Here is a 52,814-nt window from a genome sequence, read left to right on the forward strand (position 1 = left end):
TCGGCCACCACAGCACCGCGGTTCGGCCGCAGCAGTACCACTTGCTCGTGGGCCAGGCGCGACAAGGCGCGACGAATAATGGTGCGGCTGACACCAAAGATTTCGCCCAGGGCTTCTTCACTCAGTTTGGTGCCCGGCGCCAGGCGCTGCTCCAGGATGGCATCAAAGATATGCGCATAGACCACGTCATCCTGGGTACCGCTACGCACCTCGCGCGGATTACCGCTCTGGCCGATAATCTGCTGCAATCGATCGTTCATAAGTCTGACCACGTTCTGCTGTCAGGCACCGCGCAACAACCCTACAGAGTGGAGGCATGGCTGCGAAGTACACAAAGAAATTGTTTAAGTGCCGTGAATAGTACACAGGAAGCCAACAATTGTACACGCGGAATGGGAACAATGAAGCAACCAAAATCTCGAATCAGCCACCTTTGCAGCCACAGCTCAGAGCGCAGTGAGAAATTATCTTCCGCCGGGCGTCTGCAATTATGGAAAGCGCCAACGCGAGATAATGCGCCAGATAGAACCCATTTTTACGTTTTCAAAACTTCATTATGGAAATTATCTACCGATCGGAGAGCACACTAACTATTGATATTTTTGTATACAATCATAGAATGCACCAGTCTGCAGCGTCAGTCTGGTATTGCAACGCAGGGATAGCCAATCCACTACAACGGTGAGCACGGCCTAGCAGCCTGTCGGGTTTGACTGATCGTAACGAGGGAAAGGCCTGTTTGAGGCAGTTTTTGGGCTCTTTTGAGGCGAATAGTGGTTCTATTTAACAAAAAAGAGTACATAAAATGACCAAATTAGACTTTTCCGCAGTAGATCAATGTCAAGTTCGGCAGGCTGCCAAAGCCGACCGCTCTCAATACCAATAAAGAAATGAGGAGCACGCGTCGTGGCGAGCATTCAACAAGAACAAGATGCCGCTCATTCCATGAATGAGCCACAGACCGGCGGACTGCTTGATCGCTTTTTCAAGCTGAGCGCGCACAAAACCAACGTCCGCACCGAACTGATCGCAGGCATGACAACCTTTGTCACCATGGCCTACATCATTTTTGTTAACCCCAATATCATGGCCGATGCCGGCATCGACCATGGCGCCGCCTTCGTGGCCACCTGCATAGGCGCAGCCCTGGCCTGCTTTCTCATGGGGCTCTATGCCAACTGGCCGGTCGGGCTGGCACCTGGCATGGGCCTGAACGCCTTCTTTACCTACACGGTAGTCGGTGACATGGGCTACAACTGGGAAATCGCCCTCGGAGCCGTATTCCTCTCGGGGGTGCTGTTCGTCATCCTCAGCTTCTGGCACATTCGCGAGTGGCTGCTCAACAGCATCCCCAGCAGCCTGCGTTTTGCCATGGGAGCGGGCGTGGGACTCTTCCTGGGTATTATCGGCCTGAAAACCGCCGGTATCGTCGTCGACAGCCCGGCCACCCTGATCACCATGGGTTCCTTTACCGAACCTTCAGTGCTGCTAGCCGCACTTTGCTTTCTGATGATCGCCGTGCTGTCGCACCGCCGCGTGTTCGGCGCCGTGCTGATCAGCATCCTGACCGTGACCCTGATCGGCTGGGGCCTCGGCCTGGTGGAATACCACGGCATTGTATCGATGCCGCCGAGCCTGGCCCCCACCTTCCTGGCCATGGATATTGTTGGCGCCTTTGACGTCGCCATGATCAGCGTGATTCTGGCCTTCCTGTTCGTCAACATGTTCGACACCGCCGGCACCCTGATGGCCGTGGCGCACCGCGCCAACCTGATCCGTGAAGATGGCTATATCGAGAACATGAGCAAGGCGCTCAAGGCCGACAGCAGCTCCAGCGTCATTGGCTCCCTGGTGGGCTGCCCGCCGGTCACCAGCTATGTTGAAAGCGCCTCCGGTATCGCCGCTGGCGGGCGCACGGGCCTCACCGCCGTTACCGTAGGCGTGCTCTTTGCCGCCGCGGTTTTCCTGGCGCCCCTGGCCGGCATGATTCCGGCCTACGCCACCGCCGGCGCGCTTATCTACGTTGCCATGCTGATGATGGGCGGCCTGAGCCAGATCGAATGGGAAGACCAGACCGACATGATCCCGGCCATAGTGACCGTGGTGATGATGCCGCTGACCTTCTCCATCGCCAACGGTATAGCGCTGGGCTTTGTGACCTACACCGTCATGAAGGTATGTACCGGGCAGCAGAGCAAGATATCCGCCGCGATGTACGTGCTCTGCGCCATTTTCGTCGCCAAGTTCATATTCCTGTAATGGCGAATCGAGCAGCCTGCCGGACTTGACACTGATCTACTGCGGAATAGCCGAATTTGATTATTTTATGTACTCTTTCTTGTTAAATAGAACCACTATTCGCCTCTAAAGAGCTCAAAAACTAACTCAAATCGGTCTTTCCCTCGCTACGATCGGCCAAGCCCGACAGGCTGCCAGGAGCCTGACTCGTCCGGTCACGCCGGCGGCATCGGACAGAGACTCCCCACCCCGGCCAGAGGCTGCAACCGTGCAGCATAGGCCACACACCCGCAGCGGCTTCACGGCCGCTGCGGGTCTTTTTGCTTGAGGAGCAACATATGCTGCTGGAAACCTGGCTACTCTATACCGCCGCGATCTTTGTGGTGATTCTGATTCCCGGCCCGCTGTCGTTGCTGATGGTCAGCAACAGCCTGAACTACGGCATTATGCGTACCACACCCGCCTTTCTCGGCGGTGTCAGCGCCTCGGTGCTGCTGCTGACCGCCTCTGCCCTGGGTCTGGGCGCGCTGCTGATGGCTTCGGAACAACTGTTCAGCACCCTGAAGATCCTCGGCGCCCTCTATCTGTTCTATCTGGCGTGGCGCAGCTGGCGTGAAGCCAGCCACCTGAATGCCTGCGCACTGGCCGACAAGCAGCGCATCCCGGGCTTCAAGGCCATGTTCTGGCAGGCTTTTGGCCTGGGCGCCAGCAACCCCAAGGACATCCTGTTCTTCGCCGCCTTTCTGCCGCAGTTCATTAGCGCCGACAGCCCCCTGCTATCCCAGCTGCTGATCATGATCATCACCTGGGCCTGTGCCGACCTGATCTGCAAGCTGGGTTACGGCCTCTGCGCCCGCGGCGCGGCCCGCTTCATGACGACCGCATCAAGCCGCGCCTGGTTCAGCCGCTTCACCGCCGGCATCTTCGCCAGCGCCGGTACCGCGGCCCTGCTGAGCCGATAATTCGCCCGCGGAGCGGGCTCCCACGAACCTGTCTACCCTCGTAGGAGCTCGCTCTGCGAGCGAATGACATCGTGCATGACTGCCATGGAGGGCGGAAAAATCGCTATTGCAGGAGCAAATAAAGATGAAGTACGTCCCTGTACAAGCCCTGCTCTTGCGCATGACCGCCAAGGATGGCGGAAATGGCGCTTTTGCAGGAGCAAAAAGCGGCCCATGCGCCCGCAGGATAAGTACGTCCCTGTACAAAAACCCGCAGGGCTTGTCGGCCTCTGCGGGTTTTTTATGACGTCGATTAAGAACCTGTGGCGGATCAGCTGCCGCGGTAGGTCGAATAGCTGTACGGCGAAATCAGCAGCGGCACATGGTAGTGATCGTCTTCGGCCGAGATGCCAAAGCGCAGCACAACCTGATCGAGAAACGCAGGCTCGGGCAGCTCCACACCCAGAGCGCGATAGTAGTCGCCAGCGTGGAACAGCAGCTCGTACACACCGGCAACAAAGGCATCGCCTTCCAGTACCGGGCTATCGCAGCGCCCGTCGTCGTTGGTCACCGTGGTCAGAACCAGCTCGCGCTCCTGCCCTGCGATACGGTAAAGCTCAATGCGGATCTCATTGCCCGGACGGCCGTGTGCGGCATCCAGTACATGCGTGGTCAAATATCCCATCGGTTCAAGAGGCCTCCTGCATCTGCGCCCGGCGTACCGGTGCCATGCCATTGTGCCCCACCTCCTCTTAGCTCAAGTCTGCTGACATTACACCCGTATCGCGGCTATGGGCGACCAGGGCAGTTTCAGAAATAATATACACAGTTTTAATTTTTTTTGTACACAAAACTGGCAACAACTTGATATCCCATAACTCAGCCAGCCCAGCGGCGCCACCAGCCGAGACACTACGGCCAAGGAAGCACACAGATACAGCGCCCTGTTTGTCTGGCAATCGATCTTTTATCACACAAACAAATGGCAAATTTATTTACAATGACTTATATTTTTTGTATACAATAAAACACATCAAGGCTTCTGCGAGAATCGCACGAAGTCGAACCTGACAATCTGCACTGGAATATAGAGAAGGAGTCGCCCTGTGAGCAATGATTACCCACGCGACCTGATTGGCTACGGCGCCAATCCCCCGCACCCCCGCTGGCCGGGCGACGCGCGTATCGCAATCTCTTTCGTCCTCAACTATGAAGAGGGCGGCGAACGCTGCATCCTGCACGGAGACAAGGAATCCGAAGCCTTCCTGTCGGAAATGGTGTCAGCGCAGCCGCTCCAGGGCGAACGCAACATGAGCATGGAGTCGCTGTACGAGTACGGCAGCCGCGTGGGTGTCTGGCGTCTGCTGCGCCTGTTCAAGAAACACGATATACCCCTGACCATCTTTGCCGTCGCCATGGCCGCCGAGCGCCACCCGGAAGTCATTCAGGCCATGCACGCCGCCGGCCACGAGATATGCAGCCACGGCTACCGCTGGATCGACTATCAATACATGGATGAGTCGCAAGAGCGCGATCACATGCAGCGCGCCATCGACATCCTGACCAAGATCACCGGCGAACGCCCACTGGGCTGGTACACCGGCCGCACTGGACCGAACACCCGCAACCTGGTGATGCAGGAAGGCGGCTTCCTCTACGATTCAGACACCTATGACGACGACCTGCCGTACTGGACCGACAATAACGGCAAGGGCCACCTGGTTATCCCCTACACTCTGGATACCAATGACATGCGTTTCACCCAGGTACAGGGTTTCAACTGTGGCGAACAGTTCTACCAGTACCTGAAGGACGCCTTCGACGTACTGTACGAGGAAGGGGCCGAAGCGCCGAAGATGCTGTCCATCGGCATGCACTGCCGCCTGCTCGGCCGCCCTGCTCGCATGGCCGCGCTAGAGAAGTTCATCAAGTATGCCAGCAGCCACAACAAGGTCTGGTTCAGCCGCCGCGTCGATATCGCGCGTCACTGGCATGAAACCCACCCGTACAAGGCAGGGGAGTCCAAATGAGCCCGTTCAAGACCTGCACCCCCAGCAGCCTGAGTCGCGCAGCCTTCATCCAGCTACTGGGTGATATCTATGAGCACTCCGCCTGGGTTGCTGAACAGGCCTTCGATCAGGCCCAGGCCGAGAACCGGGCCACTGAGCTCGACAGCGTCGAGTCGCTGCACGCGCTGATGGCCGCGCAGCTTATGCAGGCCTCACACGAGGCGCAGCTGGCGCTGATCAATGCTCACCCGGATCTCGCCGGCAAGGCCGCCGTGCGCGGCGAACTCACCGCCGCCTCGACCTCGGAGCAGGCCGGCGCCGGCATCAGCGAGTGCAACGCCGAAGAGTTTGCCCGCTTCACCGAACTCAACGCGGCCTACAAGGACAAATTCAGATTCCCGTTTATCATGGCGGTTAAAGGCAGCAATCGGCACCAGATACTGGCGGCGTTCGAAGAGCGCATCCATAACAGCCCCGAACAGGAGTTCGCGCGCGCACTGGCCGAAATCAACAATATTGCGCTGTTCCGGCTGCAGACTCTTTAAAGCGTCTGACCCGCGACAGGCAACGACCCAATGGACAGAGGCATTATGAGCACACAGAATTTCGACAAGTACATCAACCTGGCTGACGCGCGTCTGGGTACCAAGGCCATCTCCGTAACCGACGACTGGTTTGCCGACGTTAACCGCCTGTTCCAGCCGGATGCTGCGGTATGGAAAGAAGGCGTGTTCGATGACAACGGCAAATGGATGGATGGCTGGGAATCCCGCCGCAAGCGCTTCGAAGGTTACGATTCAGCCGTCATCCGCCTTGGCGTGCCCGGCACCATCAAGGGTTTCGATATCGACACCAGCTACTTTACCGGCAACTTCCCGCCGTCTGCCTCCATCGACGCCTGCTTCTGCGCCGAAGGCGAACCCAATGAAGACAGCCGCTGGGAAGAGATCCTTACGTCGGTCGAGCTGCAGGGCAACAGCCATCACCTGCACGCCATCCAGGATGACCGCGCCTGGACCCACCTGCGCCTTAACATCTACCCCGATGGCGGCGTGGCCCGTCTGCGCGTGTACGGTGTACCCTACCGCGACTGGAGTGCACAGAGCAGCAACGAGCAGATCGATCTGGCTGCCGCGCTGAACGGCGGCCGCGCCCTGGCCTGCAGCGACGAGCACTTCGGTCGCATGAGCAACATCCTTAACCCGGGCCGCGGCATCAACATGGGTGACGGCTGGGAAACCGCCCGTCGCCGCACACCGGGCAATGACTGGGTTATCGTCGCCCTGGGCCACCCGGGTGAAATCGAGCAGATCCTGGTCGATACTCTGCACTTCAAGGGTAACTACCCGGACAGCTGCTCTATTCAGGCGGCCTATGTTGAAGGCGGCACCGACTCCCAGATCGAGGCGCGCAGCCTGTACTGGCGTGAACTGCTGCCCTCCCAGAAACTGGAAATGCATCAGGAACACAGCTTCGCAGCACAGATCAAGGATCTTGGCCCGGTTACGCATGTGCGCCTGAACATCTTCCCCGATGGTGGTGTGAGCCGGCTGCGCCTGCTCGGCCGCATTGCCAAGAAAGCCTGAGGCCAACCGCCATGCTGAGGTTAAAGATTGAAGCGCTGACCCCGGAGGCCTTTGCCCCCTTCGGGGATCTGATCGCCAGCGAGGGTCATGACTTTTTCATGATCAACAATGGCTCCACGCGCCGCTACCACCGTCTGGCCGAGGTGGAAACCGGCCCTGAAGGCACACCGATCATCAGCATATTCCGGGCCCAGACGCTCCCCATGCCCCTGCGGGTGCGCATGATGGAACGTCACCCGCTGGGCAGCCAGGCCTTTATTCCAATGCGTGGCAACCCCTTCCTGATTCTGGTGGCGCCGCCGGGGGATGATCTGACATCATCCCAGCTGCGTGCCTTTTACAGCGACGGCTCCCAGGGCGTGAACTATCGACCTGGCGTCTGGCACCACCCGATTCTGGCACTGACCGATCAGGACGAGTTTCTGGTGGTCGACCGCGCCGGGCCCGGCAACAACTGTGACGAATTTTTCTTTGCCGACAGCGAAGAAATAATGCTCGACCCAGAGCACTGAAATCAAGGGCACTAAAAGCCCACCTATAAACGACAACTAGCAGCAATTTGGAGCCGGGAAGCAGTCGCCTCAGAGCGTACTGAGCATATACCCAGGTTCAGTCACTGGCCCCCCGGGGCCGGTGCATCTGAGGAGCGAATTATGGATCCGCATATTACTGAATGGCTCAACCTGACCACCCGCTGGGTACACATGATCGTAGGCATTGCCTGGATCGGAGCGTCTTTCTACTTCGTCTGGCTGGAAAACCACCTCGACCGCAGCAACCCCCGTGAAGGCCTGTCCGGTGATCTCTGGGCCATCCACGGTGGCGGCATCTACCACCTTGAAAAGTACAAGCTTGCGCCGCCGAAAATGCCGGAAGAACTGCACTGGTTCAAGTGGGAAGCCTACGCCACCTGGCTCAGCGGCATGGCACTGCTGACCATCGTGTTCTATTTGAATGCCGACCTCTATCTGGTTGCGCCGGGCTCAGACATGAACCCGACCAGCGCCATTGCCATAGGCGTGGGTGCACTGATTGCGGGCTGGTTTATCTATGATTTCCTGTGCGACTCGGCCCTTGGCAAGCAGCCTGCTCTGCTCGGCGCCCTGCTGTTCGTGCTGCTGATCGGTGCCGCCTGGGGCCTGAGCCAGGTATTCAGCGGTCGCGGTGCATTTATCCACGTCGGCGCCATTATCGGCACCATGATGGTGGGTAACGTATTTCGCGTCATCATGCCGGGGCAACGAGCTCTGGTGGGCGCCATCGAAGCCAATCGTGAACCCGACCCGACACTGCCGGCCAAGGCTCTGCTGCGCTCGCGTCACAACAACTACCTGACGCTGCCGGTGCTGTTCATCATGATCAGCAACCACTTCCCGAGCACCTATGGCAGCGCATCCAACTGGATGATTCTGGCCGCTCTGGCGGTACTGAGCGTACTGGTTCGCCATTACTTCAACACCCGTCACGAAAGCCAGAAACTGGCCTGGACCCTGCCGGCCGCTGCGCTGGGCATGGTTGCTCTGGCCTTTGTCACCAGGCCGGATACAGCGCCGACCACCGTGGAAACCGCAGGCAGCACCCAGCCAGCCGCCGTTCAGGGCGTGGAGTTCGACGCCGTTTACAATGTAATTCAGCAACGCTGCACCAGCTGCCATTCCGCCACCCCCTCCAGCCCTGCCTTCAGCACCGCACCCGCGGGCGTCATCATGGATGAACCCAGCCAGATCAAGCAGCTGGCCTCGCGTATCCATGCCCAGGCGGTTGCCAGCAACATAATGCCGCTGGGCAATATCACCAACATGACTCAGGACGAGCGCAACCTGCTCGGCAACTGGATTGCCGCAGGCGCGCCCACCGAGTAATACCCCCGAATTCCTGCAATTCGCTGCAGCCGCCCTGACGCTCGTCAGGGCGGCTTTTTCCGTTTTTCCGCCCTAAAAACAGCCCAGATCCATCGCAAAACAGAAAACGCACTCGGATTTGTATTCATTTATATACAGGAATGCATACTTTATTCTGCCCCGACTACCAGCAAAAAATCTCTCGCCGGCGTACTGGGCAGTGACCTTGCCAGCTCCGCCTGTGCCCAAATGCTCTGTAGCGGCTGCAGCCTCGGCTACCTCAATGGCCCTGACCAAGAAGGGGCGCCCCCCATCTTAGAGCAGGCCAGTGGACACAGCTGGGGCTATACCTTTTATTGATTGACCGCCTGATGCCGGACGAGCGCGCCGGCACTTTCTATGGCAACGTCCCGCCCCGCCTGAGCCTGTCGTCACTCGCAGTGCCGACCTGAGCAGGCCCCGCACTGCTGTCGGGCACCGGGGAAATGGACGATGGCGTCGATAACCAGCGCCATGGCGCTGGCTTCGCGCTGAATCTAACGGGTTTTCACTCTTTCAAGCTGAACCTGTACAGGGCCAGCAACGCCCCGTGGGACGACGAGCAGCTCAAATGGAACTCAGGCACGCAGCGGGGATTCCAGTCACCGCTGTACGCTGGACTGGAGTATTCCCACTGGAACAACAAGTTTGGCATTCAGGGGCCTGACGAGCGCAAAGCCTCCCTGCTGCTAAAATGCCATTTCTGATTGAGTATTCCTCGTCACCGCCGGCGCCCCAGCGCCCGGCGGTGACGAGGAGAATCTGCAACCACAGACGGGTCGAGCAGCCGCACAGCCTGATCAGGCCGCCAAGCAAGATTGTGTACATTATTCAGAATTATTATAGACATTATTTTTGACATCCCCTATATTGGTCACTACCTGACCAACTAGTCAGCATTGTCAAAACCCGTTATCCCGCGACGGTTCCAGCCCTCGCCACAACCAGCTCTTCATAACAATAACTAGGGTAGGCACTTACCATGACAGCAAAAAATCCAGGGGCACAGGCAAGTCCCAAAACCAATCACGATCTGATCTATCAGCTTGAGGATACACCGGCCTTCGGCCCGGCATTCTTTGCAGCGCTGCAGCACGTTCTGGCCAGCTTTATCGGCATCATCACCCCGACCCTGATCGTCGGCGGCGTGCTGGGGCTGGGCAGCGAAGTACCCTACCTGGTCAGTATGGCGCTGGTCGTCTCCGGCGTCGGTACCTTTATACAGGCGCGCCGAATTGGGCCTATCGGTTCCGGCCTGCTCTGCGTACAGGGCACCAGCTTCGCCTTCCTCAGCACCATCCTCAGCGTGGGTTTCATCGTCAAAAACGCAGGCGGAGGCCCCGATGAAATCCTGGCCACCATCTTTGGCGTCTGCTTTCTGGCCGCCTTTGTGGAAGTCTTCCTGAGTCGCTTTATTCATCGTCTGGGGCGGGTTATCACCCCCGTGGTCACCGGTACCGTGATCACCATTATCGGCCTGTCGCTGATCAAGGTGGGCATGACCGACCTGGCCGGCGGCTTTGGCGCCAAGGACTTTGGCTCGCTTGAGAACCTCGGCCTCGGCGGCCTGGTGCTCGCGACTATTATCATCATGAACCGCTTCAAGAACCCGATGATTCGCCTCAGTGCCGTGATTGTCGGTCTGCTGGTCGGATTCTGTGTTGCCTGGACGCTGGGTCGCGTCGATTTCAGTGGTCTGTCGGATCTGCCGCTGCTGACCATACCGCAACCGTTCAAGTACGGTTTCTCGTTTGATATCGCCGCCTTTGTGTCCCTGGCGGTCATCTATGTAGTCACCGCGATTGAAACCACCGGCGACCTGACCGCCAACTCCATCGTATCGAGCCAGCCGGTCAAGGGCCCCATCTACCTGAACCGCATCAAGTCCGGCGTCCTGGCCGATGGCTTCAACTCCGCCATGGCCGCGTCCCTGAACAGCCTGCCGATGACCACCTTCAGCCAGAACAACGGTGTCATTCAGCTCACCGGTGTCGCCAGCCGCCGCGTGGCCTACTACATCGCGGGCATACTGGCGCTACTCGGCCTGTTCCCTTACATCGGCGGCATTCTGCAGCAGATGCCCAAGCCAGTGCTAGGCGGCGCCACCCTGATCATGTTCGGTACCGTCGCCACGGCGGGCGTGAAAATCCTCGCCCAGTGCGACCTGAATCGCCGCAACATGCTGATTGTCGCCGTTTCCATCGGCCTTGGCCTGGGTGTCGCTGCCGTACCTGAAGTACTCCAGGCGCTACCCAAGACGTTGCAGAACATCATCGGTTCGCCGGTCAGCATTGGTGCCTTCAGCGCCATCATTCTGAGCCTGTTCCTGCCGGATGAGTCTGCCCAGCACGCCGATGAGGACCTCCCGGAGGAGCAGCCTGCGACAGATGTCAGCCTGTCCAGAACAACAGACACCCAGCAGGCCACCCGTGCGGATACGCTGGGCAACAGCACCAGCGCCAAGCCGTTGGGCGGCATAGCCTCCTGACCTGACAACTGACCTATAGCAAGCAACCGGAAGCGCTGCAGCCTGCAGCGCTTCCGGCCTTTTGCGTTATGGCGCCCATGCAGTTTCGGCCCTGCTGTTGCCACAGCGCCGCGCCTTGAGCCGCCTGAGTACGGGATGGTAAGATTCAGCTCCTGCTGCAGCGATTGCGACTCAGTCCTGCCCAGGAAGCGGCTCACCACGAGCCCGCATCACAGCAAGGAACAGGCTTCAATGGCCAGCATTCGCGAACGCAATAAACGCCTGATCATCAAGACCGCTTGCCAGGTGTTCGCCGACACGGGCTTTGCCGCCACCAAGACCAGCGATATCGCCGACAAGGCCGGCCTGCCCAAGGCCAACATCTATTACTATTTCAAATCCAAGGAAGCCCTGTACCGCGCCGTGCTCGAAAGCATTATCGAGCCTTTGCTGCAGGCCTACGCGCCCTTTCACCGCGAGGAAGAACCGGAGCTGGCGCTGCGGGCCTATATCAAGGCCAAGGTGCGCATATCACGGGAACACGCCGATGCGTCCAAGGTCTTTGCCAGCGAGATCATGCACGGCGCACCGCACCTGTCTGCCGACAGTCTGGAGCAGCTGAAAACCGAAGCCGAGCGCAGCATCGAACGGCTGCGTCAGTGGATCGCCGACGGGCGTATGGCAGCGGTGGACCCGCAGCACCTGATGTTCACCATCTGGGCCTCGACCCAGACCTACGCCGACTTCGACTGGCAAATTCTGGAAGTGACCGGCCGCAAGAAATTGCAGGCCAGGGACTACGATACCGCCGCTGAGCTGATCACCCGGCTGGTGCTCAAGGGCTGCGAGGTGCAGCCAGCCCAGCACGCCTGAGCCGCGTGCCCCAGAACGCAAACAGGCCCGCTGCGAGGGGCAGCGGGCCTGTTAGAAGCTCACAGACTGTCGATCAGACGCCGTTGTCACCCCGCAAGCCGCTCACCGCCACGCCGGCCATGGCGCACAGCTCATCCACATCCGAGGTATCGCCACTGATACCCACAGCCCCCACAATAACGCCTGCGTCATCACGCACCAGCACACCACCCGCCACCGGCATTATGTTGCCCTGAGCCAGGGTATTCACCGCGCCTATAAACGCCGGGCGATTTTCCGCATCCGCCGCGATCAGGCGCGAAGGCTTGCCCAGCGCCAGGGCTCCCCAGGCCTTGGCTGTGGCGATCTCGGGCCGCAACAGGCTGGAGCCGTCTTCGCGCTGCAGCGAGACCACACGCCCGGCCTGATCAAGCACCGCAACGGTCAGAGGCGCTGCTCCAAGTTCCCGCCCCTTGCTCAGGGCGGCCGCGCTAATCGTCAGTGCCGTTGCCAGATTAACTGTCGACATTTTACATCTCCTCAAGGTTTTACAAGGTTAAACAAGATCGGTTGGCGCGGCAGGACAGACCCCTGCCTGGGGTTCCTGGTCCTGCCCGCCTGAAATCGGGCTGGCCGGTATTTGGGGCGCACCGCCATCGGCTAGCTGTACTGAAAACATGCCAGGTTGTATTCACTGGCGTCGCACAGGCTGGTTACACAAAAATCGATCGAACAATAGAAATCGGCCTGAGACAGGCTCCATCTATAGCCCAACAAAACAATCAATCCAATACATTTGTTATATTTTTTTGTATACAAAACATATCAAACTAAAGTATTAGATCGCAACCTTATGTTTTAAAAGAACTTTAAAGACAGGCATGAAATTTACCTTCAGTTTGAGGGGGCTTGACCTTAAGCAGGACTAATGCATAGAATCAGCCATATATATTTTGTACACAATTAATAACCAATAAAGGGCACAATGTAATGGCAAAGATGAGAGCTATTGAAGCCGCCATTGAAGTACTCAAGCGCGAAGGTATCGACACCGCCTTCGGTCTGCCGGGCGCCGCCATCAACCCGATGTACGCCGCCATGAAAAAACTCGGCGGCATTGATCATGTGCTGGCGCGCCATGTTGAAGGCGCCTCCCACATGGCCGAGGGCTACACCCGTACCAATCCCGGCAATATCGGCCTCTGTATCGGCACCTCGGGCCCCGCTGGCACCGACATGATCACCGGACTCTATTCCGCCTCTGCCGACTCCATTCCCATTCTGTGCATCACCGGCCAGGCACCCCGTGCACGCATGCACAAGGAAGACTTCCAGGCGGTGGATATCAGCAGCATCGCCGCGCCTGTCACCAAGTGGGCCACCACCGTACTGGAGCCGGCCCAGGTACCCTGGGTGTTCCAGAAGGCTTTTCACATCATGCGCTCCGGTCGGCCGGGTCCCGTGCTGATCGACCTGCCGTTCGACGTGCAGATGGCCGAGATCGAATTTGATATCGACACCTACGAGCCCCTGCCCCAGGCCCGGCCCGCCGCAACCCGCAAGCAGGTCGAGAAAGCGCTGACCATGCTCAGCGCCGCCGAGCGCCCGCTGCTGGTGGCCGGTGGCGGCATCATCAATGCCGACGCCTGCGAGAAGTTTGTCGAATTCGCCGAACTGACCGGCATTCCGGTCATCCCGACGCTGATGGGCTGGGGCATCATCCCGGATGATCACCCGCAGATGGTCGGCATGGTAGGACTGCAGACATCCCACCGTTACGGCAATGCCACCATGCTGGCATCGGATCTGGTCCTGGGTATCGGCAACCGCTGGGCCAACCGTCACACCGGTTCCGTTGAGGTTTACACCGAGAACCGCACTTTTATCCACGTCGATATAGAACCGACGCAGATAGGCCGTGTCTTCATGCCGGATCTGGGCATCGTGTCCGACGCCGGCAAAGCCCTGGACCGCTTCCTGGAAGTCGCCCGCGAATGGAAGGCCGCCGGCAAGCTGCCGGATCGCAGCGCCTGGCTGGCCCAATGCCAGGAGCGCAAGCGTACCCTGCAGCGCAAGACCCACTTCGCCAACGTGCCGGTCAAGCCGCAGCGCGTATACGAGGAAATGAACAAGGCCTTTGGGAGAGACACCTGTTATGTCAGCACCATCGGATTATCACAAATCGCCGCGGCGCAGTTCCTGCACGTGTACAAGCCACGCCACTGGATCAACTGCGGCCAGGCCGGCCCGCTCGGCTGGACCATTCCGGCCGCGCTGGGCGTCGTCAAAGCCGATCCCGCCCGTCAGGTGGTGGCGCTGTCGGGTGACTACGACTTCCAGTTCATGATCGAGGAGCTGGCAGTAGGAGCGCAGTTCAACCTGCCCTATATCCACGTGCTGGTGAACAACTCCTACCTGGGACTTATTCGCCAGGCCCAGCGCGGCTTTGACATGGACTACTGCGTACAGCTGGCGTTCGAGAACCAGAACGCACCGGAACTCGAAGGCTACGGTGTTGACCACGTTGCCGTCGTCGAAGGGCTGGGATGCAAGGCGATTCGCGTACGCGAGCCGGAACAGATTCAGGCCGCCCTGCAGCAGGCCAAGGAACTGATGCACAAGCACCGTGTACCTGTGGTGGTTGAGGTCATGCTGGAGCGTGTCACCAACATCGCCATGGGCACCGAAATCAATGCCATCAACGAGTTCGAAGACCTGGCCGAGCGCGGCATAGACGCGCCCACCGCCATCTCCATGCTGGATTGAGGGTATCGATTATGTGGGAGCCCACTCGGTGGGCGAATTGCCACCCTCTGGCGCCATTCGCCCGGAGACCGGGCTCCCACAAAACCCCGCCCTCGCCAAACACCGAACATTGAGGTAAATGAAATGCCACGTTTTTGCGCCAACCTGTCGATGCTCTTCACCGAGCACGACTTCCTCGAGCGCTTCGACGCCGCGGCCAAAGCCGGCTTTAACGGCGTCGAGTATCTGTTCCCCTATGATTTCGACGCCCAGACGATCAAGGCGAAACTGGATGCCAACAACCTGACCCAGGTGCTGTTCAACCTGCCCGCCGGTGACTGGAATGCCGGCGAGCGCGGCATTGCCTGCCACCCCGAGCGCATCGAAGAGTTCCGTGCCGGCGTGCAGCGCGCCATCGACTATGCCAAGGTACTGGGCAACAACCAGGTCAACTGCCTGGCCGGCATTCAGCCCGCAGGCGTAGATGACGCTCTGGCCGAAGCCACCCTGGTGGAAAACCTCACCTTTGCCGCCGACAAGCTCAAGCAGGCCGGCATCCGCCTGGTGATGGAAGCTATCAATACCCGCGATATTCCGGGCTTCTTTCTCAACAACACCGCTCAGGCACTGCGTATCCGCGAGCAGGTGGGCAGCGACAACCTGAATCTGCAGTACGACATCTACCACATGCAGATCATGGAGGGCGATATCTGCCCGACGCTGCAAGCCAACCTTGATGCCATCCAGCACGTCCAGCTGGCCGACAACCCCGGCCGGCACGAGCCCGGCACCGGCGAACTGAACTACCCGTTTATTTTCAGCTTTATCGACCAGATCGGCTACGACGGCTGGATCGGCTGCGAATACAAGCCGGCCACCAGCACCGAAGCCGGCCTTGGCTGGCTGAAAAGCATGAACGCAGTCTGAGCAACCTATTAAACAGGAGACAAACAATGGCAAAGATCGGATTTATCGGCACCGGCATCATGGGCAAACCCATGGCTCAGAACCTGCAGAACGCAGGACACACCCTGTTCTTCTCGGAACATCATGATCCGGCCCCCGCCGACCTGCTCGGTGAACAGGGCGTGGCCCTGGCAAACCCGAAAGAAGTGGCCCAGGAAGCCGAATTCATCATCCTGATGGTGCCCGACACCCCCCAGGTTGAAGATGTGCTGTTCCGTGAAAACGGTGTCGCCGAGGGTGTAGCAGCGGGCAAGGTCGTGATCGACATGAGCTCCATCTCCCCCATTGCCACCAAGGAATTTGCCGAGCGCATCAAGGCCACAGGCGCAGAATACCTGGATGCGCCGGTCTCCGGCGGTGAAGTGGGCGCCAAGGCCGCCAGCCTGACCATCATGGTGGGCGGCAGCGATGCGGCCTTCGAGCGCGCCAAACCACTGTTCGACCTCATGGGCAAGAACATCACCCTGGTGGGGGGCAACGGTGACGGCCAGACCACCAAGGTGGCCAACCAGATCATAGTCGCACTCAACATCCAGGCCGTATCCGAAGCCCTGCTGTTCGCCTCCAAGGCCGGTGCCAACCCCGCCAAGGTGCGTGAAGCCCTGATGGGCGGCTTTGCCTCCTCCAAGATTCTGGAAGTGCACGGCGAGCGCATGGTCAAGGGCACCTTTGATCCGGGCTTCAGAATCAGCCTGCACCAGAAGGACCTCAACCTGGCGCTGGAAGGCGCCCGCGCCCTCAAGCTGAATCTGCCCAACACCGCCAGTGCGCAGCAGAACTTCAGCACTTGCGCAGCACTTGGCGGTGAGAACTGGGATCACTCGGCCATGATCAAGGCACTGGAGCATATGGCAAACCACTCGATACGCGAGAAATAAGTCGATTCGCCCGCAGACGGGGCTCCTAGATCCTGCGTAGGAGCTCACTCTGTGAGCGATACACAAACCTTGTTCACGGCTGAAGGGCTCGGTTGGAGCCCTTCATCTACTTCGGATCAGGGCTGGTCTGCCAGAAAAGGCCGACGTCCGTTGCCGGCTCGATTCTGAGCCCTGATCCATTTTTTCGTCACACCGGCCAGCCACCCTATACTTCGAATACTCAGTGTTCCGGACTCAGGCTCAGATCAATCGCTGCGAGCCCGATTCCAGAGCATTGATGACCCCGCGGCGCCCGGCCGCCCTCATCACCGCCGCTGGAGGATATGCAGATGGCACCCGACAAGAAAACCAAAATACTGGCAACACTGGGGCCCGCAACCCGCAGTGCGGCGGACGTACGAGCACTGGTGGAAGCCGGTGTAAACCTGTTTCGACTCAACTTCAGCCACGGTTCCCACGAGGACCATGCCCTGCGCTACGGCTGGATTCGCGAGGTGGAAACCGAGCTCGGCTACCCGCTGGGTATCCTGATGGATCTGCAGGGCCCCAAACTGCGCCTGGGTCAGTTTGCCGAGGGCGCCGTGCAGCTGGCGCTGGGGGACCGCATCTGGCTGGATCTGGACAGCACGCCAGGGGATGCCAAACGCGTTAATCTGCCGCACCCGGAAATCATTCAGGCGCTCAAGCCTGGCATGTCGCTGCTCGTTGACGATGGTCGCGTGCGTCTGCAGGTCGTTGAAACCCGTGCCGACGGGGTGCTGACACAGGCCTGCAATGCCGGCGAGCTGTCTGACCGCAAGGGCGTCAATGTGCCGGAAGCGGTACTGGAGCTGAGCCCGCTGACCGAAAAAGACCGCCGGGACCTGGCCTATGGCCTGCAGCTGGGGGTCGATTGGGTGGCGCTGTCCTTTGTGCAGCGGCCGGAGGACATTGTCGAAGCCCGCAGCCTGATCGGCGACAAGGCCTTCCTGATGGCCAAGATCGAAAAGCCCTCGGCAGTAGAGCATCTGGATGCCATCGCCGAACTCTCCGATGCCATCATGATTGCCCGCGGCGATCTGGGCGTGGAAGTCCCGGCGGAGAATGTACCGGGAATCCAGAAGAGCATTATCAAGTGCTGTCGCCAGCTGGGCCGCCCTGTGGTGGTCGCCACCCAGATGCTCGAATCCATGCGTTTTTCACCGGCACCTACCCGCGCAGAAGTCACAGACGTGGCCAATGCCGTGTCCGAAGGCGCCGATGCGGTGATGCTATCGGCTGAAACCGCGTCCGGAGACTACCCGCTGGAAGCCGTTGCCATGATGAGCAAGATCATCCGTCGCATGGAGGCTGATCCCGACTACCAGGCGCAGCTCGATGTCAGCCGCCCGGAACCCCAGGCCACCATACCCGACGCCCTCAGCTGCGCCGTACGGCGCATCAGCCGCATACTGCCCGTTGCAGTACTGGTGTGCTTTACCAACTCCGGCACCACCAGCCTGCGCGCCTCGCGCGAGCGTCCGGGCGCTTCGATTCTGACCCTCACGCCCCACCTGAAAACGGCGCGCCAACTCAGTGTCGCCTGGGGTGTCTATTCCCAGGTCAGCGAGCGTTTCAACAGCGTCGACGAAATCGCCACCACGGCACTGGACGAAGCCCGCCGCCGCGACATGGCCGCCCCCGGAGACACAGTGGTCATTACGGCGGGAGCACCCTTTGGCAGTTCCGGCTCCACTAACCTGCTGAGGATAGAAACCGCCTGATCCGCCATGCATCCCCTTCATGAATTGGCATAGCGCTTAAGGCCCTGGCAACAGGGCCTCTTTTTATGGTTACAGCAATCCCCTGTACGGCTATTTCTGCGTGCCGCCAAAGTGCTAAACTTCGGCGCCCTCCGAAACGCGGCAGTCGCCTGCCCGCCGGCACAGTTTGAACAGCCTTTTGATCGGAAACACCCACCGTGAGCACAAGACTTACCCCAGCCTTCTGGCTCGATGCGCTGCTGCACAGCTTTAGTCAGATCCTGTTTCAATCGCACCGCGGCTGTGGCGCGCTGATTCTGCTCGCCATTGGCCTTGAGTCCATCACGGCACTGCTCGGCAGTTTGCTGGGCTGGGGCGGCGCTCTGCTGGGTGCCCGCCTGATCAGGGCCGATAGCACCATGACACGCGCCGGCTACTACGGCTTTAATGGCGCCCTGGTGGGGCTGGCGCTGAATCTGTTGCTGGGGCTGTCCTGGTTCGGCGCGGCCGCCATAGTCGCGTTTTCCGCCCTCAGCGCGCCCCTGGTGCAGCTGCAGATCCGCCGCTGGCGCATCCCGCCCTATACCAGTGCCTTTGTACTGCTGAGCTGGTGCGCCTGGCTGCTGGCTCCAATGCAGGAGTTGCTGCCGATCGTCGCGATCGCAGAGGTCGCAATCCCGGATACCGCACCCTATACAACGGTGGGCGCGATGACATTGCTGCAGTGGATCGCAGTTCCGGTGCGCGGTCTCGGTCAGGTGTTCTTCCTCGGGTCTGTGCCCGCCGGGTTGTTGATACTGGCGGCCCTGGCCCTATCAGCCCCGCGCAACGCACTCTGGGGCTTTGGTGGCGCACTGCTTGGCACTCTGGTCGCCAGCCTTTGCAGCGCCCTTGCCGATACGCAGCTCTACTCGCCCCACGCAATTACAGCTGGCTTGTTCGGCTATAACGGTGCCCTGGCCGCCCTGGCGTTGCTGCAGCGTTTCCCGCGCCAGCCGGTCGTCATCGCCGCCGGCGTGGTACTGGCAACAATGCTACAGCCACTGTTCGGCATCATCGGACTGCAGGCCTTCACCGCGCCCTTTGTGCTTGCCTGCTGGCTGATCGTGATACTGGCCAACATCCTGCGACCCCAGACGCGCACGCATCTGGCGCCCTGACGGCCTGTTCAAGTGCGCATCAGGCTCAAGCGGGCTGAGGGTCGCAGCATCAGCAGACAGACTGCGGCGTACAGTCCGATGACCACCAGCCCGATCCACTCGATTTTCAGCGGCGTAAACTGGAACAACAGCACCAGGCCATACATCAGCAGCCAGTTGCCGATGAGGTAGGGATAAAACCCAAAACGCTCCACGGTGACATTGAGGTTGGTGGTATAGAGCCGGATCAGGGAATCCAGCGAATTGACCACAAAGATCACCCCGACCACCAGCATCGAGATCTTGAGCAGCGTACTCATCACCAGTGCCTGCTCGAAGTAGAAATAGAGTACCGAGAACCAGATGGCGATGGGGATCGAGGGGATCACCAGCATCGCCAGACACAGCTGCCAGGCCGGCAGGCCACCGACAAAGCGGGCGACAAACTGGCCTATCATGATGCTCCAGGAGAACCACCAGAACAGGTAGAAGGCATGATAGTCACTGAGCGGGGTCACAAAGTGCTGCAGATTGCCGAAGTAGCCCGACAGATTCGCCAGGCTGTGGGATAACGCCGTCGCCCCCATGCCGGCATTCAGCGCCAGCAGCCCGATAAGGGCGAAGAACAGCCAGGTCGAGCCGATACTCAGCCATTTGACGTAGCGTACGTCCGAGCTTGAGAAGACCGCCAGCAGCACCACCAGCGCGGTGAGGCCGTAGCGCAGCGGCGTGGAGATACCCTGCGCATAGTCCGGCAGGTAGCTCAGGAAGAGGAAGCCGGTAAAGGCACAGGTACCGATAATCACCACATTATTGACGAACTTGATCAGCGGAATTTCGAACAGCTTCAGCCGTGGCTCAACGATCACAAAATAGAAGGTGGTCAGAAAATAGAAGGCCCATACCAGAAAGCCCCAGAAGCCGAACTCGATCGCCAGCGGATTGGTAAAGGCATAGGCCGCTTCGCTGGCATAAACCGGAAACTCGCCCAGGGGAAACATGATCAGCCCGACATCGAGCCCGGACGTAAAGAGTATCGCCATAAAGGCAAACAAGGACGTGGGCATAGGGCCCTCGCACCGCATGCGCCCCCAGCGCACCAGGATAAGCAGCACCAGCAGCAACGCAGCGATGATGGCGACCGATAGAATAGCATTCATACTCGAGTCCTCAGGACAACGAGCAGTACAAACCCGAACCCGACTGGCGACATGACATCGCTCCGACGCCGCCCTGCGGCACACGCCTTTATCAGCCCTGTTGTACCGCGGCCGTCTGGTTTATTTTTATTGAACGATCAATTAAGTTAAATATCCAGTAAATCAGTGTCAGATGCTGCTCGGAAAACGCCATCTGCCATTCATATAACGACATCTGATAGGCTGCTCGACCAACATGGACTGCGCTGTTGAAGCGCTCGCCAAAAACAACGATCATGTTCGCCCCAGGTGTCACTCGCTACAAGGAACCGACATGCCCAAGGTTGGAATGCAGCCGATTCGACGCAAGCAACTGATTGAAGCTACGGCAGCCGCCATTCATCAGTACGGTTACGCCAATACCACTGTAGCGAAGATCAGCAAGATCGCGGGGGTTTCCACCGGCATCATTCACCACTATTTCGACGGCAAGAACGACCTGCTGGCTGAAACCATGCGCCAGCTGATGCGCCAGCTGACCGATGGCATCTACTGCGACTGGAGCCGCGCCAACTCGCCCCGGGAACGTATTGCCGCCATTATCGATGGCAACTTTTCCGCCGAGCAGTTTGCGCCTGAAGTGGTGACCTGCTGGCTGGCGTTCTGGGCCGAAACACCCCACGATGCCGCGTTGCAGCGGCTGTCCGGCATCCGCGGAGCCCGCATGCGCTCCAATCTGCTGCACAACTTTCGCGAAATGCTGCCCGACGATGAGGCCCAGGATGCCGCACTGCTGCTGGCCTCCCTGATCGATGGCCTGTGGATAAACTGCGCCCTGGCCAGCCTGACCTCAGACGCGGCCACTGCCCGGCGCCTGGCGCACCAGACGCTGGCTCGCCTGCTGCACGAAGCCCACTGATCCAGCGGCATCCGGATGTCTATCTGTAGCGCAGCAACCGGCTCACCGCGACATGATGGAGCCCTAACCACCTGCCTCACCGAACAAGGAGAGCCCATGCCCCCGGACACAGTTGCGCCTGTCATCGTCTTCGATGTAAACGAAACCCTGCTCGATATCAGCACCCTCGAACCTCTGTTTGAGCGACTCTTTGGCGACCGGCGACTATTCAGGGACTGGTTCGCGCAACTGATCCTTTACTCCCAGACCATGACCCTCTCCAGCCTCTACACACCCTTTGGCGAGCTGGCTGTGGGAAGTCTGCGCATGCTGGCATCCATCCAGGGCATAACGGTTACCGATAGCGACATTGATGAACTGAAACTACGCATGAATAGCATGCCGGCCCATCCCGATGCAGTGCCGGCACTCACCCGCCTGCGCGCTGCGGGTTTCAGACTGGTGACACTGACCAACTCGGCCAGCGCAACCTCGCCCACGCCACTGGAACGCGCCGGGATTAGCCCGTTCTTCGAGCAGTCCTTCAGTGTCGAATCGGTACAGAAATTCAAGCCGGCGCCGGAAACCTACCGTCTTGTGGCAACGCAGATGGGGGTGCAGACCTCGGACCTCTGTCTTGTCGCCTGTCATCTGTGGGATACGATAGGCGCCCAGGCCGCGGGCTGTTACGGCGCCCTGGTGACACGCCCGCACAATGCGATGCTGCCCGCAGCAGGGGTACCGGTGCCGGACTTTAGCGCCCCCGATCTGACCGACCTTGTCGATCAGATCATTTCACGCTGGCAGGCTCCCTGAAGGCCTGTTTCATCAGGCCGCATAGGGCTGTTTAAAACCGGGGCGGGCTACCAACACTAGACCGGCGGGTTCAGACGCTGGTGCTGCTGCCACTGGGGATCTATCCAGACATCCACACCGGCATCCGGCAAGGGCGCCTTGCCAAGAATCAGATCAGCCGCTTTTTCCGCCACCATGATGGTCGGTGCATTGAGGTTACCATTGGTAATCGTCGGGAAGATGGACGAATCCACCACCCGCAACGCCTCCAGGCCACGCACCCGGCACTGGGTATCCAGCACCGCCATGGCATCATCATCCGCACCCATCTTGCAGGTACAGGACGGGTGATAGGCGCTTTCCACATTCTGCCGCACCCAGGCATCAATCTGCTCGTCACTCTGGATATCCTTGCCGGGCTGAATTTCATCACCACGGTAGGCATCAAATGCCGGCTGGGCAATGATCTCGCGCGTCAGGCGAATAACCGCACGCCAGTCGATGACATCCTGTTCAGCCTGGAGGTAATTGAACCTAATGCTGGGCGTGTCTTTGGGGTCGGCCGAGCGAATGCGAATATGACCGCGGCTGCCAGGCTTGTTGGGCCCCACATGCACCTGGAAGCCATGACCGTCGAAGGCAGCCTGGCCATCGTAGCGCATCGCCGCCGGCAGGAAATGGTACTGCACATCCGGCCATTTCAGCCCGGCGCGCGAGCGGATAAAGGCACAGGATTCAAAGTGATTGGTCGCCCCCAGGCCATTCTTGAACATCATCCAGCGGGTGCCGATCAGGCCCTTGCTGATCAGGCCGAGCTTGCCGTTCAGTGAAATCGGCTGCGTGCAGCGGTACTGGAAATAGACTTCCAGATGATCCTGCAGATTCTCGCCGACGCCCGGCAGCTCATGCTGCAGTGCCACGCCGGCCTGTTCGAGCACCTCACGCGGGCCTATGCCCGAAAGCTGCAACAGCATCGGCGAACCGACCGAGCCCGCCGACAAAATAACCTCAACAGCGGCCATTGCCGTCTGTGTCTTGCCGCCGACGCTGTATTCCACACCCGTGGCCCGCTTGCCCTGCAACAGCACCCGGTGCGTGATAGCGCGGGACACCAGATGCAGGTTCGGCCGCTTCAGCGCCTCCCGCAAATAGGCATTGGAAGTGGACGCCCGCACCCCGCCCTTGACGGTCATGTGCATGGGGCCAAAGCCTTCCTGACGATAACCGTTATAGTCGGCTGTATCCGGATAGCCGGCCTGAACGCCAGCATCTATAAAGGTCTGATACAGCGGATTGAGGCGCATCTCGTTGCCGTTGCAAGTGGTCAAGGGGCCGCTGCCACCCCGGTAGTCATCGGCGCCGCCGGCCCAGGTCTCGGCCCGCTTGAAGTACGGCAGGCACTGCTGATAACCCCAGCCCTTCACACCCTGCTCTTCCCACTGATCGAAATCACAGGCGTGGCCGCGCACATACACCATGCCGTTGATAGAGGACGAGCCCCCCAGCACCTTACCCCGCGGGCAATGCAGGCGACGGTTGTCGATACCGGGCTCCTGCTCGGACTCAAACGGCCAGCTGTATTTAGGCGAGTTCATCGGATAGGACAGCGCCGTGGGCATCTGGATAAAGATACTCTTGTCGCTACCACCGGCCTCGATCAGCAACACCTGATGCTTGCCGCTCTCGGTCAGGCGATTGGCCAGCACACAGCCGGCGGAACCCGCACCGATGATGATGTAGTCGTACTTCTGCTGTGTCATGCGCTCTCCCGTGACCGACAGTGGTGTTCTGGACAACCCGCAACCGGGTTACTGCAACACACCGACCAACGTCTGTTAATTTACGATGACACCAACATAATCTTTTTTAATTAAACGGTCAATCAACTTAAATTCCGCATGACTCGACTGAATAGCAGGCGCGACTCGTCCGCGTTCATCTTTAAGACCCGCCAAAACGCGAAACCCCCGCAGGGCGGGGGTTTCAGGTCAAAACTTTACAATATAATCTAAGGTCAACATCAGAACGGAATGTCGTCGTCAAAATCATCAAAGCCCGGTGCCGGCTGCTGCGGCTGTTGCGGCTGTTGCGGGGGCTGCTGCGGGCGAGACTGAGCCGGGGCCTGGTTGCCCTGGGGCTGCTGATAATTCTGCTGCGGCGCCTGTTGCGGGCGCTGCTGACGCGGCTGCTGGGAGTAGCCACCGCCGGTGTCCTGGTTGTAGTTGTCGCCCGCGTCGGCACCGCCGCCACCAGAGCCACCACGCCCGCCCAGCATCTGCATTTCACTGGCAACGATTTCGGTGGTGTACTTGTCCTGGCCGCTCTGATCCTGCCACTTGCGGGTGCGCAGCGCGCCCTCAACGTAGACCTGGGAACCCTTGCGCAGGTATTCACCGGCGATTTCAGCCAGCTTGTTGAAAAACACCACCCGGTGCCATTCGGTGCGTTCCTGCATCTGCCCGGTGTTCTTGTCTTTCCAGCTTTCGCTGGTAGCCAGAGTTACGTTGGTCACCGCATTGCCGGAAGGCATGTAACGCACCTCCGGATCGCCGCCCAGGTTGCCTACCAGAATTACTTTATTAACGCCGCGTGCCATCGGTTTCTCCACTTCGTTCTGCAGGGCTTGCCGTTACCGCCGGCAAGCTTTTATATAGCCGTGAAGGATAACATACGCTGCCGGCATTCGCTCCTTGAAAGCCTTTGAAATGGCCTCGCAAGGGGTATCTCCACCCGCAGGCCTTGTATTGCCTGTATCGGAGGCGATCATTCCGCTGGAGTTGCCATTCTGATATCTTAGCTGGCTGTTAACTACCCCCCCGGACACGGAGCAAACGCGTGCAGACACCCTCCCCAGAGTCTCTATTCAATCCCGTTAGTGTCGACAGGCCGGACCGGTTTGACCTGACGCTCTGGAACCTTCCCGACGTGCGCAACAACCTTTTGTCACTCTGGTCACCCAAGTCCTACCGCGCCCGCAGTCTGTCGTTCAAATTGTTGAATCAGCCGTATTTTGTCTGCAACTCGCCGGATACCGTCCGGCGGGTATTTCTCGATCGGCATGACAACTACGATAAAAAAAGCCCCCAGATGCGTCATGCCCTGGGGCCTTTGCTCGGTGACGGTCTCTTTGTCAATGATGGGGATCTGTGGAAAAAGCGCCGGGCAGCCTGTTCGCCGCCGTTTGAAAGAGAATTTTTACCGGGCTTCTGCGAAATCATGTCTGCTTCAGCGACAGAAATGGCGCAAAGCTGGGCACAAAAGCCGCAAGGGGCAACCGTCGACGTGCTGAACGAGATGGCACGCCTGACAGCCCAGATCATCGGTCGCACGGTATTCGGAGATGATGTGTCCGATGCCGATGCCGCTCAGGTGGTCAATGGCTTTACCGACTATCAGCATACGATCAACCAGCTGGACCTCGCCGACACCTTTGGTCTTCCTGTGCTGAAAAAATTCACCAACCCGCTGCGACGCAAAAAAGCCGCAAAGGCAGCCGCCCAGGTACATAAAGTCATCGACCAGATCATCGAACGCTATCAGCGCGGCGACAAACCTGATCGGCTGACCCTTTTATCAGTGCTGCTGGACGGTGATGTCGCGGCATCCGGCAAGGGCGGATGCCCGTTGCATGCAGAAGCGGCGCGCAACGAAGCGATCGTCATGTTCATGGCCGGGCACGAAACAACGGCCAACGCGCTCAGCTGGGCCTGGTATCTGCTGGACGGCTGCGAACGCTCCCGGGAAAAAATGTACGCTGAAATTGACAGCGTGTTGCAGGGCCGGGTCCCCGGCTATGAGGATGTAGCCAATCTGCCCTTCACCCGCGCGGTCTTCGAGGAAACACTCAGGCTCTACCCACCGGTGCCTATTTTAAGCAGGCAGGCACGCGCAGAGGACGAGATCCGCGGTACAAAAATAAAACCCGGCACCATCATGCTGGCGGTCCCCTGGCTGCTGCACCGCCATGAACGGGAATGGGAGGCCCCTGAGTCCTTCTGGCCCGAACGCTTCCTGCCAGGCACCCCGCGTCCGGACAAGTTTCTGTATATTCCGTTCAGCGTAGGCCCGCGCGTCTGTCTTGGCTTGCGCTTCGGCTTGACCGAAGGAATACTCTGCCTGGCGACCCTGGCACAGCGCTTTCGGTTGCGGCTACCGCAAGATCACAAGGTGGACATAGAATGCCGGCTGACCCTCAGGCCCAAGGGTGGCCTGCCAATGCTGCTTGAGAAAAGAGACTGATATCCCCTGCCCTGCAGAGCCTGTTCGTTTGACGTTCCCTGGCACAGCCAGGCCCTCGACTTTGCATCCGGGTCGAGCCCCGTCCAGTCGGCCGCTGCAAGATTCACCTGCAGCAGACGGGTGGGTCATAATGGGCTATTCCAACCTCCGGAGCTGAACGACGCTCTGTTAATTGTTCTGATCATTGGAGCGGCCGGTTCCCCGCAATAGAGGTAAATTTGTGACTGAAAGAGCGAACACTCACCGCTTTCAGGACATCCTGTTAGTAACCATCGGTACCCTCGGGGATGTGCTGCCCTTTCTGGTCATCGGCCGTCGCCTGCAACAACAGGGGCTGAATGTTACCATCGCCACCCACGAACACTACCGGGGCAAGGCCGTTGCCTACGGGCTCGCGTTTGAACCCATCGCAGAAACCGACCTACAGCAATTTACGGCACACGAACATGCCTGGCATCCGGAACTGGGCGTTAGCGTGGCCGTGGATAAATTGCTGCTGCCCATGATTGAGCCGGTATTCGAGCTGACGCAGCGCCTGGCGCTGGGCCGCAATGTACTGACACTCGCTCATCCCCATGCCCTCGGCGCCCGTATCGCCCAGGACCTGCACAAGTTTCCACTCTGGACGCTGTATCCAAGTGCCTGGCTGTTCCAGAGTGTACATGCACGTCAGGCCTATCCCCGGGTCAGGATGAGCTCTCCCGACGCCCATGGCCACACGCCGCTGCGACATCGCCTGCTGGACTGGTTGGCAGACCGCGTTCTGGGCAAGGCTGAACTCAAACCGGGCATTCTGATTGGCAGGAAAAGGCCCCTGTGGGAGCGACGCTTCGGTCGCTCCCTGTTTAAGCGTGTATCAGACGATATGCTCGCAAAGCCCGTCAATAATCTGCGTCAGCGGGTCGGTCTGCCCAAGATAGAGGGCGTCCTGACGACCTGGTGCCACTCACCGCAAAAAGCGGTAGGGCTCTTCCCCTCCTGGTATGCCGAGCCCCAGATCGACTGGCCCAAACACCATCTGTTAAGCGGATTTGTTGAAGCGAGATCCAGCGCGCCATTACCTGAGGATTTACAGGCCTTCCTGAACGACGGTGACGCGCCGATCGTCTTTACCTTTGGTTCGGAAAAACTGGACAACCAGGCCGCGTTCGAAGCGGCTGCCAGCGCCTGTCGAAGCCTGGGCATGCGTGCGGTTTTCATCAGCGCCGACGACGAAGATGTACCAACAGAACAGCGGGGCGATATTTTCTTCGTCCGATTTGCACCGTTCGACGCCCTGTTCCAGCACGTCAGCTGCGTCGTCCACCATGGCGGCATGGGTACGGCATCTGCCGCCCTGCGGGCCGGCATTCCCCAATTGCTGGTGCCCTATAGCTACGATCAGCCAGACAATGCCGTACGCCTGCGCGGCCTGGGTGTCGGCACCACCCTGGCACCGGGTCTGTTCGATCGCGAGCACCTGGTCGCACACATCCGCGCGCTGATCAATTGCGAAACCGTACAGGAAAATTGCCGCCGCTACGCCCAGTGCATTCGCAACGATAATGCGCTTGAAATCATCACCCGCGAAATATCGACTGCACTGCGGCCACAGAACTGGAAGTAGTGGAGTAATCGGACCTGCCGACCGCCTCACCAACAGGGTGCAATTCCCGCGCCGAAGTTCGGGTCGAGACTGCGCTTGCGGAGAATATGAGCGCTTTGACACGCAATAGGATTGGCCTGGGCCCTAACAGGCTGCTAAAGCCCAGGTTTCGTATCTGCACTGAAGAGGGTGTTACCGGCTGCGGCCCCTTTTGGCCGCTGTACGCGTGGTGCGGCGCGGCTTGGCAGCAGCTTTCTTCGCCGGCGCTTCAGGCTTGGCCTCTACCTTGGCGGCCACGACTGCTTCAGCCTCTTTAGCCGGAGTGGCAGGCTCTGCCACCACCGCAACTTCAGGTTCCTCGGCCGGGTCAGCAGGTTCTGCCACAGCCGCGACTTCAGGCTCCTCGGCCGGGGCAGCGGGTTCTGCCTCAACCGCGGTTTCCGTCGCCTCGACCGGTACAGCGGGCTCTGCCACAGCCACAACTTCCGGCTCTTGGACCGGTGCAGCGGGTTCTGCTTCAACCGCGGCTTCCGTCGCCTCGACCGGTACAGCGGGTTCTGCCACAGACACTGCTTCAGGCGCTTGAACCGGTGCAGCGGGTTCTGCCGCAACCGCTGCTTCAGGCGCCTGGGCCGGAGCAGCCGGAGCAGCTAAAAACGCCGGGTTGGTGCTCAGCAGTGAACTAACCTGGCTCAGATAGCGGGCCATGCCCTGATGGGTCAGCTTTGTCAGATCCAGAACGCTATCCTGTGCCACCTGGCCACAGTTCTGGACATAGTCCGCCTGAGCGTCGAACAGATCGTCCGCGCCCTTAACGTCAGCCAAAGCCTCGACGAATCCCTTGTTCACCTGCTTGATCTTGAGCACCGAATCCTGAACCGAGGCGCCCAGAGCTTTCATCAGAGCCATGCCGTCCTGTGCTCTCTGATACCCTGTTTCAACGGTCTCTTTGTTTGCAAACATATTGCTCTCCATTCTGAGGAAGGTGCGAGAATGCTGCACCGCACAACACCCATTCTAATAAGGTCGTTTAAGGAGTCAAACCCGTTCTGCAACCGGAGCAGAGCTTCGCGCTAAGGGGCATAGCAGCAGCGCTGCAAGGCCGCGGTGCCGGCATCGACCGACTCACATAGCTGCCAAAAGAAATCCCGGAAAAGTATCCATTCATCCAGCGCCTTGATAGCGCCGTATTCCCGACGCAGACGTTTGGCCATGTCATTGAATTTACTGGCCGAAGACAACGGCTAATATACCATCAAACCGCCGAGGACAGGCCCTGAAAGTTGTCACGAAAATCTGCAAAAAAACCAGAGAATGGGCAGGATCCAGACCACAGGCCAGCCGACCGGTCGCGGCGGTTTAGCCGCTACAGCTTGCGGGGATTTTTGGGATAGTATTTTTCGGGGAGACGTTCGATATGGGGAAAGAAGCGCGTGTCCTTGTAGGGCAGTTTCATAAAGCCTGACACCCCCAGCCCGTCGATCAGCGGCAAGCGCTGCAGGATGGCATCCAGGCAACGGGCAAACTCCTGTTCCTGGCGCGGATCCAGCAGCCGATAGTAACTGTGCACCTTGAGATGCGTCGGCAGGCTCTCGAATATGATCAGGCCGGTATGATGAATCCTGTTGAGCTGCCAGAGAATATCCATGATGTCCTGGGGCAACTCCAGGAATTCATCGGGGTCGCGGCCATCCTCGAAGTACGAATGCACCCGCGCCTGGTTTTCCAGGTCCGGTGCCGCGCTGACCTCATAGGGCAAGGCTATCCCGGCGGGTGCGACGAAGGGCTCTGTCTCGCTGTCGCGCTCGATATGCAGGGTGTCACGGGCATCGAACAGACAGCTCTTGAAGACCCCCTGCCGGTAAATGGCCCGCGCCAGACTCACCATATTATTGACCGAGGCAATAAAAGAGGCGCGCAGGCGTTCGTCGTGCAGCGTCAGACTCGAGTCGATATAGACGCCGTTTACCTCCCAGCGCACCGCCAGGCCACCCACAATAGGGTACTTTCCCAGCCGGCTGACCGCCGCCAGAAACGCCTTTTCGGTCTCCCCCATCCCCTGCAGGAAGTTCTTGTAGTAGCGCTCCAGCGGCGCGTCATCCAGCGCCTTAATAACATCGTGCACGCCTTCTTCGCGCAGGAACGACTTGCGCGAGCTATAGACCACGGTATCGATTTCACGGTAGCGCGGACTGATCCATACCGGGACCTGAGGCACCGGCGCTGGCGTCGGCAGATCCTCCATCACAAGCCGGGCCATGCGGTGCATGTTCGCCAGAAAGTAATCCCCCGCCCGGGCACGCTGCACCGGGTCCGGCACCAGCATGGCTTCCAGCACCCTTGCAAACTCGATCGGCAAACCCAGTGAGGTGGGCGGAATCGCCTTATACCCAAAGCGGCAGGATTGCCCCGACGCCAGCGCATAGAGGGTCCCCGCCAGGCCGTCCTCATCGAAACGGGGGGAGGACAAACCGCCGTTAAGCTGCGCCTCGCCGATAAAGTAGACATCCCCCAGCCGGGCATTGGTCTGCTGCATATCGCCCGACATCAGCTCCATCACGTTGGCGGCCACAAACTGGTTGTTTTCGTCCAGCTGGGCGAACACCGTTGAACCCCAGTCGATCAGGGCCGCGGTTTCGGTCTCGGCGTCAAAGACGATATTGGAGGGTTTGATATCGCCGTGCACAATGGGCTTGCCAGCATGGCTGCGCAATGTACGCAGGATATCGGCCATTTGCGCCGCGATTCGCACCACCAGGCGCGGCGACAGCGGCCCCCACTCCAGCGATATCTTTTCCAGATCCCGCCCCGGTGCCCGCTCCATCGCCAGAATCGACTGGCCATGCACCGTTTGAAAGGCCAGCAGTTTGGGCACATGGGGATGCTCCACCAGCCCCAGCATGAAGGCTTCCTCTTCCAGTCGGTCCTGCAGATGCTGCGGCAGGGTGATGCGCGAAAACTTGAATACAGAGGCATCGCCCTGGCCTGAAACGCCGGCGAAGACAAAACCGAAGGCCCCCTTGCCGATCAGCTCTATATCCCGATAACCCAGTTGCTGCAGCTGCGCCTCGCACAGCCGGAACCAGTCCTTGAGTTTCTTGGCATCGTGGTGGCTGAGCAGGTATATCGACTGCTCTTCCGGGATATAGAACTGCTGCAGATAATCATTGGGCATAGGCAAGTCGGCTCACTGATCCCCGGGGTGCCTGATTATGGAGCGCCGCGAGCCCCCGGGCAAAAGGCAAAAGGCAAGGCAGCTATGCCAGGTCAAGCAGCATCGAGGCCGGGTCTTCGAGGTAGGCTTTCCACTGATTGCTGAAACGGGCCATGGTGGCGCCGTCGAGCACCCGATGATCGCCCGACCAGCTGATGTTCATGATCTGGCTGGCCACCACCTGGCCTGCGGCATCAAAGCGTGGCAGCGTCTGGGTTTTTCCCAGTGCCACTATGGCCAGTTCCGGCTTGTTGACCACCGGCACCATGTAGGTGCCACCCAGAGCACCTATATTGGAGATGCTGATGGTCCCGCCCTGCAAGTCATCCTGCCGCAATTTTCCGGCGCGGGCGGCGTCGGTCAGGCGCTGCACCTCACGGGCGATCTCGAGAATGCTGAGGCGCTCCACCTGCTTGACGTTGGGCACCAGCAAGCCGACCTTTGAGTCCACCGCCATGCCGATATTGCAGCTCGGCAGGTAATGCAGCTCAGTGCAGTCGTCATTCACCCGGGCGTTGAGGATGGGAAAGGACTGAATCGCCAGTGCCATCGCCTTCATGAAAAAGGGCATCAGTGTCAGGCGCACATCCTGCTGTTCGGCCTTGAGTTTCAGTTGGCCACGCAGTTGCAGCAGCGCGCTCATGTCCACTTCATCGCCGTAGGTGAAGTGGGGGATGCTGGATACGGCCTCAAGCATGCGTTTGGCCATGGCCGCCTGGATACCGCGGATCGGCTCGATACGCACGCTCTTCTCTAGCACCGCAGCCGATGCAGCCGTCACCCCAGACGCAGTGCTAACGGCAGCAGCGGTGGCACCCTTCGGGGCCTGCGCCAGGCTTTCCCGATAACGCTGCACATCCTCCTTAAGAATGCGCCCATCCTTGCCACTGCCTGGCACCTGGGCGAGCTCGATGCCGTATTCGCGGGCTACGCGACGCACCGCAGGCCCGGCCAGTGCCTTGCCGCCACGACGGGGCTCACTCCTCTGGAGGATAGCGGCTGGTGGAACAGCAGCCTGACAGGCCGCGGCCGCAGGGGCCTTGATCGATGGCGCAGGACGCCTGACCGGAGCGGCGGCCGGAGCGCCGCCGCTATCGGACGGAAGAATGGCGAACAGGGGGCGGTGCATCTTCGCCATCTCGCCCTGGGCGTAATACAGCCGCGTCACCCGTCCGGCCCGGGGGGCCGGGATCTGTACCAGCGCCTTGTCCGTCATGACATCAGCCACCGGCTGATCTTCCTCGATCAGGTCGCCTTCCTTGACCAGCCATTCCACCAGCTCACATTCGACGATGCCCTCCCCCAGATCAGGCAGAATAAAGTCCTCTTCAGCGGCGGCCTGCTCTGCCGGCGGCACCGCTGCAGCCGGCGCCTGCGTTACCGGCGTTTGCGTGACTGGCGCGTCCTCCTCGGCCAGTTCCACCGCAAACAGGGGCGCGTGAATCCTGGCGATCTCGCCTTGCTGATAGAACAAACGCACCACGCGCCCATGAAAGGGTGAGGGAATCTGCACCAGCGCCTTGTCGGTCATGACATCGGCCACCGGCTGATCTTCCTCGATCAGGTCACCTTCCTGAACTAGCCACTCAACCAGCTCACACTCCACGATGCCTTCACCGATATCGGGCAGAATAAAATCTTTGATCATGGAAGACCTCACTAGAAATTGACGCTGTGCTTGATCGCTTCGAAGATTTTCAGCTGATCCGGCAGGTATTCCTTTTCCAGTACCAACGGAAAAGGCGTATCCAGCCCGGTAACCCGGCTAATGGGCGACTCCAGATAGAGGAAGCATCGTTCCTGAATGGTAGCGGCGATCTCCCCGGCAAAGCCCCCGGTCAGCGGCGCTTCGTGACTGATCAGCAGGCGGCCGGTTTTCATGACCGACGCGGCCACGGTATCGGCATCCCAGGGCAGAATGCTGCGCAGATCGATGATCTCGCAGGAAATACCCTCCTTCTCGGCCAGGTCCGCCGCCTTTTCCAGCGGCTCCATCTGGGCACCCCAGGCCAGCAGCGTGATATCTGCGCCCTCTTTCAGCACCTCAGCCTGCCCCAGAGGCAGTTCGTAATCCTCTTCCGGCACCTCGCTGACCGATGCCCGGTAGATCCGTTTGGGCTCAAAGAACAGCACAGGATTCGGATCACGGATCGCGGCCAGCAGCAGCCCCTTGGCCTGATGGGGGTTACGCGGCACGACGATCTTGAGACCCGGGGTGTGGGCAAAATAGGCCTCCGGCGACTGGGAATGATAAAGCCCACCGGCGATGCCGCCGCCGTAGGGCGTACGGATCGTCAGACCACCGACATCGAACAGGTTACCGGAGCGATAGCGAAACTTGGCGGCTTCGTTAACAATCTGATCGAAGGCGGGAAAGATATAGTCGGCAAACTGGATCTCGGCCACCGGCACCGATCCCTGAGCCGCGAGACCGTTGGCAAAGCCGATGATTCCCTGCTCCACCAGGGGCGTATTGAAGCAGCGCGCCCGGCCATACTTTTCCTGCAGGTGACTGGTGGCACGAAAGACGCCACCGAAGACCCCGACATCCTCACCAAAGCAGATGACTTTGTCGTTACTCGCCATGGCGATATCCAGGGCGTTATTGATCGCCTGCAACAGGTTCATCTCAGCCATGATCAATCCCTCCGGCGCTCTTGGGATAGGCCTCAGGGTATTTGCGGATATGGGCCTTGAGATTTTCCAGTTGCTGGCGAAGCAGTGCCGGTGGCTCGTCATAGACGTCGGTGATCAGGTCCTCGAGCCGTGCCGGTGGGCGCTGCTGCGCCAGTTTCATTGCCGCCAGCACCTGTTGACGCAGCTCTTCGAGCAGCTGTTTCTCCCGGGTGTCATCCCACCAGTTCTGGGCCAGCAGCCAGTTCTTCATGCGCAGTATCGGATCCTTGGCACGCCATTTATCCTCTTCCGCCTTGTTGCGATAGCCGGAGGGATCATCCGAGGAGGAGTGGGCGGCCAGACGATAACTCATCGCCTCGACCAGTACCGGTTCGTTCTGTTCCACCGCCAGCTTGCGCGCTTCCTGCATCGCCTTGCAGACCGCCAGCACATCGTTGCCATCCACCCGAATGGACTGCATGCCGTAGCCGACCGCACGAGGCGCTATGCCGTCGGCGGCAAACTGCTCGCTGGACGGCGTCGAGATGGCATAGCCGTTGTTGCGGCACAGGAAAATCACCGGCACCTTGAGCACCGCCGCCATATTCAGCGCAGCATGAAAATCACCCTCGGAGGCTGCACCCTCGCCGAATACCGTCACCGTGCAGCGCTGCTGGCCAGCCAGTTTCTGGCCATAGGCATAACCGGCCGCCTGGGGAATCTGCGTCGCCAGCGGAGACGAGATGGTCATGTAATGCAGCTCGCGGGAACCGTAGTGGATCGGCATCTGCCGCCCCTTGCCGTAGTCCTGATCATTGCCGAACAACTGATTCATGAACTCCTCGACGGAGAAGCCCCGATAGGCCAGCGCGCCCTGCTCGCGGTACTGAGCCATGATCATGTCGGCATCATCAAGCGCCGCGGCAAATCCGACCGTGGTGGCCTCTTCGCCGGTGGATTGCAGATAAAAGCTCAGCCGCCCCTGGCGCTGGGCCGCCAGCATGCGTTCATCCAGTACGCGGGTAAACACCATGGCGCGATAGATCTTCAGGGCCTGGGCCTCGTCCAGCTCCGGCACTAGGGCACCTGGAATGACCGAGCCATCCTGCTGCAATACCCGATAGATCGGGATCTGCAAGGCGTTGCCCGGCGTAAACTCAGGTGTGTGAATCACCCGTTCTTGAATATCCATAGACATCATAATCCCGTTTATTTTTATGCATTGGCGCCACCGATGTTCCTGATTCCCTTACCCAATTCGGTTCTTGACTCGCGCCCTCATCGGGGCCAAAAATACAACGCCAGCCAGCACCACCCCACAATTATTGAGCATAGCTGCTATCAGCAACGGCACTTATTAACCTGATGAACAAACAGGCTCCCTGTTTGTTCATCACGCCAGAAAAACGGGCGCAGCTGCTCGGACATGCTGGACTCCTTTGAGAGATGGGTGGCGTTCGCATTGGGCAGGCGCCAAGAGTCACGCAGGCGATGAGCGCTGACAGCGTGGAAAAAACAGCCCGACTGGCGGCTAAATGAATTCAAACGCCGCACCGGTGTTGGCTCGGCGGCGAACGCTATATAATCAACGGCTTTGGTCTCTTTGTCGGGAAGGTATATGGACAAGATTCTGGTGCGCGGCGCACGCACGCATAACCTGAAAAACATCGACCTGGATATTCCCCGTGACAAGCTGGTGGTTATCACCGGGTTGTCCGGATCCGGCAAGTCCTCACTGGCTTTCGACACCCTCTACGCCGAGGGTCAGCGCCGCTATGTGGAATCGTTGTCCACCTATGCCCGCCAGTTCCTGTCCGTGATGGAAAAGCCCGACGTTGACCATATCGAAGGGCTGTCACCGGCCATCTCGATTGAACAGAAGTCGACCTCGCACAACCCGCGCTCGACGGTGGGTACCATTACCGAGATTTACGACTACCTGCGTCTGCTCTATGCCCGCGCCGGTGAGCCCCGCTGCCCCGACCACGACCTGCCCCTGGCCGCCCAGACCGTGAGCCAGATGGTGGACCAGGTCATGGCTCTGCCCGAAGGCTCCAAGTTGATGCTGCTGGCACCGGTGGTCCAGGGCCGCAAGGGTGAACACCTGCATATACTGAGCGAGCTGATCACCCAGGGTTTTGTGCGCGCCCGTATCGATGGCATCGTCGTCGATCTGGACAGTCCGCCCGAGCTCGACAAGAACCGCAAGCACGATATCGAGGTGGTGATCGACCGCTTCAAGGTACGGGACGATCTCAGCACCCGCCTGGCAGAATCCTTTGAGACGGCGCTGACCCTCACCGACGGTCTGGCCAAGATCAGCTACATGGACGGCGACGGCGAGGAACTGATTTTCTCGGCCCGCTTTGCCTGCCCGACCTGTGGCCACAGCATCCAGGAACTCGAGCCGAGGCTGTTTTCGTTCAACAATCCCCACGGTGCCTGCCCGGGCTGCGACGGTCTGGGCGTGCGCCAGTATTTCGATCCGCACAAGGTGGTGCACGACCATAGCCTGACCCTGTCCGAAGGCGCTATCCGCGGCTGGGACAGGCGCAGCCTGTACTATTACCAGCAGCTGCAGGCCGTGGCCAATCATGTCGGTTTCGACATGGATACACCCTTCAATGACCTGGACGAAAAGCACCGCAAGGTGATTCTCAACGGCAGCGGCCGGGACAACATCTCCTTTCGCTACGTCAATGACCGTGGCGATTCCGTCGAAAAGGCTCACCCTTTCGAGGGCGTGCTGAACAATCTGGAGCGACGTTACCGCGAAACCGAATCCGAAATGGTGCGGGACGACCTGGCAAAATACCTCAACATGCAGCCCTGCCCCTCGTGTCACGGCAGCCGCCTGCGACGCGAGGCGCGCCATGTCTTTATCGACGAGCGCACCCTGCCGGAAATCACCCATCTGCCCATCGGCGAATGCTGCAAGTATTTCGACCAGCTCGAGCTCAGCGGCAAGCAGGGCGAAATTGCCGACAAGATTCTGAAGGAAATCCGCCTGCGCCTGTCCTTCCTGGTCAATGTGGGGCTCGACTACCTGTCACTGGATCGCAACGCCGATACCCTCTCCGGCGGTGAAGCCCAGCGCATCCGCCTGGCCAGCCAGATCGGCGCCGGCCTTGTGGGCGTCATGTATATCCTCGATGAACCGTCCATCGGCCTGCATCAGCGCGACAATGAGCGCCTGCTGCTGACCTTGCGTCACCTGCGGGACCTGGGCAATACCGTGATAGTGGTGGAGCACGACGAAGACGCCATACTGCTGGCCGACTACGTCATCGATATAGGTCCCGGCGCCGGTGTGCATGGCGGTGAGGTCATCGCCAGCGGTACCCCAGCCGAGGTGATGGCCAATGAAAATTCCATTACCGGCCAGTACCTCAGCGGTCGCCGCCGTATCGAAGTACCGAGCGTACGGCTGCCGTTCAACCCCAAGAAACTGCTCAAGCTCAACGGTGCCAGGGGCAACAATCTGCAGGACGTGAACCTGGAAATTCCGGTCGGCCTCTTTACCTGCATCACCGGGGTTTCAGGCTCGGGCAAGTCCACCCTGATCAATGCCACGCTTTATCCCATAGCCGCGACCGAACTCAACCACGCCACCACCCTGGATGCCGCCGAGCACCGCAGCGTTGAAGGCCTGGACCAGTTCGACAAGGTGATCGATATCGATCAGAGCCCCATAGGCCGCACGCCACGCTCTAACCCGGCGACCTACACCGGTATCTTCACACCCATTCGCGAGCTCTTTTCCGGCACCCAGGAAGCCCGTTCGCGCGGCTACAAACCCGGGCGCTTCAGCTTCAACGTCAAGGGCGGGCGCTGTGAAGCCTGTCAGGGCGATGGCGTCATCAAGGTCGAGATGCACTTCCTGCCGGACGTCTATGTACCCTGCGACGTCTGCAAGGGCAAGCGCTACAACCGTGAAACCCTGGAAGTGAAATACAAGGGACGCAGCATTCACGAAGTGCTGGACATGACGGTGGAGGAAGGCCGCGAATTCTTCGACGCCATCCCGGCCCTGGCGCGTCGCCTGCAAACCCTGATGGATGTCGGTCTGTCCTACATTCGCCTCGGCCAGGCCGCCACTACCCTCTCCGGCGGTGAAGCCCAGCGCGTGAAACTGGCGAAGGAGCTGTCCAAGCGCGATACCGGCAAGACCCTGTATATCCTCGATGAACCGACCACCGGCCTGCACTTCTACGATATTCAGCAGCTGCTCAACGTGCTCAGTCGCCTGCGCGATCACGGCAACAGCATAGTGGTGATCGAACACAACCTGGATGTGATCAAAACCGCCGACTGGGTTATAGACCTGGGCCCCGAAGGCGGCACCGGTGGCGGCCAGATCATCGCCACAGGCACGCCCGAGCAAGTGGCGGCCTGCGAAGGCTCCCACACCGGCCGTTTCCTCAAACCGTTGCTGGAGGCCCAGGCCAGGCTGTCTGCCAGCTAGAAAACCACAGGCGCGGCGGCGCCCGCCGCGAATAACGCTCATGCCGGCATTGTTCGCGGCGAGTCGCCGCTCCTACAAGCACAAAAAAACCCGGCCATTGGCCGGGTTTTGTATTTTGCGCAACTGAAGATTTTAGTCTTCAGCAGACTCGTCGACTGCAGTCAGGCCAGCCGGACGGCCAACCAGTTCTACGTAAGCCATCGGAGCATTGTCACCAGGACGGAAGCCGCATTTCAGAATGCGAACGTAACCGCCCGGACGAGCGTTGTAGCGCGGACCCAGCTCGTTAAACAGCTTGCCTACGGCTTCTTTGCTGCGTGTACGAGAGAAAGCCAGGCGGCGGTTAGCCACGCTGTCAATCTTGGACAGGGTGATCAGCGGCTCAGCAAAGCGGCGAAGTTCTTTCGCCTTCGGCAGAGTAGTCTTGATCAGTTCGTGTTCGAACAAAGACACTGCCATGTTTTTAAACATCGCTTTGCGGTGCGCACTGGTACGATTAAAATGACGACCAGATTTACGATGACGCATTTGTTAAGTCCTTACCAACTTAAGTCAGTTCAACTCGCTGCCTTAGGACGCGACTTTATCGTCGTTCTTAAGGCTGGCAGGTGGCCAGTTCTCAAGACGCATACCCAGAGACAGACCTTTGGATGCCAGCACGTCCTTGATCTCGGTCAGCGACTTCTTGCCCAAGTTCGGAGTCTTCAGCAGTTCCACTTCGGTGCGCTGAATCAGGTCACCGATGTAGTAGATCTGTTCTGCTTTCAGACAGTTGGCGGAACGTACAGTCAGCTCCAGGTCATCGACCGGGCGCAGCAGAACCGGATCAATTTCCGGTTCGGCCGGCTCGACCTTGGCCTGGTCCGCAGCATCTTCGAGATCCACGAATACCGCCAGTTGCTGCTGCAGAATCGTAGCAGCACGACGAATGCACTCTTCCGGATCAATTGTTCCGTTGGACTCGATGTCGATTACGAGCTTGTCCAGGTCTGTACGCTGCTCGACACGCGCGCTTTCTACTACGTAGGAAACGCGACGTACCGGGCTGTAGGTAGCATCCAGTTGCAGGCGACCGATAGCACGAGTTTCATCCTCGTCACTGGTACGAGTGTCAGCAGGAACGTAGCCGCGACCGCGGGTTACTTTCAGCTGCATGTTCAAGCTCGCACCTTCGTTCAGGTGAGCGATCACGTGTTCCGGGTTTGCAATTTCCACATCCTGTGTCAGCTGAATATCTCCAGCAGTCACAGGACCCGGCTCGGACTTGCTCAGGGTCAGGGTAACTTCTTCACCATTGTAAAGTGCTACCGAAACGCCTTTCAGGTTCAGCAGGATCTCAATTACATCCTCCTGAACGCCCTCAATGGTGCTGTACTCGTGCAGCACGCCATCGATCTCTACTTCTGTGAAGGCGAAGCCCGGCATAGAAGACAGCAGAATGCGGCGCAGTGCATTACCCAGCGTGTGGCCAAAACCACGCTCCAGCGGCTCAAGAGTCACCTTTGCGCGAGTTTTGCTGATTTCCTGTACGTCAATGTGACGCGGGCTTAGAAACTCGTTTACAGAACGCTGCATAGTTCCACCAATAAAGAGTTCAAGAATTACTTGGAGTACAGCTCGACAATCAAGTGCTCGTTGATGTCGGCAGAAAGTTCGCTACGCTCAGGAACGGTCTTTAAAGTACCTTCCATTTTGCTTGCGTCCACTTCAACCCACTCAACAGCAGCACGCTGAGAAGCCAGCTCCAGAGCGCTCTTGATACGCAGCTGGTTCTTGGACTTCTCGCGAACTGCAACCACGTCACCGGCTTTCACCTGGTACGATGCAATGTTCACTACCTGACCGTTTACAGTGATCTGGCGGTGGGACACGATCTGACGGGATTCCGCGCGAGTAGAGCCAAAGCCCATGCGGTACACCACGTTATCAAGACGGCCTTCCAGCAGCTGGAGCAGGTTTTCACCTGTGGAACCAGTGCGGCGAGCCGCTTCTTTGTAATAGTTGCGGAACTGACGTTCCAGCACGCCGTACATACGACGTACTTTTTGTTTCTCGCGCAGCTGCAGACCGTAGTCGGACAGACGTCCCCGGCGCGCGCCGTGCATACCCGGAACAGCTTCTGCTTTGCATTTGCTGTCGAGTGCACGAACGCCGCTTTTCAGGAACAGGTCTGTACCTTCACGGCGAGACAGCTTGCACTTAGGTCCAAGATATCGGGCCATTTTACCGTCTCCAGTTTATACGCGACGTTTCTTCGGAGGACGGCATCCGTTGTGCGGGATGGGCGTCACGTCCGTGATGTTTGCAATTTTGTAGCCACAAGAGTTCAGTGCACGCACTGCGGACTCACGACCAGGTCCAGGACCTTTGACAAACACGTCGAGATTTTTCAAACCATACTCAAGAGCGGCCTGACCGGCGCGCTCTGCCGCTACCTGTGCAGCGAACGGCGTGCTCTTGCGCGAACCACGGAAGCCAGAGCCCCCGGAAGTCGCCCAAGACAGCGCGTTACCCTGACGATCGGTAATGGTGATGATCGTGTTATTGAAAGAGGCATGGATATGCGCGAAGCCATCCACTACCGTCTTTTTCACTTTCTTGCGTGTGCGATTACCTGGCTTAGCCATATCGGAAATTCCTATCGCTTACCACTTACTTACGGATCGGCTTGCGCGGACCTTTGCGCGTACGCGCGTTGGTCTTGCTGCGCTGACCACGTACCGGCAGATTGCGGCGGTGACGCAGGCCACGGAAGCACCCCAGGTCCATGAGACGTTTAATGCTCATGTTGACCTCACGGCGCAGATCACCCTCGACAGACAACTTGGTAACTTCACCACGAACGTTATCAAGCTGCTCTTCTGTCAGATCTGCAATTTTAGTGCTGTGGGCAATACCAACAGCATCGCAGATCATTTTCGAGGTTGTGCGGCCAATCCCGTAAATGTAAGTAAGAGAAATTACCGCATGCTTATTGTCAGGAATATTGACGCCAGCTATACGGGCCATTCAATTTACTCCGTCATAAGGCACTCACTAGACTTCTAGGTGAGCGCCATAATATTTCTAATACGTTCGTAGAAGGCGCGCAATAGTACACCCTGATCAAAATTAAATCAAGGCCGCTCGCCTTCTACGCCCTATAGGCCAGGAATTAACCCTGGCGCTGCTTGTGACGCGGTTCTACCTTGCAGATCACGCGCACGGAACCGTTGCGACGTACGATCTTGCAGTTACGGCAAATCTTTTTAACAGATGCGCGTACTTTCATGATCCACTCCAATTAGCAGTATCAACGCAGGAAGCCTGCGCCACCGCCTTTGAGGTTAGATTTCTTCATCAAGGACTCATACTGGTGAGACATCAGGTGTGATTGCACCTGCGCCATGAAGTCCATGACCACGACTACCACGATCAACAATGAGGTACCGCCGAAGTAGAATGGCACATTCCACGCAACCACCAGGAACTGAGGCATCAGAGATACCGCGGTGATGTATAGAGCACCAAACAATGTCAGACGGCCCAGCACAGTATCGATATAGCGTGCGGACTGTTCACCAGGACGAATTCCCGGGATAAATGCACCTGATTTTTTCAGGTTGTCTGCCACATCACGGGGATTGAAAACAATCGCCGTGTAGAAGTAGCAGAAAAACACGATGCAGATCGCAAACAGCAGGATATAGAGCGGCTGGCCTGGGCCAAGCGCGAGCGCCATGTCCTGCAACCATTCCATGCCATCGGTTTGTCCAAACCACTGACCAACCGACGCCGGGAACAGCAGGATGCTGGATGCAAAGATCGGAGGAATAACGCCTGCCATATTCACTTTCAACGGCAGGTGGCTCGACTGCGCTGCATAGACGCGACGACCCTGCTGACGCTTTGCATAGTTGATGGTGATGCGGCGCTGGCCACGTTCCATAAACACTACAAAGCCAACAGTCGCCACGGCCATGACCGCGATCGCCAGCAGCGCCAGGATATTCAAATCACCCTGACGCGCCGCTTCAAAGGACTGACCGATTGCACTGGGCAGACCAGCCACGATACCCGCGAAGATCAGAATCGAGATACCGTTGCCGATACCACGTTCAGTTACCTGCTCTCCGAGCCACATCAGGAAGACTGCACCTGCAACCAGGGTCACGACAGCTACGAAATAGAAGCTGATGTCACCACTGAACGCCACACCCTGATTCGCCAGGCCTACAGCCATCCCGAACGACTGTATGGTCGCCAGGATAACCGTGCCGTAACGGGTATACTGATTGATTTTACGACGACCCGCCTCACCCTCTTTCTTCAACGCTTCGAGCTGGGGGCTCACGACCGTCATCAGCTGCATAATAATAGAGGCAGAGATGTACGGCATAATGCCCAGTGCGAGGATACTCATACGCTCCAACGCACCACCCGAGAACATATTGAAGAGACTGAGAATAGTCCCCTGATTCTGTTCAAACAATGCGGCTAGACGATCCGGGTTGATACCGGGGACGGGGATATGAGCCCCGATCCGGTACACAATGATCGCCAGCAGCACAAAACGCAGACGAGACCAAAGCTCGCCCAAACCGTTTTGTGTGCCCGCCGGTATCTGTCCTTGCTTAGCCATTTACGCCTCGACTTTGCCGCCAGCAGCCTCGATCGCAGCTTGTGCACCCTTGGTCACTTTCAGACCGGATACAGTCACTGCTTTGCCGATCTCACCAGAGAGGATCACTTTAGCCACTTTGATATCGTGGTTAACGAGATCCGCCGCTTTCAGCGCGGCCAGATCGATTACGTCCGCAACGACTGCATTGAGTTCGTTCAGACGAATCTCAGCAACGTAACGGGCTTTACGGGAGCTAAAGCCGAACTTCGGCAGACGACGCTGCAGAGGCATCTGACCGCCTTCAAAACCCGGCTTAACAGAACCGCCTGAGCGGGACTTCTGACCTTTGTGACCACGACCACCGGTTTTACCAAGACCGGAACCGATACCGCGACCTACGCGTTTCGGAGCCTGTTTGGAACCAGCGGCGGGGCTCAGAGTGTTCAGACGCATGTGACGAACTCCTCTTACTCGCCTTCTACACTAAGCATGTAGTTGACTTTGTTGATCATGCCACGGACCGAAGGGGTGTCTTCCACCTCAACGGTATGACCGATACGACGCAGGCCGAGACCTTTTACACACAGCTTGTGCTTCGGCAGAATGCCGATCGGGCTGCGAACCAGAGTTACCTTCAAAGTATTAGCCATGTCGATTACCCCAGGATCTCTGCGACTGTCTTGCCACGCTTGGCCGCGATGTCATCCGGTGCGTTCATGCTCTGCAGACCCTTGATGGTCGCACGCACAACGTTTACCGGATTAGTCGAACCGTAGCACTTGGCCAGGACGTTATGGACACCAGCCAGTTCCAGTACAGAACGCATGGCGCCGCCGGCGATGATACCGGTACCGTCAGATGCAGGCTGCATGTAGATTCTGGATGCGCCGTGACGAGCGTTGATAGCGTACTGCAAAGTACCGCCGTTCAGTTCAACACTGATCATGTTGCGACGAGCCTGTTCCATAGCCTTCTGAATCGCGACCGGCACTTCACGCGCCTTGCCACGACCGAAACCTACGCGGCCGTTACCGTCACCAACAACACAGAGTGCAGTAAAACCGAAGATTCGACCGCCTTTAACCACTTTCGCGACACGGTTAACCTGTACCAGTTTTTCCTGGAGATCGCCGTCTTTCTGTTCGTGATTTGCCATAATCGACCCCCTTAGAATTCCAGGCCGCTTTCACGGGCTGCGTCGGCCAGTGCTTGAACACGACCGTGGTATTTGAACCCGGAACGGTCGAATGCAACCTTGGTGATACCGGCTTCTTTAGCACGTTCAGCGATCAGCGCACCCACTTTCTGGGCCGCTTCAACATTACCTGTTGCGCCTTCACGCAGTACTTTCTCTACGGTTGATGCAGAGGCCAAAACCTTGCCACCGTCTTCAGAGATAACCTGTGCGTAGATATGACGCGGAGTACGGTTGACGCACAGACGTACGGCGCCCAGTTCACGCATTTTCAAGCGCGAACGACGTGCACGACGGATACGAGCTTCTTTCTTAGCGTTCATAACCCTGCCTTACTTTTTCTTCGCTTCTTTACGGCGAACATATTCGTCAGCGTAGCGAACACCCTTGCCTTTATAAGGCTCAGGCGGACGGAAGCCACGCACCTCTGCGGCTACCTGACCGACACGCTGTTTATCAGCACCGCTGATAACAATCGTTGTCTGGTTCGGGCACTCTGCAGTAATACCTTCAGGCAGTTCGTACTCAACAGGATGGGAGAAGCCCAGCGTCAGGTTCAGTGCGTTGCCCTTGAGCGCAACACGGTAACCGACACCCTGCAATTCCAGAGTCTTTTTAAAGCCTTCTGTAACACCGAAAACCATGTTGCTCACCAGGGAGCGCGTGGTTCCGGACAGAGCGTTAGCGAGCTTGCTCTTGTCACGGGGGGCGAACAGCAGGGTGTTCTCTTCCTGTTTAACTTCAACAGTCGGATGAACATCCAGGCTCAGAAGACCATTCTTGCCTTTGGCGGTGATGGTCAGGCCATCGACCTTCAGATCTACACCTGCAGGTACAACAACGGGTTTTTTACCAACTCGAGACATTGTTAACCCCTTAGAATACCGTGCAGATCACTTCACCACCGACTCCAGCGGTACGCGCAGCGCGGTCCGTCATCACACCCTTGCTGGTGGAGACGATCGCGACACCCAGACCACCGGCCACTTTGGGCAGGTCGTTGGAAGCTTTGTAGATACGCAGGCCCGGACGGCTTACGCGCTTGATCTCTTCTATTACCGGCTTGCCTTCGAAGTACTTCAGCTCAACGCTGAGGACCGGTTTCACATCGCCTTCTACTGCGTAGCTGGCAATGTAACCTTCTTCCTTCAGCACTTCTGCAACTGATACTTTCAGCTTGGAAGACGGCATGGATACAGCCTGTTTCTGTGCCATATGGCCGTTGCGGATACGTGTGAACATATCCGCCAGTGTATCTTGCATGCTCATGCGTTTAACTTCCTCTCTTGTGCAGCGTGATGCGGTAGCAGAGCGTACTGCGCTCTGCCCTGCCCACCATGCTTACCGTAAAACCAGTGGTGAATTACCAGCTGGCCTTTTTAAGACCCGGCACATCGCCACGCATGGCAGCTTCACGCAGTTTGTTACGGCTAAGGCCGAACTTGCGGTAAACACCATGCGGACGACCCGTCAGCTGACAGCGATTGCGCTGACGAACCGGGCTAGCGTCACGCGGCAATTTCTGCAGCGCAACCAGTGCATCCCAACGCTCATCTTCAGAAGAAAACGGGCTGTTGATGATAGATTTCAGCTCAGCACGCTTAACGGCGTACTTAGCGACAGTCGCGGCACGCTTGTCTTCACGTGCTTTCATCGATTGTTTAGCCATGATATCCCCCTATCACTTCTTGAACGGGAAGTTCAGGGCAGCCAGCAGGGCACGACCCTCTTCATTGGTCTGAGCAGTGGTGGTGATGGTGATATCCATCCCACGCAGCTTGTCCACCTTGTCGTAATCGATTTCGGGGAAAATGATCTGCTCTTTGACACCCATGCTGTAGTTACCACGGCCGTCAAACGACTTCGGGTTCAGACCACGGAAATCGCGTACACGCGGAATGGAAATATCGACCAGACGGTCAAGGAATTCCCACATTTGCTGACCACGCAGGGTGACCTTGCAACCAATCGGCCAGCCTTCACGTACCTTGAACGCCGCAATAGACTTGCGCGCCAGGGTTACGACCGGCTTCTGACCGGCGATAGCCGTCATATCGGCAACAGCGTTTTCGAGCTGTTTCTTGTCGCCCAGTGCTTCACCAACACCCATGTTCAGGGTGATTTTGGTAACGCGGGGGACAGCCATGATGTTCGGCGCATTCAGCTCTTCTTTCAGCTGCTGGCGAACGGTATCTTTGTAAAGCGCTTTCAGTCTAGACATTACAACAACCCCCTTATCCGCCAATGACTTCGCCGGTGGACTTGAAGATACGCACCTTGGCGCCGTCCTCAAGCAGTTTGAAGCCGACGCGGTCGCCCTTGCCAGACTGCGGATTGAAGATCGCGACGTTGGAAACAGCCATAGAGGCCTCTTTCTCAACGATGCCACCGGCCTTGCCCTGCATCGGGTTCGGCTTGGTGTGCTTCTTCACCATGTTGATGCCTGTAACGATCACACGATCGTTCGCCAGCACACGCAGCACAGTGCCACGCTTGCCTTTGTCTTTACCTGCGATGACGATGACTTCATCGTCGCGTCGAATCTTGCGCATGTTATACCTATGTCGTTTCCTGCAACCCTCTCATGCTCAAAAACGCCATACCCTCTCGGGAATGGCGTTTTCAAAGTACTCGGTCAAAAAGCAACCGGGTCTTAGAGCACTTCAGGCGCCAGGGAAATGATCTTCATGAACTTCTCAGAGCGAAGTTCACGCGTTACTGGGCCAAAGATACGCGTTCCGATCGGAGCGTCGTTCTGGTTCAGCAATACCGCAGAGTTAGTATCAAAGCGGATTACCGAGCCGTCAGGACGACGAACACCCTTACGGGTACGTACTACAACAGCCTTGAGAACCTGACCTTTCTTCACTTTGCCACGCGGAATTGCTTCCTTGACGGTAACTTTAATAATGTCACCGACACCTGCGTAGCGACGGTGAGAACCGCCCAGGACCTTAATGCACTGCACTCGCTTGGCACCGCTGTTGTCAGCGACATCAAGCATTGATTCAGTCTGAATCATGGTCTACTCCAGAAATATATGGCCTTTCACCATGCTGCACGTGCTTTTCAGCCGTGCAGCTCGGGCAAATAGGCAAATGGAGCAAAGGCGCAATATATTACACCTTCGCTGCGCGCTCTTCAATACGAACCAGCGACCAAGTTTTGGTCTTGGACAGAGGACGGGATTCCGCGATGGTTACCCAGTCACCGATCTGACACTCGTTCTTATCGTCATGAGCGTGCAGCTTGGTAGAACGCTTGAGATATTTCCCATAGATCGGGTGTTTCTCTTTGCGTTCAACCAGAACTGTGATGGTTTTGTCCATCTTGTCACTGATAACTTTACCGGTCACAGTGCGAGTACGTTTTTCAGCGCTCATACTTAGTCACCTGCCTTTTCGTTCAGTACAGTCTTAACACGAGCAATGTCGCGACGAACCTGGCTCAGCAGGTGATTCTGTGCCAGCTGACCAGTTGCCTTCTGCATGCGCAGATTGAACTGATCCTTCAGCAGACCCAGGAGTTCCTGCTGAAGTTCATCTACGGATTTTTCCCGCAGTTCTTTAGCAATCATCACATCACCGTCCGCTTAACAATGGTTGTAGCCAAGGGCAACTTGGCAGCAGCAAGCGCGAAAGCTTCAACTGCCAGGGATTCGGGAACGCCGCTCATTTCGAACAGCACTTTACCCGGCTGAATCTGGGCAACCCAGTACTCAACGTTACCCTTACCCTTACCCATACGAACTTCAAGCGGCTTGTTGGTGATCGGCTTGTCAGGGAAGACGCGAATCCAGATCTTGCCGCCACGTTTTACGTGACGAGTCATGGTACGACGCGCAGCTTCAATCTGACGAGCAGTGATGCGGCCGCGGGCAGTAGCCTTGAGACCAAATTCGCCAAAGCTTACTTTACTGCCGCGCAGTGCCAGGCCGCGGTTGCGACCCTTCATCACCTTACGGTATTTAAGACGTTTCGGTTGCAGCATTGACGTCTACCTCACTTAGCTTTCTTCTTCGGCGCATTTTTCTCAGCACGCACCTGTTCGATGCCGCCAAGAATCTCGCCTTTGAAGATCCAGACTTTAATGCCGATCACACCGTAAGTGGTGTGCGCTTCGAAGGACGAGTAATCGATGTCCGCACGCAGAGTGTGCAACGGAACACGACCTTCGCGGTACCATTCGGAACGCGCGATCTCGGCACCACCCAGGCGGCCGCCCAACTGGATCTTGATGCCCTTGGCACCAATACGCATGGCGTTCTGTACCGAGCGCTTCATCGCGCGACGGAACATTACACGGCGTTCCAGCTGGCCTGCAATGCTCTGGGCTACCAGGGTAGCGTCAAGCTCAGGCTTGCGTACTTCCTCGATGTTGATGTGCACGGGCACACCCATCATTTCGGAAACAGCGTTACGCAGTTTTTCGACGTCTTCGCCTTTCTTACCAATTACGATGCCGGGACGGGCAGTGTAAATGGTGATTTTTGCATTCTGCGCCGGACGCTCGATCTCGATACGACTAACAGATGCATTGCTCAGTTTCTTCTCAAGGTACTCACGCACTTTGAGATCGTTGAGCAGCTTCTTGGCATACTCGCCCTTGTCTGCATACCAAGTAGAGGTATGGTCTTTAACGACGCCAAGGCGAATACCGGTCGGATGTACTTTCTGACCCATTTGAACTCTCCTAGCTCAGCGCTTAGTCTGCAACCTTGACGGTAATGTGACAGGTGCGCTTGATAATACGATCAGCACGACCTTTCGCACGCGGCTTAATACGTTTCATGCTCGGCGCTTCGTCAACGAAGGCCGTGGAAACGCGCAGATCATCAATGTCAGCACCTTCGTTATGCTCCGCATTCGCGATAGCAGACTCCAGTACCTTCTTGATAATCGCCGCACCCTTTTTCGGGCTGAACGCCAGGATGTTCAGAGCTTCGCCCACTGCCTTACCGCGGATCTGGTCTACGACCAAACGAGCTTTCTGGGCGGACAGGCTGGCGCCTTTCAATTTAGCGGCAACTTCCATCACTTATCCCCCATTACTTCTTCTTAGCCTTTTTATCGGCCGCATGCCCACGGTAGGTGCGTGTAGGAACAAACTCACCCAGTTTGTGACCAACCATGTCTTCGGTAACAAAAACCGGTACATGTTGGCGACCGTTATGAACCGCAATCGTCATGCCCACGAAATTCGGGAAGATGGTAGAGCGACGTGACCAGGTCTTCAAAGGACGCTTGTCATTGCTCTCGATTGCAGCTTCTACCTTTTTCAGCAGGTGAAGGTCGATAAATGGACCTTTCTTCAGTGAACGTGGCACAGCTGTATCCTCAAGTTAGTTACTTGGCAGAACGACGGCGTATGATCAACTTATCGGTACGCTTGTTCTTACGGGTCTTATGTCCTTTAGTCGGCACACCCCATGGAGTAACAGGGTGACGACCGCCAGATGTACGACCTTCACCACCACCATGCGGGTGATCTACCGGGTTCATCGCAACACCGCGAACGGTCGGACGAACACCACGCCAGCGTTTAGCACCGGCTTTACCGAGCTGACGCAGGCTGTGTTCGCTGTTGCCAACTTCACCCAGAGTCGCACGACATTCGACCAGCACCTTACGCATTTCGCCGGAGCGAAGACGCAGGGTTGCATAAGTCCCTTCACGCGCTACGAGCTGCGCAGAAGCGCCCGCAGAACGTGCCAGCTGTGCACCTTTACCGGGCTTCAGTTCGATGCAGTGGATAGTAGAACCCACCGGGATGTTACGCAGCGGCAGAGTGTTACCGACTTTAATGTCGACATCCACGCCAGACTGCACAACCGAACCTGCTTTCAGACCCTTGGCCGCAATAATGTAACGACGCTCACCGTCTGCGTATTTCAGCAGCGCGATGTTTGCGGAACGGTTCGGGTCATATTCCAGACGCTCAACCACTCCAGGAATACCGTCCTTGTTGCGACGGAAGTCGACCAGACGGTAATGAGCCTTGTGACCACCACCGATATGACGGGTAGTGATGCGTCCGTTGTTGTTACGACCACCGGACTTGCTCTTTTTCTCAACCAGGGGTGCAAAAGGCTTGCCTTTGTGCAGATCCTGATTAACAACCTTGACCAGATGACGACGTCCAGCAGAGGTCGGCTTAGTCTTGATAACTGCCATGATTCAACCCCTTTTATTCGCCAGCCAGGAAATCAATTTCGGAACCTTCAGCCAGGCATACATAAGCCTTGCGAACGTCGTTCCGCTTGCCAAGGCCACGCGCGGTGCGCTTGGTCTTGCCCTTGATGTTAAGGATGTTGACACCTTTAACTTTAACGTTAAAAAGTGCTTCAACAGCAGTTTTGACTTCCTGCTTGGTAGCAGTATCAGCCACACGGAAAACAACCTGCTGAGAACCCTCAGCTACGATGGTTGCCTTCTCGGAAATGTGCGGCCCCATGAGCACCTGATAAATACGAGCCTGGTTCATGCCAGTACCTCCTCGATTTTCTTCAGAGCAGGCACAGTTACCAGAACCTTCTCGAAGCCAACCAGGCTGACAGGGTCGATGCCTGCAGCGTCACGCACGTCAACGTGCGGTACGTTACGAGAAGCCAGATACAGGTTCTGCTCAACGTCTTCAGTGATCAGCAACGCGTTGCTCAGTGACAACTCGTTCAGCTTGGCGATGAACTGCTTGGTTTTCGGAGATTCCATAGCGAAATCTTCAACTACGACCAGGCGGTCCTGACGAACCAGCTCAGAGAAGATGCAACGCAGTGCTGCGCGGTACATTTTCTTGTTTACTTTCTGAGCGTGGTCACGCTGTTTGGCGGCGAAAGTTACGCCACCTGAGCGCCACAACGGGCTACGAATGGTACCGGCACGAGCACGGCCTGTACCTTTCTGACGCCACGGCTTAGCACCACCGCCAGATACTTCTGAGCGGGTTTTCTGAGCTTTGGTACCCTGACGACCACCGGCCAGGTACGCCGTAACGACCTGATGAACCAGCGATTCGTTGAATTCTTTACCAAAAGCCAGGTCGGATACTTCAACCGAACCGGCAGTTCCAGCTAGATTCAGATTCATGTCAACCTCCCCTTAGGCGCCAGCCTTGACAGCCGGTTTAACGATTACGTCACCGCCGGGAGCACCCGGCACGGCACCTTTGACCAACAGCAGGTTGCGTTCAGCGTCAACGCGAACGACTTCAAGAGTCTGAATAGTGACGCGTTCAGCACCCATGTGACCTGCCATTTTTTTGCCTTTCCAGACGCGGCCAGGAGTCTGACATTGTCCTATGGAACCCGGAGCTCGGTGAGACAGCGAGTTACCGTGAGTCGCATCCTGCATGCTGAAGTTCCAGCGCTTGATCGCGCCCTGGAAGCCCTTGCCCTTGGATTGACCGGTAACATCTACTTTCTGACCTGCTTCGAAGCGCTCAACTGTCAGCGCATCGCCGACGTTGATTTCTTCGTCATTCGACAGGCGGAACTCCCACAAACCGCGGCCGGCTTCAACGCCAGCTTTAGCAAAGTGACCAGCTTCCGGCTTGCTCAGCCGGCTCGCTTTACAGCCACCAGTGGTGATCTGCACAGCAGTGTAACCATCAGCTTCAATGGTTTTCACCTGAGTCACGCGGTTCGGCTCGACCTCGATGACGGTGACTGGCACGGACACGCCATCTTCAGTGAAGACACGGGTCATGCCCGCTTTACGTCCGATTAGACCTACAGTCATGTTTTTAACCTCTTGCCAGTTGTGTACGGGGCTGTTACCCACTACGGCTACCCTTTACAGGGCATTCCACAAACAGCGCTTCATGAATATAAATTAGAATGCGCAGTGCTGAATTAGCCGAGGCTGATCTGCACTTCAACGCCCGCAGCAAGATCCAGTTTCATCAGTGCGTCAACTGTTTTTTCAGTCGGCTCAACGATGTCCAGAACACGCTTGTGAGTACGGATTTCATACTGATCGCGCGCGTCTTTGTTGACGTGCGGAGAAACCAGGATGGTAAAACGCTCTTTGCGGGTGGGAAGTGGGATCGGACCACGCACCTGAGCACCAGTCCGCTTTGCAGTCTCTACGATCTCCAAAGCGGAAGAGTCGATCAGGCGATGATCAAACGCCTTCAGACGAATTCGAATTTTCTGATTCTGCATTTTGATCACACTTAATCAAAGTTTTTGAACGGCCGAAGCCGGCATACCCTTCTAGGAAGGGACGCAAATTCTACTCAGGGGCGCAACCAGCGTCAAGCGAATGCGGTTATTAATTAAACAGCAACAATTGAGCCTCGCCCTGAACAGAACATGCCTGACCATACTTGACCACAACCGGGCATCCTGGCCCGACACACCTATGCCCATCCTGAGCATAAAAAAAGACCCTCCGAAGAGGGTCTTTCTTCACTTCAGATCAGCGAGCTGATCTTAGGCGATGATTTTAGCTACAACGCCGGCACCAACGGTACGGCCGCCTTCGCGAATCGCGAAACGCAGGCCTTCTTCCATGGCGATCGGGTTGATCAGGGTAACGGACATCTGCACGTTGTCACCCGGCATTACCATCTCAACACCTTCCGGCAGTTCACAGGCACCAGTGATGTCTGTGGTACGGAAGTAGAACTGCGGACGGTAGCCTT

62 protein-coding genes (1 of these 62 only partly in view) are annotated in these 52,814 nt (G+C 57.9%); 20 read left to right on the top strand and 42 right to left on the bottom strand.

Annotated elements, in window-relative coordinates:
• A protein-coding gene (locus tag MRS74_RS13170; RefSeq protein ID WP_254580755.1) for a GntR family transcriptional regulator crosses the window boundary here: on the bottom strand, positions 1-260 show its start. 493 nt of this gene lie to the left of the window's left edge; 260 of the gene's 753 nt are visible here — the first part of the coding sequence; the start codon lies at positions 258-260; the stop codon falls past the left edge of the window.
• A gap of 685 nt (positions 261-945) precedes the next feature.
• Here MRS74_RS13170 and MRS74_RS13175 point away from each other — a divergent pair.
• Together MRS74_RS13175 and MRS74_RS13180 are read left to right on the top strand one after the other, a co-directional pair.
• Positions 946-2,259, top strand: coding sequence for an NCS2 family permease (locus MRS74_RS13175; RefSeq protein ID WP_254580756.1), 1,314 nt, complete (start codon positions 946-948; stop codon positions 2,257-2,259).
• A gap of 317 nt (positions 2,260-2,576) precedes the next feature.
• Entirely contained in the window at positions 2,577-3,200 is a 624-nt protein-coding gene (locus tag MRS74_RS13180) for a LysE family translocator (protein ID WP_254580757.1), read from the top strand.
• A 310-nt stretch (positions 3,201-3,510) separates the two neighbouring features.
• On the opposite strand, the gene uraH is transcribed toward MRS74_RS13180, so the two are convergent.
• On the bottom strand, positions 3,511-3,864 hold the full coding sequence (gene uraH / locus MRS74_RS13185) for a hydroxyisourate hydrolase (RefSeq protein ID WP_254580758.1): 354 nt from the start codon (positions 3,862-3,864) through the stop codon (positions 3,511-3,513).
• A gap of 421 nt (positions 3,865-4,285) precedes the next feature.
• On the opposite strand from uraH, the gene puuE reads away from it, so the two are divergent.
• The 8 genes from puuE (at position 4,286) to MRS74_RS13225 (ending at position 11,994) form a co-directional block, all read left to right on the top strand.
• Positions 4,286-5,209: an allantoinase PuuE gene (puuE, locus tag MRS74_RS13190; RefSeq protein ID WP_254580759.1), complete on the top strand. Its 924-nt coding sequence runs from the start codon at positions 4,286-4,288 to the stop codon at positions 5,207-5,209.
• Complete coding sequence (gene uraD, locus MRS74_RS13195) at positions 5,206-5,733, top strand: 2-oxo-4-hydroxy-4-carboxy-5-ureidoimidazoline decarboxylase (protein ID WP_254580760.1); 528 nt, start codon at positions 5,206-5,208, stop codon at positions 5,731-5,733. Before puuE ends, uraD begins: the two co-directional genes overlap by 4 nt.
• Positions 5,734-5,778: 45 nt before the next feature.
• On the top strand, positions 5,779-6,774 hold the full coding sequence (gene alc / locus MRS74_RS13200; protein WP_254580761.1) for an allantoicase: 996 nt from the start codon (positions 5,779-5,781) through the stop codon (positions 6,772-6,774).
• Positions 6,775-6,785: 11 nt separating this feature from the next.
• Positions 6,786-7,286, top strand: a complete 501-nt coding sequence (locus MRS74_RS13205; RefSeq protein ID WP_254580762.1) for an ureidoglycolate lyase — start codon at positions 6,786-6,788, stop codon at positions 7,284-7,286.
• 141 nt (positions 7,287-7,427) lie between these two features.
• Positions 7,428-8,636, top strand: coding sequence for a urate hydroxylase PuuD (locus MRS74_RS13210; RefSeq protein WP_254580763.1), 1,209 nt, complete (start codon positions 7,428-7,430; stop codon positions 8,634-8,636).
• A gap of 464 nt (positions 8,637-9,100) precedes the next feature.
• Positions 9,101-9,361 carry a hypothetical protein gene (locus tag MRS74_RS13215; RefSeq protein ID WP_254580764.1) on the top strand — a complete coding sequence of 87 codons (261 nt, stop codon included), beginning with the start codon at positions 9,101-9,103 and terminating at the stop codon, positions 9,359-9,361.
• 275 nt (positions 9,362-9,636) lie between these two features.
• On the top strand, positions 9,637-11,142 hold the full coding sequence (locus MRS74_RS13220; protein ID WP_254580765.1) for a nucleobase:cation symporter-2 family protein: 1,506 nt from the start codon (positions 9,637-9,639) through the stop codon (positions 11,140-11,142).
• A gap of 231 nt (positions 11,143-11,373) precedes the next feature.
• Complete coding sequence (locus MRS74_RS13225; RefSeq protein WP_254580766.1) at positions 11,374-11,994, top strand: TetR/AcrR family transcriptional regulator; 621 nt, start codon at positions 11,374-11,376, stop codon at positions 11,992-11,994.
• A 73-nt stretch (positions 11,995-12,067) separates the two neighbouring features.
• On the opposite strand, the gene MRS74_RS13230 is transcribed toward MRS74_RS13225, so the two are convergent.
• Complete coding sequence (locus tag MRS74_RS13230; RefSeq protein WP_254580767.1) at positions 12,068-12,502, bottom strand: GlcG/HbpS family heme-binding protein; 435 nt, start codon at positions 12,500-12,502, stop codon at positions 12,068-12,070.
• Positions 12,503-12,963: 461 nt separating this feature from the next.
• On the opposite strand from MRS74_RS13230, the gene gcl reads away from it, so the two are divergent.
• The 5 genes from gcl (at position 12,964) to MRS74_RS13255 (ending at position 19,443) form a co-directional block, all read left to right on the top strand.
• The gene (gene gcl, locus MRS74_RS13235; RefSeq protein WP_254580768.1) at positions 12,964-14,739 is read left to right on the top strand and encodes a glyoxylate carboligase; all 1,776 of its coding nucleotides are present in this window, start codon (positions 12,964-12,966) and stop codon (positions 14,737-14,739) included.
• A gap of 123 nt (positions 14,740-14,862) precedes the next feature.
• Positions 14,863-15,645, top strand: a complete 783-nt coding sequence (hyi, locus tag MRS74_RS13240) for a hydroxypyruvate isomerase (protein ID WP_254580769.1) — start codon at positions 14,863-14,865, stop codon at positions 15,643-15,645.
• A complete protein-coding gene (locus MRS74_RS13245; RefSeq protein WP_368671270.1) occupies positions 15,642-16,562 on the top strand; it encodes a 2-hydroxy-3-oxopropionate reductase in 921 nt (306 codons plus the stop codon). Before hyi ends, MRS74_RS13245 begins: the two co-directional genes overlap by 4 nt.
• A 329-nt stretch (positions 16,563-16,891) precedes the next feature.
• Positions 16,892-18,304, top strand: a complete 1,413-nt coding sequence (gene pyk, locus MRS74_RS13250) for a pyruvate kinase (RefSeq protein WP_254580771.1) — start codon at positions 16,892-16,894, stop codon at positions 18,302-18,304.
• 197 nt (positions 18,305-18,501) lie between these two features.
• Positions 18,502-19,443 carry an urea transporter gene (locus MRS74_RS13255; RefSeq protein WP_254580772.1) on the top strand — a complete coding sequence of 314 codons (942 nt, stop codon included), beginning with the start codon at positions 18,502-18,504 and terminating at the stop codon, positions 19,441-19,443.
• An 8-nt stretch (positions 19,444-19,451) separates the two neighbouring features.
• Here MRS74_RS13255 and MRS74_RS13260 read toward each other — a convergent pair whose 3' ends face one another.
• A complete protein-coding gene (locus tag MRS74_RS13260; protein ID WP_254580773.1) occupies positions 19,452-20,582 on the bottom strand; it encodes a BCCT family transporter in 1,131 nt (376 codons plus the stop codon).
• A gap of 91 nt (positions 20,583-20,673) precedes the next feature.
• Positions 20,674-20,859, bottom strand: a complete 186-nt coding sequence (locus MRS74_RS13265) for a hypothetical protein (RefSeq protein ID WP_254580774.1) — start codon at positions 20,857-20,859, stop codon at positions 20,674-20,676.
• 36 nt (positions 20,860-20,895) lie between these two features.
• On the opposite strand from MRS74_RS13265, the gene betI reads away from it, so the two are divergent.
• Together betI and MRS74_RS13275 are read left to right on the top strand one after the other, a co-directional pair.
• The gene (betI, locus tag MRS74_RS13270; RefSeq protein ID WP_254580775.1) at positions 20,896-21,480 is read left to right on the top strand and encodes a transcriptional regulator BetI; all 585 of its coding nucleotides are present in this window, start codon (positions 20,896-20,898) and stop codon (positions 21,478-21,480) included.
• 96 nt (positions 21,481-21,576) lie between these two features.
• The gene (locus MRS74_RS13275; protein WP_254580776.1) at positions 21,577-22,275 is read left to right on the top strand and encodes a haloacid dehalogenase type II; all 699 of its coding nucleotides are present in this window, start codon (positions 21,577-21,579) and stop codon (positions 22,273-22,275) included.
• Positions 22,276-22,331: 56 nt separating this feature from the next.
• Here the strand turns inward: MRS74_RS13275 and betA are convergent, their stop codons facing one another.
• Both betA and ssb read right to left on the bottom strand, forming a co-directional pair.
• A complete protein-coding gene (gene betA / locus MRS74_RS13280) occupies positions 22,332-24,014 on the bottom strand; it encodes a choline dehydrogenase (protein WP_254580777.1) in 1,683 nt (560 codons plus the stop codon).
• A gap of 260 nt (positions 24,015-24,274) precedes the next feature.
• Positions 24,275-24,850 (bottom strand): single-stranded DNA-binding protein, encoded by a 576-nt coding sequence (gene ssb, locus MRS74_RS13285; RefSeq protein WP_254580778.1) that lies wholly within the window; start codon positions 24,848-24,850, stop codon positions 24,275-24,277.
• 239 nt (positions 24,851-25,089) lie between these two features.
• Here ssb and MRS74_RS13290 point away from each other — a divergent pair, with 239 nt between their 5' ends.
• Together MRS74_RS13290 and MRS74_RS13295 are read left to right on the top strand one after the other, a co-directional pair.
• Positions 25,090-26,493, top strand: coding sequence for a cytochrome P450 (locus MRS74_RS13290; RefSeq protein WP_254580779.1), 1,404 nt, complete (start codon positions 25,090-25,092; stop codon positions 26,491-26,493).
• A 220-nt stretch (positions 26,494-26,713) separates the two neighbouring features.
• On the top strand, positions 26,714-28,099 hold the full coding sequence (locus tag MRS74_RS13295) for a nucleotide disphospho-sugar-binding domain-containing protein (RefSeq protein ID WP_254580780.1): 1,386 nt from the start codon (positions 26,714-26,716) through the stop codon (positions 28,097-28,099).
• Positions 28,100-28,270: 171 nt separating this feature from the next.
• On the opposite strand, the gene MRS74_RS13300 is transcribed toward MRS74_RS13295, so the two are convergent.
• The 6 genes from MRS74_RS13300 to MRS74_RS13325 form a co-directional block, all read right to left on the bottom strand.
• The gene (locus MRS74_RS13300; protein WP_254580781.1) at positions 28,271-29,041 is read right to left on the bottom strand and encodes a hypothetical protein; all 771 of its coding nucleotides are present in this window, start codon (positions 29,039-29,041) and stop codon (positions 28,271-28,273) included.
• Between the two features lie 110 nt (positions 29,042-29,151).
• Entirely contained in the window at positions 29,152-29,292 is a 141-nt protein-coding gene (locus tag MRS74_RS13305) for a hypothetical protein (protein ID WP_254580782.1), read from the bottom strand.
• Between the two features lie 152 nt (positions 29,293-29,444).
• On the bottom strand, positions 29,445-31,253 hold the full coding sequence (locus MRS74_RS13310; RefSeq protein ID WP_254580783.1) for a protein kinase domain-containing protein: 1,809 nt from the start codon (positions 31,251-31,253) through the stop codon (positions 29,445-29,447).
• An 82-nt stretch (positions 31,254-31,335) separates the two neighbouring features.
• Positions 31,336-32,940 (bottom strand): dihydrolipoyllysine-residue acetyltransferase, encoded by a 1,605-nt coding sequence (locus MRS74_RS13315; protein WP_254580784.1) that lies wholly within the window; start codon positions 32,938-32,940, stop codon positions 31,336-31,338.
• Positions 32,941-32,951: 11 nt separating this feature from the next.
• The gene (locus MRS74_RS13320) at positions 32,952-33,929 is read right to left on the bottom strand and encodes an alpha-ketoacid dehydrogenase subunit beta (RefSeq protein ID WP_254580785.1); all 978 of its coding nucleotides are present in this window, start codon (positions 33,927-33,929) and stop codon (positions 32,952-32,954) included.
• Positions 33,922-35,100 (bottom strand): thiamine pyrophosphate-dependent dehydrogenase E1 component subunit alpha, encoded by a 1,179-nt coding sequence (locus MRS74_RS13325; RefSeq protein WP_254580786.1) that lies wholly within the window; start codon positions 35,098-35,100, stop codon positions 33,922-33,924. The genes MRS74_RS13320 and MRS74_RS13325 overlap by 8 nt, the downstream gene beginning before the upstream one ends.
• Before the next feature lie 426 nt (positions 35,101-35,526).
• Between MRS74_RS13325 and uvrA the strand changes: the two genes are divergently transcribed.
• A complete protein-coding gene (uvrA, locus tag MRS74_RS13330; protein WP_254580787.1) occupies positions 35,527-38,373 on the top strand; it encodes an excinuclease ABC subunit UvrA in 2,847 nt (948 codons plus the stop codon).
• A gap of 132 nt (positions 38,374-38,505) precedes the next feature.
• Here the strand turns inward: uvrA and rplQ are convergent, their stop codons facing one another.
• The 29 genes from rplQ to MRS74_RS13475 all read right to left on the bottom strand — a co-directional run.
• The gene (rplQ, locus tag MRS74_RS13335) at positions 38,506-38,901 is read right to left on the bottom strand and encodes a 50S ribosomal protein L17 (RefSeq protein WP_020682687.1); all 396 of its coding nucleotides are present in this window, start codon (positions 38,899-38,901) and stop codon (positions 38,506-38,508) included.
• A gap of 42 nt (positions 38,902-38,943) precedes the next feature.
• Positions 38,944-39,948 (bottom strand): DNA-directed RNA polymerase subunit alpha, encoded by a 1,005-nt coding sequence (locus MRS74_RS13340; protein ID WP_067290685.1) that lies wholly within the window; start codon positions 39,946-39,948, stop codon positions 38,944-38,946.
• 26 nt (positions 39,949-39,974) lie between these two features.
• Complete coding sequence (rpsD, locus tag MRS74_RS13345) at positions 39,975-40,595, bottom strand: 30S ribosomal protein S4 (protein ID WP_067290688.1); 621 nt, start codon at positions 40,593-40,595, stop codon at positions 39,975-39,977.
• A 15-nt stretch (positions 40,596-40,610) separates the two neighbouring features.
• Positions 40,611-41,000 (bottom strand): 30S ribosomal protein S11, encoded by a 390-nt coding sequence (gene rpsK / locus MRS74_RS13350; RefSeq protein WP_067290691.1) that lies wholly within the window; start codon positions 40,998-41,000, stop codon positions 40,611-40,613.
• Between the two features lie 25 nt (positions 41,001-41,025).
• Positions 41,026-41,382 carry a 30S ribosomal protein S13 gene (gene rpsM, locus MRS74_RS13355; RefSeq protein ID WP_020682691.1) on the bottom strand — a complete coding sequence of 119 codons (357 nt, stop codon included), beginning with the start codon at positions 41,380-41,382 and terminating at the stop codon, positions 41,026-41,028.
• A 145-nt stretch (positions 41,383-41,527) separates the two neighbouring features.
• The gene (rpmJ, locus tag MRS74_RS13360) at positions 41,528-41,644 is read right to left on the bottom strand and encodes a 50S ribosomal protein L36 (protein WP_007021200.1); all 117 of its coding nucleotides are present in this window, start codon (positions 41,642-41,644) and stop codon (positions 41,528-41,530) included.
• Between the two features lie 21 nt (positions 41,645-41,665).
• Complete coding sequence (gene secY / locus MRS74_RS13365) at positions 41,666-42,994, bottom strand: preprotein translocase subunit SecY (RefSeq protein ID WP_254580788.1); 1,329 nt, start codon at positions 42,992-42,994, stop codon at positions 41,666-41,668.
• Positions 42,995-43,429 carry a 50S ribosomal protein L15 gene (gene rplO, locus MRS74_RS13370; protein ID WP_067386395.1) on the bottom strand — a complete coding sequence of 145 codons (435 nt, stop codon included), beginning with the start codon at positions 43,427-43,429 and terminating at the stop codon, positions 42,995-42,997.
• A gap of 14 nt (positions 43,430-43,443) precedes the next feature.
• Positions 43,444-43,626 carry a 50S ribosomal protein L30 gene (gene rpmD, locus MRS74_RS13375; protein WP_067290702.1) on the bottom strand — a complete coding sequence of 61 codons (183 nt, stop codon included), beginning with the start codon at positions 43,624-43,626 and terminating at the stop codon, positions 43,444-43,446.
• A gap of 5 nt (positions 43,627-43,631) precedes the next feature.
• The gene (gene rpsE / locus MRS74_RS13380) at positions 43,632-44,132 is read right to left on the bottom strand and encodes a 30S ribosomal protein S5 (RefSeq protein ID WP_067290705.1); all 501 of its coding nucleotides are present in this window, start codon (positions 44,130-44,132) and stop codon (positions 43,632-43,634) included.
• An 11-nt stretch (positions 44,133-44,143) separates the two neighbouring features.
• On the bottom strand, positions 44,144-44,494 hold the full coding sequence (gene rplR / locus MRS74_RS13385) for a 50S ribosomal protein L18 (RefSeq protein ID WP_254580789.1): 351 nt from the start codon (positions 44,492-44,494) through the stop codon (positions 44,144-44,146).
• Between the two features lie 9 nt (positions 44,495-44,503).
• Positions 44,504-45,037, bottom strand: coding sequence for a 50S ribosomal protein L6 (gene rplF / locus MRS74_RS13390; RefSeq protein ID WP_254580790.1), 534 nt, complete (start codon positions 45,035-45,037; stop codon positions 44,504-44,506).
• 10 nt (positions 45,038-45,047) lie between these two features.
• Positions 45,048-45,440 carry a 30S ribosomal protein S8 gene (gene rpsH / locus MRS74_RS13395; RefSeq protein WP_020682698.1) on the bottom strand — a complete coding sequence of 131 codons (393 nt, stop codon included), beginning with the start codon at positions 45,438-45,440 and terminating at the stop codon, positions 45,048-45,050.
• Positions 45,441-45,534: 94 nt separating this feature from the next.
• Positions 45,535-45,840 carry a 30S ribosomal protein S14 gene (rpsN, locus tag MRS74_RS13400; protein ID WP_254580791.1) on the bottom strand — a complete coding sequence of 102 codons (306 nt, stop codon included), beginning with the start codon at positions 45,838-45,840 and terminating at the stop codon, positions 45,535-45,537.
• A 12-nt stretch (positions 45,841-45,852) separates the two neighbouring features.
• Positions 45,853-46,392: a 50S ribosomal protein L5 gene (gene rplE / locus MRS74_RS13405; RefSeq protein ID WP_254580792.1), complete on the bottom strand. Its 540-nt coding sequence runs from the start codon at positions 46,390-46,392 to the stop codon at positions 45,853-45,855.
• 13 nt (positions 46,393-46,405) lie between these two features.
• The gene (gene rplX / locus MRS74_RS13410; RefSeq protein ID WP_254580793.1) at positions 46,406-46,723 is read right to left on the bottom strand and encodes a 50S ribosomal protein L24; all 318 of its coding nucleotides are present in this window, start codon (positions 46,721-46,723) and stop codon (positions 46,406-46,408) included.
• A 101-nt stretch (positions 46,724-46,824) separates the two neighbouring features.
• On the bottom strand, positions 46,825-47,193 hold the full coding sequence (gene rplN, locus MRS74_RS13415) for a 50S ribosomal protein L14 (protein WP_067290726.1): 369 nt from the start codon (positions 47,191-47,193) through the stop codon (positions 46,825-46,827).
• A gap of 97 nt (positions 47,194-47,290) precedes the next feature.
• Positions 47,291-47,554, bottom strand: a complete 264-nt coding sequence (gene rpsQ, locus MRS74_RS13420) for a 30S ribosomal protein S17 (protein WP_254580794.1) — start codon at positions 47,552-47,554, stop codon at positions 47,291-47,293.
• Positions 47,555-47,556: 2 nt separating this feature from the next.
• Positions 47,557-47,748 (bottom strand): 50S ribosomal protein L29, encoded by a 192-nt coding sequence (rpmC, locus tag MRS74_RS13425; protein ID WP_020682704.1) that lies wholly within the window; start codon positions 47,746-47,748, stop codon positions 47,557-47,559.
• Positions 47,748-48,161: a 50S ribosomal protein L16 gene (gene rplP / locus MRS74_RS13430; protein ID WP_067290727.1), complete on the bottom strand. Its 414-nt coding sequence runs from the start codon at positions 48,159-48,161 to the stop codon at positions 47,748-47,750. The genes rpmC and rplP overlap by 1 nt, the downstream gene beginning before the upstream one ends.
• A gap of 11 nt (positions 48,162-48,172) precedes the next feature.
• A complete protein-coding gene (gene rpsC / locus MRS74_RS13435; protein ID WP_254580795.1) occupies positions 48,173-48,853 on the bottom strand; it encodes a 30S ribosomal protein S3 in 681 nt (226 codons plus the stop codon).
• Positions 48,854-48,875: 22 nt separating this feature from the next.
• Entirely contained in the window at positions 48,876-49,208 is a 333-nt protein-coding gene (gene rplV, locus MRS74_RS13440) for a 50S ribosomal protein L22 (protein ID WP_438362339.1), read from the bottom strand.
• A 10-nt stretch (positions 49,209-49,218) separates the two neighbouring features.
• Positions 49,219-49,497: a 30S ribosomal protein S19 gene (gene rpsS / locus MRS74_RS13445; RefSeq protein WP_067386404.1), complete on the bottom strand. Its 279-nt coding sequence runs from the start codon at positions 49,495-49,497 to the stop codon at positions 49,219-49,221.
• A gap of 19 nt (positions 49,498-49,516) precedes the next feature.
• Positions 49,517-50,344 carry a 50S ribosomal protein L2 gene (gene rplB / locus MRS74_RS13450; RefSeq protein ID WP_254580796.1) on the bottom strand — a complete coding sequence of 276 codons (828 nt, stop codon included), beginning with the start codon at positions 50,342-50,344 and terminating at the stop codon, positions 49,517-49,519.
• Positions 50,345-50,357: 13 nt separating this feature from the next.
• Entirely contained in the window at positions 50,358-50,654 is a 297-nt protein-coding gene (rplW, locus tag MRS74_RS13455; RefSeq protein WP_020682710.1) for a 50S ribosomal protein L23, read from the bottom strand.
• Entirely contained in the window at positions 50,651-51,256 is a 606-nt protein-coding gene (rplD, locus tag MRS74_RS13460; RefSeq protein WP_254580797.1) for a 50S ribosomal protein L4, read from the bottom strand. The genes rplW and rplD overlap by 4 nt, the downstream gene beginning before the upstream one ends.
• A 12-nt stretch (positions 51,257-51,268) precedes the next feature.
• Positions 51,269-51,907 carry a 50S ribosomal protein L3 gene (rplC, locus tag MRS74_RS13465; protein WP_067290737.1) on the bottom strand — a complete coding sequence of 213 codons (639 nt, stop codon included), beginning with the start codon at positions 51,905-51,907 and terminating at the stop codon, positions 51,269-51,271.
• A gap of 113 nt (positions 51,908-52,020) precedes the next feature.
• Positions 52,021-52,332, bottom strand: coding sequence for a 30S ribosomal protein S10 (rpsJ, locus tag MRS74_RS13470; protein WP_067290898.1), 312 nt, complete (start codon positions 52,330-52,332; stop codon positions 52,021-52,023).
• A gap of 270 nt (positions 52,333-52,602) precedes the next feature.
• Positions 52,603-52,814: EF-Tu C-terminal domain-related protein (locus MRS74_RS13475; RefSeq protein WP_497536484.1), on the bottom strand; the 212-nt coding region annotated here is incomplete at its 5' end.

The sequence above is a fragment of the Marinobacterium sedimentorum genome (assembly GCF_024267675.1).
In the GTDB taxonomy this organism is placed as follows: Bacteria; Pseudomonadota; Gammaproteobacteria; order Pseudomonadales; family Balneatricaceae; genus Marinobacterium_A; species Marinobacterium_A sedimentorum.

What these genes read in the sequence shown, in the direction of transcription:
- betA (WP_254580777.1), bottom strand. Translation starts at nt 24,014, where the DNA reads ATGACACAGCAGAAGTACGACTACATCATCATCGGTGCGGGTTCCGCC.
- MRS74_RS13225 (WP_254580766.1), top strand. Translation starts at nt 11,374, where the DNA reads ATGGCCAGCATTCGCGAACGCAATAAACGCCTGATCATCAAGACCGCT.
- MRS74_RS13260 (WP_254580773.1), bottom strand. Translation starts at nt 20,582, where the DNA reads ATGAATGCTATTCTATCGGTCGCCATCATCGCTGCGTTGCTGCTGGTG.
- gcl (WP_254580768.1), top strand. Translation starts at nt 12,964, where the DNA reads ATGGCAAAGATGAGAGCTATTGAAGCCGCCATTGAAGTACTCAAGCGC.
- rpmC (WP_020682704.1), bottom strand. Translation starts at nt 47,748, where the DNA reads ATGATTGCTAAAGAACTGCGGGAAAAATCCGTAGATGAACTTCAGCAG.
- ssb (WP_254580778.1), bottom strand. Translation starts at nt 24,850, where the DNA reads ATGGCACGCGGCGTTAATAAAGTAATTCTGGTAGGCAACCTGGGCGGC.
- rpsC (WP_254580795.1), bottom strand. Translation starts at nt 48,853, where the DNA reads ATGGGTCAGAAAGTACATCCGACCGGTATTCGCCTTGGCGTCGTTAAA.
- MRS74_RS13310 (WP_254580783.1), bottom strand. Translation starts at nt 31,253, where the DNA reads ATGCCCAATGATTATCTGCAGCAGTTCTATATCCCGGAAGAGCAGTCG.
- rplB (WP_254580796.1), bottom strand. Translation starts at nt 50,344, where the DNA reads ATGGCAGTTATCAAGACTAAGCCGACCTCTGCTGGACGTCGTCATCTG.
- rpmD (WP_067290702.1), bottom strand. Translation starts at nt 43,626, where the DNA reads ATGGCTAATACTTTGAAGGTAACTCTGGTTCGCAGCCCGATCGGCATT.
- alc (WP_254580761.1), top strand. Translation starts at nt 5,779, where the DNA reads ATGAGCACACAGAATTTCGACAAGTACATCAACCTGGCTGACGCGCGT.
- rplP (WP_067290727.1), bottom strand. Translation starts at nt 48,161, where the DNA reads ATGCTGCAACCGAAACGTCTTAAATACCGTAAGGTGATGAAGGGTCGC.
- pyk (WP_254580771.1), top strand. Translation starts at nt 16,892, where the DNA reads ATGGCACCCGACAAGAAAACCAAAATACTGGCAACACTGGGGCCCGCA.
- MRS74_RS13220 (WP_254580765.1), top strand. Translation starts at nt 9,637, where the DNA reads ATGACAGCAAAAAATCCAGGGGCACAGGCAAGTCCCAAAACCAATCAC.
- uvrA (WP_254580787.1), top strand. Translation starts at nt 35,527, where the DNA reads ATGGACAAGATTCTGGTGCGCGGCGCACGCACGCATAACCTGAAAAAC.
- uraD (WP_254580760.1), top strand. Translation starts at nt 5,206, where the DNA reads ATGAGCCCGTTCAAGACCTGCACCCCCAGCAGCCTGAGTCGCGCAGCC.
- MRS74_RS13320 (WP_254580785.1), bottom strand. Translation starts at nt 33,929, where the DNA reads ATGGCTGAGATGAACCTGTTGCAGGCGATCAATAACGCCCTGGATATC.
- MRS74_RS13315 (WP_254580784.1), bottom strand. Translation starts at nt 32,940, where the DNA reads ATGATCAAAGATTTTATTCTGCCCGATATCGGTGAAGGCATCGTGGAG.
- rplR (WP_254580789.1), bottom strand. Translation starts at nt 44,494, where the DNA reads ATGAACGCTAAGAAAGAAGCTCGTATCCGTCGTGCACGTCGTTCGCGC.
- rplW (WP_020682710.1), bottom strand. Translation starts at nt 50,654, where the DNA reads ATGAACCAGGCTCGTATTTATCAGGTGCTCATGGGGCCGCACATTTCC.
- rplE (WP_254580792.1), bottom strand. Translation starts at nt 46,392, where the DNA reads ATGTCTAGACTGAAAGCGCTTTACAAAGATACCGTTCGCCAGCAGCTG.
- MRS74_RS13210 (WP_254580763.1), top strand. Translation starts at nt 7,428, where the DNA reads ATGGATCCGCATATTACTGAATGGCTCAACCTGACCACCCGCTGGGTA.
- rpsD (WP_067290688.1), bottom strand. Translation starts at nt 40,595, where the DNA reads ATGGCCCGATATCTTGGACCTAAGTGCAAGCTGTCTCGCCGTGAAGGT.
- rplO (WP_067386395.1), bottom strand. Translation starts at nt 43,429, where the DNA reads ATGCGTCTGAACACTCTGAGCCCCGCCGCTGGTTCCAAACAGGCTCCG.
- MRS74_RS13275 (WP_254580776.1), top strand. Translation starts at nt 21,577, where the DNA reads ATGCCCCCGGACACAGTTGCGCCTGTCATCGTCTTCGATGTAAACGAA.
- rpsH (WP_020682698.1), bottom strand. Translation starts at nt 45,440, where the DNA reads ATGAGCATGCAAGATACACTGGCGGATATGTTCACACGTATCCGCAAC.
- MRS74_RS13325 (WP_254580786.1), bottom strand. Translation starts at nt 35,100, where the DNA reads ATGGATATTCAAGAACGGGTGATTCACACACCTGAGTTTACGCCGGGC.
- rpsM (WP_020682691.1), bottom strand. Translation starts at nt 41,382, where the DNA reads ATGGCCCGTATAGCTGGCGTCAATATTCCTGACAATAAGCATGCGGTA.
- rplQ (WP_020682687.1), bottom strand. Translation starts at nt 38,901, where the DNA reads ATGCGTCATCGTAAATCTGGTCGTCATTTTAATCGTACCAGTGCGCAC.
- MRS74_RS13205 (WP_254580762.1), top strand. Translation starts at nt 6,786, where the DNA reads ATGCTGAGGTTAAAGATTGAAGCGCTGACCCCGGAGGCCTTTGCCCCC.
- MRS74_RS13180 (WP_254580757.1), top strand. Translation starts at nt 2,577, where the DNA reads ATGCTGCTGGAAACCTGGCTACTCTATACCGCCGCGATCTTTGTGGTG.
- rplN (WP_067290726.1), bottom strand. Translation starts at nt 47,193, where the DNA reads ATGATTCAGACTGAATCAATGCTTGATGTCGCTGACAACAGCGGTGCC.
- secY (WP_254580788.1), bottom strand. Translation starts at nt 42,994, where the DNA reads ATGGCTAAGCAAGGACAGATACCGGCGGGCACACAAAACGGTTTGGGC.
- MRS74_RS13305 (WP_254580782.1), bottom strand. Translation starts at nt 29,292, where the DNA reads ATGGCCAAACGTCTGCGTCGGGAATACGGCGCTATCAAGGCGCTGGAT.
- rpmJ (WP_007021200.1), bottom strand. Translation starts at nt 41,644, where the DNA reads ATGAAAGTACGCGCATCTGTTAAAAAGATTTGCCGTAACTGCAAGATC.
- rpsQ (WP_254580794.1), bottom strand. Translation starts at nt 47,554, where the DNA reads ATGAGCGCTGAAAAACGTACTCGCACTGTGACCGGTAAAGTTATCAGT.
- rplC (WP_067290737.1), bottom strand. Translation starts at nt 51,907, where the DNA reads ATGACTGTAGGTCTAATCGGACGTAAAGCGGGCATGACCCGTGTCTTC.
- MRS74_RS13215 (WP_254580764.1), top strand. Translation starts at nt 9,101, where the DNA reads ATGGACGATGGCGTCGATAACCAGCGCCATGGCGCTGGCTTCGCGCTG.
- rplX (WP_254580793.1), bottom strand. Translation starts at nt 46,723, where the DNA reads ATGCGCAAGATTCGACGCGACGATGAAGTCATCGTCATCGCAGGTAAA.
- rplF (WP_254580790.1), bottom strand. Translation starts at nt 45,037, where the DNA reads ATGTCTCGAGTTGGTAAAAAACCCGTTGTTGTACCTGCAGGTGTAGAT.
- MRS74_RS13300 (WP_254580781.1), bottom strand. Translation starts at nt 29,041, where the DNA reads ATGTTTGCAAACAAAGAGACCGTTGAAACAGGGTATCAGAGAGCACAG.
- MRS74_RS13265 (WP_254580774.1), bottom strand. Translation starts at nt 20,859, where the DNA reads ATGATCGTTGTTTTTGGCGAGCGCTTCAACAGCGCAGTCCATGTTGGT.
- MRS74_RS13230 (WP_254580767.1), bottom strand. Translation starts at nt 12,502, where the DNA reads ATGTCGACAGTTAATCTGGCAACGGCACTGACGATTAGCGCGGCCGCC.
- hyi (WP_254580769.1), top strand. Translation starts at nt 14,863, where the DNA reads ATGCCACGTTTTTGCGCCAACCTGTCGATGCTCTTCACCGAGCACGAC.
- uraH (WP_254580758.1), bottom strand. Translation starts at nt 3,864, where the DNA reads ATGGGATATTTGACCACGCATGTACTGGATGCCGCACACGGCCGTCCG.
- rpsE (WP_067290705.1), bottom strand. Translation starts at nt 44,132, where the DNA reads ATGGCAAATCACGAACAGAAAGACGGCGATCTCCAGGAAAAACTGGTA.
- MRS74_RS13175 (WP_254580756.1), top strand. Translation starts at nt 946, where the DNA reads ATGAATGAGCCACAGACCGGCGGACTGCTTGATCGCTTTTTCAAGCTG.
- rpsN (WP_254580791.1), bottom strand. Translation starts at nt 45,840, where the DNA reads ATGGCTAAACAATCGATGAAAGCACGTGAAGACAAGCGTGCCGCGACT.
- betI (WP_254580775.1), top strand. Translation starts at nt 20,896, where the DNA reads ATGCCCAAGGTTGGAATGCAGCCGATTCGACGCAAGCAACTGATTGAA.
- rpsK (WP_067290691.1), bottom strand. Translation starts at nt 41,000, where the DNA reads ATGGCTAAGCCAGGTAATCGCACACGCAAGAAAGTGAAAAAGACGGTA.
- rpsJ (WP_067290898.1), bottom strand. Translation starts at nt 52,332, where the DNA reads ATGCAGAATCAGAAAATTCGAATTCGTCTGAAGGCGTTTGATCATCGC.
- rplD (WP_254580797.1), bottom strand. Translation starts at nt 51,256, where the DNA reads ATGAATCTGAATCTAGCTGGAACTGCCGGTTCGGTTGAAGTATCCGAC.
- MRS74_RS13340 (WP_067290685.1), bottom strand. Translation starts at nt 39,948, where the DNA reads ATGCAGCGTTCTGTAAACGAGTTTCTAAGCCCGCGTCACATTGACGTA.